Source organism: Corynebacterium sp. TAE3-ERU30 (assembly GCF_019209925.1).
GTDB classification, from domain to species: domain Bacteria; phylum Actinomycetota; class Actinomycetes; order Mycobacteriales; family Mycobacteriaceae; genus Corynebacterium; species Corynebacterium megadyptis.
Map to the genome: position 1 here is coordinate 346029 of NZ_JAHUTO010000001.1, position 57671 is coordinate 403699.

Consider the following 57671-nt stretch of genomic DNA (forward strand, 5'->3'; position numbering starts at 1 on the left):
GCGCTGCGCGGCATCGCCGGGGGCGCCGTCCTCGTGCTTGCCCAAGAGCTTGTCTGTGGAGATAGCCACCGCGCCCTGGGCCTCATCGCGCTTGCCCTTGATCCAGGACGCGACAATGGTCAGCACCAACACGCCCACGATGAAGGCCAAAGACACCCAGGTGCCGATCTCGGGCACGTGCACATCCTCGCCGCCATTGATGAAGGGCAGGTTGTTTTCGTGCAAGGCGTGCAGGATGAGCTTCACGGCGATGAACGCCAAGATGATGCCCAGACCATAGGCCAGGTAGACCAAGCGATCGAGCAGGCCATCGAGCAGGAAGTACATTTGCCGCAGGCCCATCAAGGCCAAGGCATTGGCGGTGAAGACGATATAGGCCTCGTTGGTCAGCCCGTAGATGGCGGGGATGGAATCGAAGGCGAACATCACGTCGATAAAGCCGATCGCCACCAGCGCCATCGCCATCGGGGTAAAGAAACGCTTGCCGTTGACGCGGGCGGTCATCTTATCGCCGTTGTAGTCGTCCGTCATCGGAATGAAGCGGCGAGTGAAGCGGATAATCGCCATGTCCGCAGGATCGGTCGGTGGTGCATCCTTCGCCTCTTCCCACACGGTTTTGATCGCCGTGTAGAGCAAGAAAATACCGAAGAGATAGAAGATATCCGACCAGGCATTAATGGCGGCCGCGCCCAGGAGAATGAACACGGTGCGGAAGACCAACGCCATGGCGATACCGAAGAGCAGCACCTTTTGTTGGTACTTGCGGGGAACATTGAAGGTGCCGATGATCAGCGCGAACACGAAGAGATTGTCCACGCTCAATGCTTTTTCGGTGACGTAGCCGGAGAGGAACTCCAGGCCGCGTTGGTGATCCCAGAATAGCCACACAAAACCGCCAAAAAGCATGGCGAGCACCACGTAGAAGGCGGTCCAAAAGCCGGCTTCTTTCAAGCTCGGCTCGTGCGGGGTTTTGACGTGGGTAAAGAAGTCGAATGCGATGAATGCAATGACAATCACGGCCGTGAGCACCCACACCCACAAAGGCACATGCATAGTGATTATCCTCCGGTGCGATAAGTAGTTACGTACCGGAGGTCTCCCCCACCGCGTAGTGGGCTGGTGGGACCGGGGCTGCTGCACGCCATCGCAGTGCAGCGGCGGCCGTGCTGACGATCACCACCATTTCAGGGGTACTCCCCTCCATGACGAACCCCACTATATACCAAAAACCCGCACACATTGATCTCCATGTGTGCGGGTGAGGTCCTAGAACACTCCGCCGGTGGGATTCGCCTCCACGGTCTTCACCTCGGGGCCGTCCTCCTCCTTCGGGGCTTCGGCGGGATCGGCGCCCTTGATCATCCACAGGATGGTGTCCAGCTCATCCGGCTTGACCAAGACCTCGCGGGCCTTCGACCCCTCGGAGGGGCCGACCACGCCGCGGGTTTCCATGAGGTCCATGAGCCGGCCGGCCTTGGCGAAGCCGATGCGCAGCTTGCGTTGCAGCATAGAGGTCGAGCCCACCTGGGCGGTGACCACCAGTTCCACGGCCTCGAGGAGATCCTCGAGATCGTTGCCGATATCCGGGTCGATATCCTTGCTGGCTTCCGCCGACTTATCGTCGGTGACGCCCTCGGTGTACTCCGGTTCGGCCTGGGCCTTGGCGGCCTCCACCACTGCCTGGACTTCCTCGTCGGTGACATAGGCGCCCTGGATGCGCTGCGGCTTGCCGGCGCCTTGGGGAATGAACAGGCCATCGCCCATACCGATGAGCTTCTCCGCGCCGCCCTGATCAAGGATCACGCGCGAGTCAGTGAGCGAGGAGGTAGCGAAGGCCAGACGAGAGGGCACGTTCGTCTTGATCAGACCAGTGACCACATCCACCGAGGGGCGTTGGGTGGCCAGCACCAAGTGAATGCCTGCGGCACGCGCTTTTTGCGTGATGCGCACGATGCATTCCTCGATCTCCTTCGGCGCGGTCATCATCAGATCGGCGAGCTCGTCCACCACGCACACGATGTAGGGATAAGGCTCGATCACCCGCTCCGAACCCAGCGGCGCCTGGTACTCGCCGCTTTTGACCTTGCGGTTGAAGTCCTTGATATGGCGCACACGTGCCGACTTCATGTCTTGGTAGCGCTGCTCCATCTCATCCACCAGCCACTGCAGAGCGGCCGCCGCCTTCTTGGGCTGGGTGATGATCGGGGTGATCAGGTGGGGAATCCCCTCGTAGGGGGTGAGCTCCACCATCTTCGGATCCACCAAGATCAGGCGCACATCCTCCGGCCGGGCGCGGGTGAGCAAAGACACCAACAGCGAGTTGACGAAGGCGGACTTACCGGAGCCGGTAGAACCCGCCACCAACAGGTGCGGCATCTTCTGCACCGAGTGGGAGACAAAATCGCCCTCGATGTTCTTGCCCAAGCCGATAACCATCGGATCGGGATTGTCGTGGGTCTCTGGGCAGCTCAGCACATCGGCCAGGTGCACCATCTCGCGATCGGAGTTGGGCACCTCGATACCCACGGCGGACTTGCCGGGAATCGGGGTGAGCAGACGCACGTTATCGGTGGCCGCCGCGTAGGCCAGGTTGGACTGCAGGTTGGTCACCTTTGAGACCTTCACGCCCGGGCCCAGTTCCACCTCATAGCGGGTGACTGTGGGGCCGCGGGAGAAGCCCGTCACTTGGGCGTCCACCTTGAACTCATTGAAGACCTCGGTGATTGCCTCAATCATGCGGTCATTGGCCGCCGAGCGGGTCTTCGGCGCGCTACCTGCCACCAGCAAATCAGTGGAGGGCAGCTCATAGTCGCTGTCATTATTCGCCACCGGCGCCGGCTCGCGCGCCGGCTCCTGCCGCTTATTCAGCTCGCTGCGCGGTGTGGACGCCGGGATCGCCGCGGGGTCCACCGTCGAGGCCTCATCCGCATCCGACTCGGGCGCGTCCGACTCGGGTGCAGCAGGCATCGAGGCAGCAGGTGTCGGCGCGGCAGGCTGCGGGGTCGCTGGACGCGGGCGAGACGCGGCGGTGCGGGCTGCGGCAGAGCGCCGCACCGCATCATGGGAGCGCTGTACGGCATCGTCGCTGCGCTCGGCTGCTGCGTAGTCCTCGTCCGCATAGTCATCCTCTGCCAGCTCGGGCTCTTCTGCCGACAGCGGAGAGTCTGTGTCGATCGCCGCGAAGGAGCTGGTGGTGTGCGGATCACTCGGGGTGTAATCACGCGGCAGCACCGCAGTCGGCTCCGCCTCGCCCGCGGAATACTCGGGCTGCGGGGCCTGCTCGGTGTCCTCGGCGGCGGCAGTGTAGCGGGGGCGCGGGCTGGCGCTCGGGCGCGGGGCAGGCTGCTGCGGGCTGGCCGGCACACGACGCGGAATCTCCGCGCTGTCTCGCTCGCGCTCGCGGCGGGGACGATACAGCGAGGAATCCTCCACCAAGGGGCTCGCAGCGGAGGCCTCATCGAACTCGGACTCCGTCGCGGCGTCGATATCGAAGTCCTCCGACTCGCCGCGGCCCAGCTGTTCGCGGATCCACATGGAGCAGATATCCACGAATTCCCGCACGCTGATATCGGTGACGCGCAAGGCGCCGTAGATGATGACGAGCGTCAGAATCGGCACGGCCACATAGGAAGTAAAGCCTAGAGCCAGGACTCCGCCGAAAAGGGTGCCGATAATGCCACCGGAATCGGCGCGCCCCGCGGTAGTGGTGGGCTGGCCAGAGAAGATATGGATCTGCCCCAGCATGCCCGCCACGATCAAGGCGGTGCCCACCAGCACACGCAGCCGATGGGTGGCCTTGGGGAAGGTGCCCATCATCACCACCACAGCTAGGGCGATCAGTGCGATCGGCAAGAGGTGCGCGCCGGCGCCGATAAGCCATTGGCTCGAGCCGGCAATAACACGGCCAACGGGGCCCGCCACGTTAAACCACATGCTGGCGGCGATCACCGCAGCCACGCCGATCAGGCTGAGGCCAATGCCATCGGAATGACGCTCAATAAAGTCAGGGCCACCGGCGGTGTCTTTCGCCTCGGGCGCGTCCTCCGTATCCGGTTCGGAGGCGGTGGGCTCGGAGCCATAGGCGGAACGTGAGCTACGCGGGCTCGCCGCGTAGCCGCTGGAGTCTGTCTCGTTGAGCGGGTAGGCCTCATGCGGGGTACGAGCCCGCCGCATGACAGTGGTCTCCGCCTCCGCTCCTTCGCCGGTATCGGCCTGCTCCGCCGCCTTCGCGGCTTTGGCGGCCTTACGCTGCTGGGAGCGCTCAGCCATACGAGCCTTGCTCTGGGCCAGCTTCGCGCCCATGCCGCGGGTGGCGTTCGCGGTAGCGCTGGCCATGGCGGATACCCCCTGCCCCACGGCCACCAAGGCACTGCCGGTGCGCTCGCCGGAGCTTTCCGCGGCGCGGTAGGCGGGGTGGGTGGAGGTCGTGACCACAGAGGTGGATCGGGTAGAACTGGCCGAGCGTGAAGAACGCCCAGTGCTCGAACTACGGCCTGGGCGCGAGGTGGAGCTAGAGGGGCGCTTCTTCTTCCTCCGGGAAGATCCGGTTTGGCTCGTGACAGTCATGCGTTTCAGTCTATCCCCTCGCACCCCTGTAGTCACAGCAGCAACACGGGCGTGGGGCCCGATCCGTGAAAAGAACCGTCACCCGCACCACCCCACTGGCGGCACCGGCGCTAGAGGCTTTTCTTCTTCACACCGGATTCATCACCAAGGATGCGCACATCTACCGGCTCGCGGCCGAAGAGCCACAGCACGATCTCGCCGATATCGCCGATCACGGTCACTACCTGATCCTCGGCGGAGGCGACCTTGCGCTTATCCCCCACCACAAAACGTGAGAGCTCACTGGTGGTGGGAACACAGGCCACGGCCGAGCCCTTGGAGGAAATCATGGTGCGCCCTAAGGTTTTGGCCACCTTGTAGAGCTCGTTTTCCTCGGCGGGACTCAGTTCCCGCTTGGTCCATCCTTCTTGGGCGCGGCGCACATCCTCGTGGTGTACGAAGTTCTCGGCGGTATTCATCACCGAGTCAAAGGGCTTGAGTAAGGTGGGCGGGCCGGCGGCCCACTCCTCCACGATCGTCTCATAGCCCTTATCTGCTAAAAGCTGTTCCACGGCCTCGTCGTGGGCGTCTGCTAATTGCGGGATCACAATGCCGCCGGCGGCGCGCACATTGGTCTCGCGGGCAAGCAGGTGCGCGGCTAAGTATTGGGTGTCCCACCCGGCGCAGAGAGTAGGAGCGGTGGGGCCGAGCTCTGTAAACAGCGCGGCGAGTTTCTGGCGTTCTGATTGAGAAAAAGACATACGCCCCATCCTAACCAGTTTCAGCTGGCTAGGACTGGGGCGTATCGCGTGCTCGCGCCTGAGCGCGGCTACTTTTTAGAGCGAGGGACGAGCGGCCTTGATGTCGTCGTCGTCAAGCGCATCGTCCTTCGAACGCATGGGGATGACGGTCGGCACGATCATCGGCTGGCGGCGCCACTTCTTCTCCACGAAGCGGGAGACGGTGCGGCGTAGCTTCTGCACCATGCGGTAGGGGTCGCCTTCGCCTTCGCCAGCGAGATCGGTCATGGTGTTTTCCACCATCTCGGTGACCTCGCGCATCATGTCCTTGGACTCCTCGGAGAAGCCCTTGGCCTGGACGCGCGGCGTTTCCAGCAGCTGCCCGGAGCGGTTGTCGATCACGGCGGTGATGGAGATCAGGCCGCCCTCGCCGAGGGAGGTACGATCGGCCAGCACCTCAGCGTCCACGTCACCCATGGTGACGCCATCGACGTAGAGATTGCCCACCGGGATCTGGCCCACAACCTTGGCGCGGCCCTGGTCCAAGTCCACGACCACACCGTTTTGGGCGAGCACGACGCGGTCGCGCTCCACACCGGTGGAGATGGCCAGTTCCTTGTTGGCGCGCAGGTGGCGCCACTCGCCGTGCACCGGCATGGCGTTCTTCGGACGGGCGGCGTTGTACAGGAAGAGCAGCTCGCCGGAGTAGCCGTGGCCGGAGGTGTGCACCTTGGCGTCGTGGCCGGTGATCACGGTGGCGCCGATCTGGGCCAACATGTTGATCACGCCGAAGACTGCTTCCTCATTGCCGGGCACCAGCGAGGAGGAGAGGATGATGAGATCGCCATCGCGGACGGTGATCTGGCGGTGCTCGCGGCGGGCCATGCGCGACAGCGCAGCCATCGGCTCGCCCTGGGTGCCGGTGGTGATGAGCACAACCTTGTGCGGTGCCATACGGGAGGCATCGTCCATGGAGACGATGGTGCCCTTCGGCGCCTTGAGGTAGCCGAGCTTCTCGGCGATCTCCATGTTGCGGATCATGGAGCGACCATTGAAGGCCACCTTGCGGCCCGCGGCCACGGCCGCGTCCACGGCAGACTGCACGCGATAGACATTGGACGCGAAGGACGCGATGATAACGCGCTGCTTCGCCTCGGTCACCAGGCGCTTCAGCGTCGGCGCAATATCTGCTTCCGAACCGGAGACACCGGGGGTGGTGGCATTGGTGGAATCACAGAGGAACAGGTCCACGCCCTCGTCGCCGAAGCGAGAGATCGCGGGAAGATCGGTGGGACGACCATCCGTCGGGGTTTGATCCAGCTTGATATCGCCGGTGTGCAGCACCAGGCCGGCACCGGTCTTCAGTGCCACGCCCAGGCAGTCCGGGATGGAGTGGTTGACCGCGAAGAAGCGCAGATCGAAGGGGCCGCGCTTTTCGTGGGAGTCCTCGTTGATGATCGTCAGCTTCGGACGCTGGCGGTGCTCCTGGCACTTGGCGGAGATCAGCGCAGCGGTGAACTTAGACGCCAAGATCTCCAGATCGGGCTTGAGCTTGAGCAGCCACGGAATCGCGCCGATGTGGTCTTCGTGGCCATGGGTGACCACGAGGACATCGAGGCGATCGAGGCGGGACTCGAGGTACTCAAAGTCAGGGAGGATCAGATCCACGCCCGGCTCTCCCGAGGAGGGGAAGAGCACGCCGCAGTCGATGAGCAGCAGACGGTTGTGGTATTCGAAGACGGTCATATTGCGACCGATCTCGGAAATACCGCCGAGGGCGATGATGCGCAGCCCATCCTTCGGCTGCTTGGGCGGCTCCGGCAACGGCTGAGTGAGATCGGCGCCCTGCATGGTGTGCACCACGGAGCGGCCGCCACGGTCGTTTCCGCGACCGCCGCGACGGTTATTATTGCCGCGGGAACCATTGCGGGAACCGCGCTTATTCGAGCCGTTGTTCTTGGAGTTCTTGCCTCCATTCCCGCCGTTAGAGTTGTTATTGTCCCGGTTATCGCCGCTCGCGGACTTCTTCGAGGAAGAACCGCCGGACTTGCCGCCAGTGGACTGCTTGCCGCCCTGGGAGTTCGATTTCTTCGAACCCTTCGAGTCGGACTGGGAGGACCCAGAGTTATCGGATTGGGAAGACCCAGAGTTGTCGGACTGGGAGGGGTTGGCTTCACCCGGGGCTTGGAATTCGACCTCGGGCGGTCCCGCCTTACGCGTCACCTTACGAGAGCGATTACGGGGTTCATTCATATTTATAAGACTCCAGCTTGTTCTAGATTATTTCGGAGCTCGGTCATGTCGTCGTCATTCGCGGGTATTTGCGGCAGACGCGGAGCTCCCACGTTAATTCCTTGCAGCTGTAATGCTGCCTTAGCCATGGAGACGCCACCCAATCGGCCTTGAGCGGCGACAAGGGGCGCGAGCGTTGCGTTGATCTCGCGGGCGCGTACAAGATCGCCTTCATCGAAGGCGGTGTACAAGTCACGGAGCTGTTGCGGTGCAACGTGCCCGATCACGGAGATAAAACCGCTGGCTCCAAGGGAGAGCCACGGAAGGTTGAGGGGATCATCGCCCGAGTACCATGCCAGACCGGTTTCGGCGATCAGAGTGGTAGCCCCAACGAGGTCGCCCTTGGCGTCCTTGACAGCCTGAACCTTCTCGTGCTCGGCTAGACGCCTCATAGTATCAGACTCCACAGGAATCGCAGACCGACCGGGGATGTCATAGATACACACCGGCGCGTCGGTGCTATCGGCGATCGCGCGGAAATGCTGGTACACACCCTCTTGGCAGGGCTTCGAATAATACGGCGTGACCAGCAGAAGTGCGTCCGCGCCGGCATCCCGAGAGGCGCGCGCCAGCTCCTGCGAGGCGGCCGTGTTATTGGTGGAGGCCCCGGCCACAATGGCGATATCGTCGCCCACCTCGGCGCGGATTTCTTTAATAAAGGTGATTTTTTCTGCCTGCGTCGTGGTGGGCGATTCACCGGTGGTCCCGCCCAGGATGAGCGCATCCACGCCCCGAGACGTCAGATGAGCCGCGAGCTTTCGTCCGGTAGCCACGTCGAGGCGATTGTCCTCATCGAAGGGGGTGATCATCGCTACGCCCACGGTACCGAAGATATCGGTTCCGTTTTTCTCGGCAAATCCAGTGTTCATGCTGTATCTAGCTACTCTCTGTGTGTCGGGATCGTGTCTGCTTCCGCGGCGGAGAAAGGGAGTATATCGCCTGCCCCAAGCGTCTCCATTTTAGGACACGCCCACATAGGGGCTCGACGCCATGGGTGAACCATCGCTGAGGATGGCGATATCGAAATCACCAAAAACCACGGGGGCGGCGTCCTTCAGCAATTCGAGGCAGCGCACGGCCACGGTCCGCATCTCCTCATCGGCGTGCTCGGTGGCGCGGGTGGCGATGAAGTGTCGCCATGCCCGGAAATTGCCGGTCATCACGATGCGCGATTCGGTGGCATTGGGCAGCACCGCGCGCGCTGCTTGCCGGGCCTGCTTCTTGCGCAGCAGGGCATTCGGTTCGTCGGCGAGCTTTTCCTCTAAGGCGGCGAGCAGCTCATCATAGGCGAAACGGGATTCATCCATCGCCCGATCAAAGAGCCGCCGCAGTTCGGGGTCGCGGTCGATCACGCTCGGCACCACCACCGTGGCTTGATCGGGGTGCACGAAACGCTGCGAGAGCTGCGAAAAGGAGAACATGCGGTGGCGCACAAGCTCGTGGGTGCAGGCCCGCGAGATGGCGCGAATATACATCGTGGCCTGGGCGTGCTCGAGCAGCGCGGTATGCCCCACATCGATGATGTGGCGAATATAGGCCGCATTACTCGCGGTGCGTGGATTCGGCTTATCGAAGCTCTCGTAGCAGGCACGCCCGGCGAACTCCACGAGCGCCTCGGCTCCTTCTGCATCGGTGCTCCAGTCGATATCGCTCGGCGCCTGAAACGAGGTGCAGGCCACCAGCTGCACCGATAAATCCTTATGTGTTGCCACCTCTACCGTTCTTTCTTTTCTCGTTTATCGACGCATCCCTGGCTGCTATCGCCACTTAGAGCCCGAGGTAGTGCTCCAGTCCCACAGTGAGTCCGGGGTGCTGGGCATAGTTGCGTACGCCCACGAGCACACCGGGAATAAAGGAGGTGCGATCATAGGAGTCCTGCTTGATGGTCAGCGACTGGCCCTGGGTACCAAAGATCACGGTCTCGTGGGCCACGGTGCCGCTCATGCGTACAGCGTGCACCGGCACTCCCTGAACATCGGCGCCGCGTGCCCCCTCGAGGGACTGGGTGGTGGCATCCGGCTGGCTGTCCATACCGGCCTCGCGGCGGGCCTCGGCGATGCCCTCCGCGGTGTGGACTGCGGTACCCGAGGGCGCGTCCAGTTTGTTCGGGTGATGCATCTCAATCACCTCGGCCGATTCGAAGAAGCGCGCGGCCTGGCGAGCGAATTGCATGGTGAGCACCGCCGAAATGGCGAAGTTCGGGGCAATGAGCACCGAGGAGCTGGAGTTCTCCAGCCAGCCGCGCACGGTCTCGAGGCGCTCGGCGGTGAAGCCGGTTGTTCCCACCACCGCGGAAATATTGTGGGAGATCATAAACTCGAGATTGTCCATCACCACGTCCGGGGTGGTGAAATCCACCACTACCTCGGCTCCCGATTCGACGAGCTCGTCTAGGCTATCGCCCCGATCGAGTGCCGCGACCAGGCGCAGATCCTCGCTGGCCTCCACGCCCGCTACAACCGCCTGGCCCACGCGGCCCTTCGCTCCGAGGACGCCAACTGCAATGGTGGATTCTGCCATGATGTTCTTCCCTGCTCCTTGAGATAGCTAAAAGACTGGTGGGTTAATGTACCCCACCAGTCTAGGCAAGCGTCCCTGTTATGTGTGGGAGAACCTACCGTGCGCGCTCTCCACGATGCGTGCGCCCCAGCCCGGCATGGCGAGCAGGAACTCCGGCTGCGGGTAGCCGCGCTCCGCGGCGCGCTCGTTGATGGCCTCGACCAGCTCGGTGGCGGTGCGGATATCGATCAGCGCGATGGCCGAGCCACCGAATCCACCACCGGTCATGCGGGCGCCAAGCGCGCCGAACTCGCGGGCGGTATCCACCACCAGGTCGAGCTCCTCGGTGGAGACTTCATAGTCGTCCCGCAGCGAGGCGTGGGAGGCCCACATGTGCTCGCCGAATCCCTGCAGGTTGCCGTCGACAAGCATCTGCACGGCCTCGGAGGTGCGCTCGATCTCACTGATGACGTGCCGCACCCGGCGGTGTACTACTTCCTGCCATTCTTCCTCCGTGCTGCCCTCGGGCACATTCTGTGCTGCCCACTGCTGGGCGACGGCGAAGGGATCCTCGACCTCGCGGAGGGTCGCAACGTGGGCGTGGGCGGTGACCCCGTCGATCACGGCGCGGCGCGAGGCGTATTGGCCATCGGCCAGCGAGTGCGGGGCGTTGGTATTGCACACCACCAGGGTGTAGCCGGCGGCACCGACGTCGAAAGGCACCAGCTGCTCGGAGTTGTCCAAGAAGTCGATGGCCAAGGCATTATCTTCCTGGGCAAGCAGGGAGATGCGCTGGTCCATGCCGCCGGTAGAGGCACCAACGACCTCATTTTCTGCGCGCATGGCGCACTCGACGAGACGGCGGCGACGACGCGGGGTCATCTCCATGCCCGCCAGGGCCATGGCGGCGGTGATGGCGGAGCATTCGATGGCCGCGGAGCTGGACAGGCCAGCACCAAGCGGAACATCGGAGACCATGGCCAGATCCATGCCCTGCTCCGGCAGAATGCCCGCCTCGATGGCGGCCCAGACCGCACCGATGACATAGCCGGCCCAGTTATCGGGGTGCTTCGGGCCAACCTCATCGATCCGGCACTCCACCACCGCGGGATCGGCGCCAACGGAGCTTACGCGCAGCACATCGTCGGGGCGGGCCGCGGCCGCAATATAGGCGCGGTTGTGCAGCGCGAAGGGCACGCTGATGCCGCCGGCATAGTCGACGTGCTCGCCGATGAGGTTGACGCGACCCGGCGCAGCTACGACCACGCTCGGATCAGCATCGAAGATCTCACGGAAATGCTCCTTAGCGCGCTCAATGCCCTGCGGAGCCTCGAGGGTGTCCATCCACTGGACGCTCTGTGTCATTTACTTCTCCCCTGCCTCAAGAATCTCTCGGAAACGATCGGCAATGCGTTCAGGGGTGGTGTCCGAGATCCACGCCCCCATGCCGGATTCGGAGCCGGCCAGGAACTTCATACGGTTCGGGGAACGCATCATGGAAAATAGCTGCAGGTACAGGCGGCCATAGCGGCGGTCCTCGCCGATCGGTGCCTGATTCCAGCCTGCGATGTACGGGGTTTTCTCCACCCCGTCAAAGAAGTTGTCCACTGCCCCCAACAGGCGCAGATAGATGCGCGTGAGCTCATCCTTTTCCGCATCGTTGAGGCAGGCGAAGTCATAGGCCTCGGCGCGCTTGGCCATCACCATGACCTCCACCGGCCATTCTGCGGCGGCGGGCACGAAGGCGATGAAGTGCTCACCGTCGATGAGCACGCGGCGGCCACTGTCCTGCTCGGCGCTGATAATCGCGTCGAAAAGCGAGCCACCCTTGCTCTCCTCATAGGCCTTGGCTTGGGTGAGTACCGCTTGGGCACGCTTCGGCAGATAGGGATAGGAGTAGATCTGGCCGTGCGGGTGCTGCAGCGTGACTCCGATTTCCTTACCGCGGTTTTCGAAGGGGAAGACGATGCGCACGCCCTCGATCTCCGAGAGCTCCTTCGTGCGGTGTGCCCATGCTTCCACCACGGTGCGGGCGCGGGTAAAGCCGAGGTCCTTGAAGGACTTGCTGGGTTCGGGGGTAAAGCACACCACCTCGCAGCGGGCCTGGGCGGCACCGCGGGGATAGAGCTCGTTGTCATCGACATAGCCGGAAAAGTCCACATCCTCGGGGATGTGCAGCGATAACGAGGGGAAGCGGTTTTCGAAGACCACCACGTTGTAGTCATTGGCCGGGATCTCAGTGGGGATCTCTCCGGGGGTGGTGGGCGCCAGGGGGTTTTCATTGGCCGGCGGCATGAAGGTGCGGTTCATGCGGTGGGCGGCAAAGACCACCCATTCGCCGGTCAAGGGATCACGGCGCATCTCCGAGACCGTGCTCGCCGGGGGCAGCTCGCGGCTATCGTGCAGTTCGCGAGTAGCCTTCCCCGACACATAGTCCGGCTCGTCATCAAAGTAGATGAGCTCGCGACCATCAGCGAGACGGGTGCGGGTGATAGCCACCTCGGGGGACGCGGAGTCGGATACGCTCCTCGCGGTCTCGTCTGGCATTGCCATTGAACATTCACTTCCTTAAACGGAGAATTCGGCGACGCTCACAGCCACTCCCGTGAGCCTGCTCTGAGAGGGTGATGATGAAATTATGGAAAAGAAAAGCGTGTGTGGTGTGCCCTGCCGCGGCCCGCACTGTACGCGCCGCGGCAGGATCTTCAACCGGGGCAGCCGAGCACACCAGTGGCCCCGGACTGTACCGCGAGGGACGATCGCCCCTCGCGGTGTGCGGTATTACTGGATGTCCTCGATGTCATCGGGGACGATGATCGGACGCATCTTCGCCCATGCGAAGAAGACGATGGCAACAACAGCCATCATAAGGCCGGTCCACAGGTTATAGGTGGCGTCCTTGGGCACGCCGGTGGAGGGATCCACACCGGGATCCAAGAGCAGCCAGGAACCCAAGAGGATCACAGCGTAGAGGCCGATAAGCCCGCCGATGACGTTACGAATATCGAAGGCGCCAGCCTTGTGGGTATCTTTTTTAGCCATGGTTATTACTCCTTCCTTGATCTAGTGCTAGGCGAAGATCACGTTGAGCGCGATCACGAGAACCATGCAGAGGATACCGAGCGGCACCGTGCGGTTGTACCACGGCAGGCTGGCCTCAGCAGCGTCGGTGAGGTTCTCCTTCGGGGTCACGGACTTCACGAAGCCAACCAGCTCATGATCCGGCTTCGGCTTCGTCATCATGGAGACCACGATGGAGAAGGTGATGTCCACGATGAAGGCGATGGAGGCTGCCACGAACGCGGTGCCCTGGCCCGGCAGGTTGAAGAAGCCCGACTCCACCGAGGAGAAGGTGGCGATGGCCCAGTAGGCCATGGCGGACAGAGTACCCATGACCAGGCCCACCCAGCCGGCGGTCGGGGTCATGCGCTTCCAGAACATACCGAGGATGAAGGTGGCGAACAGCGGAGCGTTGAAGAAGCCGAACAGAGTCTGCAGGTAGTCCATCACGTTGCCGAAGTTCTCGGCGATCAACGCGGTAAACACGGCGATGAGGGTAGCCAGCACGGTGGCCATACGGCCGACCTTGGTGTAGTAATCATCCTGCTTATCTTTGACCACATAGCCCTGCCAGATGTCATAGCTCATCACGGTGTTGAAGGCAGAGATATTGGCAGCCATACCGGCCATGAACGCGGCGAGCAGACCTGCCAGTGCCACACCGAGCAAACCATTGGGCAGCAAATCACGCATCAGATAGAGCATCGCGTCATTCGGCTCGGCGCTGCCATTCATAATCGGGGTGACGGTGGCGCCAGCGATCATGCCGGGCACAACCACCACGAAGGGAACGAACATCTTGGGGAAGGCACCAATGATCGGGGTCTTCCGCGCCGAGGAGAGCGAATCAGCGGCCATGGAGCGCTGCACCTCCACGAAGTTGGTGGTCCAATAACCGAAGGAGAGCACGAAGCCCAGACCGAAGGTCAAACCGATCACCGAGACCACCGGGTTATCAAAACCGGAGATCTCCGTGCCCGGCCAGGTGTGGAAGTGGCTTTCATTCTCCACAGCGTTCTTCAGACCCTGCCAGCCACCAATATTGTGCAGACCAATCAGGGTCAGCGGCAGCAGTGCGGCGATGATCACGAAGAACTGCAGCACCTCATTGTAAATAGCGGCCGAGAGACCACCGAGGGTGATGTAGCTGAGCACAATCACCGCGGCGATAACGAGAGTGACGATTAGCGGCCAGCCCAGCAGGGAGTTGACCACCTTGGCCAGCAGCAGCAGGTTAATACCGGCAATGAGCAGCTGCGCCACGGCGAAGGAGATGGCGTTGACCAAGTGCGCGCCGGGGCCGAAACGCCGCAGCATGAACTCGGGCACCGAACGCACCTTGGAGCCGTAGTAGAAGGGCATCATCACGATGCCGAGGAACACCATGGCCGGCACAGCGCCGATCCAGAAGTAGTGCATGGTTTGGAAGCCATACTGCACACCGTTGGCGGACATGCCCACGATCTCGACGGCGCCCAGGTTAGCGGAGATGAAGGCGAGGCCCGTCACCCACGCAGGCAGCGAACGGCCCGAGAGGAAGAAGTCGATGGAGCTCGACACGCGCGAGCGGGCGGCCCAGCCGATTCCGAGAACGAAGACGAAATATAACGCGACGATCGCGTAATCGACCCACGTGGCATCAAGCCGGAGCGCGGATTCAGCGACGATCATGTTGCTTTCTCCTTGGGTTGGTTGGTGGCTCCGCGAGCATTCTTCCGCAAAGCCTGCTTGGTTATGAGTGTCTATATTCAGTTAAAGAGCTTCTAGCCTGCCGCGATGGCGAAGTTGATGCTCAGGCTTTCTTCGGGATCTAGCTCCGCCGCCCCGTGGGAGCGGAAAGCGTTGACCGGCGCCGACATCGGTTCCACCGCCAGGGCCCGCCCCACTCCGGGATAACCGCAGTCATAGGCGGGATCAGCCGTAAAGACCTGCAGCCACGGGGTGCGCATATCCGAACGCAGCACCACCGATGCATCGCTATCGCGATGCCGCAGGATGACTTCATAGGCAGAGGGCTGCTGGGGCTTGTCGACGCTGAAGCAGTGATCGAAGAACACCCCGTCCATTGCGATCCCCGTGGCCACATCCCCGTCCAGGCCGAGGTGAGTGGTCGCCGTCATCGGCCCCGCGGGCAGATTGCGTGTCGTTTCCAGGGGCAGATAGCTGCCGCAGGGAAGGGTGAGTTCGCATTCGTCCAGCGGCGCACCGTGGGCGGTGATATACGGGTGGAAGCCGACGGCCACGGGCGCAGTGTCATCGCTGGCATTGCGCACTCGATACGCACAGCTCAATCCGGTGTTCTCATCAAGGCTCCAGGTCACGCTGTGGTGCAGCGCCCAGGGCCAGCCTTGGTGCTGGCCATCGTGCAGCTCGAGTGTGACGGACGCCTCGGAGCTGTCCACGCACTGCCACTCTTGGTAGTGCACGAAACCGTGAATAGCGTTAGTGCGCTGCGGTTCGGTGATCTCCAATTCATGGGTGGTGCCGTGGAAAATGAAGACTCCGCCGTCCACTCGGTTGGGCCAGGGGCTCAGAATATTGCCGGCATTCATCGGCGCATCCTCACCTGCCTCGTACCCGATGAGCAAGGGAGCGCCTCGATAGCTCAGGGTGCGCACTCCCCCACCTCGCGTGGTGATCGTTGCGGTGTAATCGCCGGCTGTGAGGGTGATATCGCGGGTGGTCATGAGTTCGCGTCCCTTTCCGTGCATTGTGCGGGGAGCGTTGCCGCTCCACCGCGCCACTAGCTATGAGGTACCACACACACCTACAGGCACAGGTAATAATCAACAGCCTGTGAGTATGTGTGCTTCTGCACTCATGCTACGCCCACTTTTGCGGAAATGAACACCATCAATTCACCGCCATCTGAGAGCCCATGTTCCACTCTCCGGCCTCCTTATAAGCCCTGACCTGCGCGATAAGGGAGACATTTACGCACATCAAGCCCAACATCAGACGACCTACCTGCCTAGTTCGTGGCTAAGCTCACAGCCGCAACGTGCCCGCTTCCCTCATGTGGGGTTGCTTGGGGTAACGATCAGGGAATGCAGCCACTCGGGCGTGGTTATATCCTCTCTCACACTGGTCTTATCGTTGCCTCATCTGTGCCTGCAGCGGGCTGGGCGGGCAGACATAGGCAACGCCCCGCAGAACACAACTGAGCGTTCTGCGGGGCGTTGCTGGCAGTACTACGCACCCGAGCGTCGGGCGCGGAGATCAGAGACTAGCTCTCCTCGACGGGGATCAAAGAGATCTTGCCGCGATTGTCGATATCGGCGATCTCCACCTGGAGCTTGTCGCCGACATTGACCTCGTCCTCGACCTTCTCGATGCGCTTCTTGCCACCGAGCTTCGAGATGTGCACCAGACCGTCACGGCCCGGTAGCAGGGACACGAACGCACCGAAGGGGGTGGTCTTGACCACGGTGCCGAGGTAGCGCTCGCCCACCTTGGGTAGCTGCGGGTTCGCAATGGCGTTGATCTTCTCAATCGCCTGCTCCGCAGCCTCACCGGAGGTGGCGGAGATGAAGACCGTGCCGTCTTCCTCGATGGAGACGTCTGCGCCGGTGTCCTCAGTGATCGAGTTAATCGTCTTGCCCTTGGGCCCGATGATCTCGCCGATCTTGGACTGCGGCACCTTCACCGAGGTGATACGCGGTGCGTAGTCGCTCATCTCATCAGGCTCATCGATCACATCGGCCATCGTGTCGAGGATGGTCAGACGCGCGTCGCGAGCCTGGGAGAGGGCGTCGGCAAGCACAGAGGACGGAATACCATCCAGCTTGGTGTCGAGCTGCAGCGCGGTGACGAAATCGGCGGTGCCGGCCACCTTGAAGTCCATGTCGCCGAAGGCATCCTCGGCGCCGAGGATATCGGTGAGCGCCACATACTCGGTGGAACCCTTGACCTCGCCGGAGACCAGGCCCATGGCGATACCCGCGACGGGTGCCTTCAAGGGCACACCAGCGTTGAGCAGCGAGAGCGTCGAGGCGCACACCGAACCCATGGAGGTAGAGCCGTTGGAGCCCAGCGCCTCGGAGACCTGACGGATGGTGTAGGGGAAATCCTCGCGGGAGGGGATCACCGGGATCAGGGCGCGCTCGGCGAGCGCACCGTGGCCGATCTCGCGGCGCTTCGGCGAACCCACGCGACCGGTCTCGCCGGTGGAATAGGGCGGGAAGTTGTAGTGGTGGATATAGCGCTTGGAGGTAGTGGGAGTCAGCGAATCGATCTGCTGCTCCATCTTCAGCATGTCCAGGGTGGTCACGCCGAGGATCTGGGTTTCGCCACGCTCGAAGAGGGCGGAGCCATGGGCGCGCGGGATGAGATCCACCTCCACGCTGAGGTCACGGATGTCGGTGACATCGCGGCCATCGATGCGGAAGTGCTCGGCCAGGATGCGCTGGCGCACGATCTGCTTCATCACCGCGTTATAGGCGGCGCGGATCTCCTTCTCCTGATCCTCGAAGCGCTCGCTCAGCTGCTCCTCGATCTCTTCCATGTGCTCATTGGTGGCCTCGTCGCGCTCCTGCTTACCGGAGATGGTGAGCAGCTTGTTGAGCTTCTTGGCGGCCTTCTTCTCCACGGCCTCGAAGATCTCCTCGGAGTACGGCGGGAAGAGCGGGAACTCCTGGGTCTCCTTGGCGGTCTCCTTGGCCAGCGCCTCCTGGGCGCGGCAGAGAACGTCAATGAAGGGCTTGGCGGCCTCGAGGCCCTCGGCCACAACCTGCTCGGTGGGGGCCGGAGCGCCATCGCTGATGCGCTCGACCACGTTCTCCGTGGCGCCGGCTTCCACCATCATCACGGCCACATCGTCGACATTCTTGCGTCCCTGCTTGCGGGTGACGCGACGGCCAGCAACCACCAGCTCGAATACGGCGGAGTTGTGCTGCTCATGGGTGGGGAATGCCACCCATTGGCCCTTGGGATGGTCCTCGTCCACGACGAGAGCCATGCGCACGCCGCCCACGGCGCCGGAGACCGGCAGACCGGAGAGCTGGGTGGCAGCGGAGGCGGCGTTGATAGCCACCACGTCGTACATATCCTGCGGGTTCACCGACAACACGGTGACCACGATCTGTACCTCATTGCGCAGGCCCTTGACGAAGGTCGGGCGCAGCGGACGGTCAATGAGACGGCAGGCCAGGATGGCCTCGGTGGAGGGGCGGCCCTCACGACGGAAGAAGGAACCGGGGATGCGACCTGCAGCGTACATGCGCTCTTCCACATCCACGGTCAGCGGGAAGAAGTCGAAACCTTCGCGCGGCTGGTTGGATGCGGTGGAGGTGGCCAGCATCATGGTCTCTTCATCGAGATATGCGGTCACGGAACCATCAGCCTGGCGGGCAAGCTGTCCTGTTTCGAGCCGGATCTCGCGGGAACCGAAGTCGCCATTATCGATGGTGGCAACTGCTTCGATGATTCCGAAGTCGGTGTCTTTATTAACGAATACGTCGCGCATGTGTGCTTGCGAACTCCTCTTATAACTAAAAATGGAGGCGGTCATCGGTGCCGCCTGAGTGGGTGTCTATAACGGTGACTTAGTCTAGCAGTTCCGCAGCACATGGCGCATAAAAAACACCACCTTCTCGACACACAAGGACGAGAGGTGGTGAGATGAGGCGGTAATCGCCTCAGATGCACGACGCTTAGCGACGCAGACCCAGGCGAGAGATCAGGTCACGGTAGCGATCGATGTTGGTGCGCTGCAGGTACTGCAGCAGGCCCTTACGACGACCAACGAGCAGCAGCAGACCACGACGGGAGTGGTGATCGTGCTTGTGGCTCTTCAGGTGCTCGGTGAGGTTGCGGATGCGGTAGGTGAGCAGGGCAACCTGAGCCTCGGGAGAACCGGTATCGGTCTCGTGCAGACCGTACTCGTTCAGGATTTCTTTCTTCTTTGCGGTATCCAATGCCATGAGGGGATCCTCCAAAAATATTTCAGTCCGCAGTAAAAAACAGGCACCGCCCTCCCCCTAGGAGGCCGGTGGGCGTGACTGTTGCAGACCACAGTCACAACCAACCCGAGAAATATTAGCAGTCGATAGGTTCGGAAACAATTGCGCGGGTGGCGGCCACATCCGAACGAATCGCAGCGAGCAGGTCCTCAATCCCGTTGAACTTCTCCATGCCGCGCACAAAATCTACAAACTCCACCCGCACCTGATGGCCATAGAGATCCGCCTCGCGGTCGAGCACGAAGGTTTCTACGCTACGGCGCGGATCCTCGAAGGTGGGGTTATTTCCCACCGAGATCGCCGCGGGATAGCGCACCCCGCAGCGCATATCGCCGGGGTTGGGAGTGGAGTCCAGCACGGTGAAATACCCGGCATAGACGCCATCGCCGGGCAGGGCCTGGCTGGGCGGGAAGTAGAGGTTCGCGGTGGGAAATCCCAGTTCCCTGCCGCCGCGGCCGGCACCGCGCACGACCTCGCCCTGCACCGCGAAGGGGCGGGTCAGTGCGGCGTTGGCCTCGCGGATCTCGCCGCGCTCGAGCATCCCGCGGATACGGGTGGAGGAGATCGGCAGACCCGCTTCATTCAACAGCGGCAACACCGCTACCTCGACGCCGTATTTCTCCCCGAGCTCGCGCAGCGTGTCGGTGGTGCCGGCAGCCTTATGGCCGAAGGTGAAGTTCTCCCCCACCACCACGGCCTTCGCGCCGAGCTTCTCGACGAGCACGGTGGTGAAAAACTCCTCGGGCGAGAGATGCGCGAGGGAGGCGTCGAAACGCAGCGCCAGCAGATGGTCGATATTCAGCGCGGCTGCGATCTCGGCACGGTCATACACAGTGCCGAGCAACGGCGGCATCTTATCTGGGCGCACCACGGCCAGCGGATGCGGATCAAAGGTCACGAGCACAGAGGGCACGCCGTTCTCCCCAGCAAGAGCGGCGGCGCGGCGGAGCAGGGTTTGATGTCCGCTGTGAATGCCATCAAAAACTCCGATGGTGACCACGGAGGCGTCGAGCTGTGCGGGGACGTTATCCAGACCATGCCAAATATTCACAAGTGTATAGGGTACGGCATAGGCTAATACGCATGTCTTTCCCCCAAGAGAAGATCCCCTCCCCCGCTCAGCTGGCCGCCGCAGCAGACCCCCTCGCCACCTCGGGACTGGTGGTGGTGGACAAGCCTCAGTCCATGACCTCACACGATGTGGTGGGCCGACTGCGGCGGATCTTCGGCACCCGCAAAGTAGGCCATGCCGGCACCTTAGATCCGATGGCTACCGGGGTATTGGTGGTCGGTATCGAACGCGGCACCAAGTTCCTCGCGCATCTGGTGGCGGATACCAAAACCTATGACGCCACCATCCGCTTGGGGGCATCGACCACGACCGATGACGCCGAGGGCGATATTCTCAGCCAGCACGATGCCTCCGCGATCAGCGATGAGCAGATTCACGACGGTATCGCGCAGCTTCGCGGGGAGATTATGCAGCGCCCCTCCTCCGTCTCGGCGATCAAAATCAATGGCCGCCGCGCCCACGAGCTGGTGCGCGAGGGAATCGAGGTAGAGATTCCTGAACGCAGCGTCACTATCTATTCTTTCGTGGTGCATTCCATTGAGCGCCAGGATAGCTGGGTGGATATCCACTGCTCGGTGCACTGCTCCTCGGGTACCTATATCCGCTCCCTCGCCCGCGATCTCGGGGCCGGGCTGGGCGTGGGTGGTCACCTCACGGCGCTGCGTCGCAGCACCGTTGGCCCCTTCACCCTTGACCACGCCCGCACCCTGGAGGAGCTCGAGGATACGCCTGAGCTGTCCTTGAGCCTGGATCAGGCCATGGCCGTGAGCTTTCCCCCGCTGCCGCTGAGCGCAGCGGAGGCGCGGGATGTGAGCATGGGGAAATGGCTCTCCCCGCGCGGGCTCAAAGGCGTGCACGCGGCAATGGCCCCGGATGGTCGAGCGATTGCGCTGCTGAAAGAAAAGGGCTCGCGCTTATCGACGGTATTCGTCGCCCGTCCCTCGACCCTCTAGCGCAGCGAGTTGGCAGCTAGACCACGGCGATGGCGGCGATGATGAAACCCTCGCGGATCTCCCAGCGGCCCGTCATGAAGGGCACCGGTGTGGGGCGGGCCAAGAGATAGGAGATGAAGGTGCCATCGCTGCGCACATCGATCTCGGCTTGATCGAAGTCAAGCCAGCGGTGCGTGAGCGGAAACCACGCCTTATACGTGGCCTCCTTGGTGCAAAAGAGCAGGCGGTCGGCACACGGTATGCCTTGGGATTCCAGTTCATCGAGTTGGGATAGCTCACTGGGGCGGGCGATGGAGCCGAGCACTCCCCGCGGCAAAGAGGCCGCGGGTTCGGCATCAAGGCCCATGGACTTCACCACCAGCCGCGGCGCCACCACTGCAGCGCGTAGCCCATCGGTATGCGTCATAGATCCCGAGACCGCCGCCGGCCACAGGGGCACGCCGCGCTCGCCGCGCAGGATCGGTGCCCCGGAGTCGCGCCCGAGCTTCTTGAGCGCCTGGTGGGCGCACCAGCGCGCATCGCCGAACTCTGCTTTCCGCACCGTCACCGCGTGCGCCACCAAGGCCTGCTCGAGGGGGTGGAGCTCGTGGTATCGGCTTAGATCGGCGCTGCTGCGATCCACCTGCATGGAACAAAATTGGGCGGCCGCGGGGAAGAGATCGGGGCTACACTGCATCCGCGTCCACCTCCAGCACCGGATAGGGCCATGGCGCGCTGGCGGGCCGGTTTTTCCACTCGCGCGGATAGCCCAGCGAGGTTTCAATATGCGGGACCCCGTCTACCACTATTTCCCCCGGCAGGTGCAGATGACCGTAAATCACCTTCTCCGCGCGATAACGCACCGGCCAGGTGCGGGTGTGGATCGTGCCGCACCACAGCGATATCTCCGGCCAGGCCACCTGGTTGAGCGGCTCAATCACCAGCGGCCAGTGGTTGATCAAGATGGTCGGGCCGGTGACACGGCTGAGTCTTTTAACCGAGTAGGCCAATCGATCCCAGCACCACGCGCGGATATCCACGAAGGGGGCAATGGCGAACTCGTCGGTGAGCATCACCTGATTGTCCCGGGCGCGCTGCACCGCCTCCTCGGCGGTGAGCCCCGGCTGGCGGAAGGTGTAATCGTAGAGCGTAAAAAGCGGCGCGATGGTGCGCCCAGCGAAGACGGGATAGGGATCCTCGGGGGTGAAAATATCGCGGGCGCGGCAGCCGGCCACCAGCTCGGCGTATTTCTCGCGGCCCACCACGGCATCGGTGGAGCGGCAAAACAGCTCGTGGTTGCCCGGCGCCCAGATTACCTCTTCAAAGCGCTCCTTGAGCTGCTCGAGGACCGCCAGAATATCGGGGGTGCGTTCGGCCACATCCCCGCCAACGATGAGCCAGTCGCTGGGGCTCGTGGGCTGGATGCGGGCGATCATCTCTGCATTGGCTTTGACCGCGGCATGCAGATCCGCGACAGCCCACAGGGTGGTCATTGCCGCACCATCACCTTTCTCCGCACCGGATCTCTTCCCGCTCGGGGTTGCTTGTATTCCCTCACTATACGGCGTTATTGGCCCACTTCATGGACGTGAAACGCCAGAGCACCGCGACCATGCGGATGAAGATAAAGGCCAAGAGTCCGCACCATACGCCGGTGAGCCCAGCCTCGAAAAACAGCGAGAGCCACACGCCGGGCAAAAAGCCCAGTACCACCGAGGCGATGGTGGCATTGCGCAAATACACCGCATCGGCGGCACCCAGTAGCACCCCATCGAGGGCGAAAACCACACCGCCGCCGATGATCATGAGGATCAGAATCCACCACGGCCACTCCATGGCGGCAAGCACGCTGGCGTCCTGGGTGAATAGCCGCGGGATGAAGCGGAATCCGAGCGCAAAGAGCCCCGCCAGTACTGCGGCCACAGCGGTGGAGTACAGCACCACCAGCCGCCCCACTCCCCTAGCCCGGTAGACCGAGCCCATGCCGAGCGCCGCACCGGTCAGGGTTTGGGCAGCGATCGCCAGCGAGTCGAGCACCAGGGTGAGGAAGTTCCACAGCTGCATCATCACCTGGTGCGCGGCGAGGGAGGCCTCGCCGAAGCGGGCGGCGACCCCGGCGGCGGAGAGAAACGCCACCTGGAAGGACAAGGAGCGAATAATGAGATCGCGCCCGAGCACCAGCTGGTGCCGGATCACCTGCGGGCGCAGCGCCCAGGAGCCCTCATGGGAGCGAACTAGGGCGAGTAGGAAGCAGGCAGAGGTGAGCGCCAAACCGGTGAGATTGGCCCACGCCGAGCCCACGAAGCCATAGGCGTGCACCAATATCGGCACGAGGATCGCGGCGGGGATCACGCCGGTGAGGGTGAACCAGAGCGGCGCGGTGGTGTTCTGGATGCCACGCAGCCACCCATTGCCGGCCATAGTGATCAGCAATAACGGGATGCCGAAGCTGGCGATGCGCAGCCAGAGCGTGGCCTCGGCGGCCACCGAGTCGCTGCTCGAGAGCCAGAGGGTAAACCAGGGCGAGCCGAAGAACATGATGGCGGCCAGCGCCGAGCCGACCAGCAGCGCCACCCAGGTGGCCTGCACCCCTTCAGCCACCGCTTCTTTCTTTTTGCCCGCCCCATAGAGCCGAGCGGCGCGGGCGGTGGTGCCATAAGAGAGAAAGGTCAGCTGGGTGGTGACCACGGAAAAGAGCGTGGTGGCGGCGCCGAGCGCGGCCAATTCGGTTTTACCCAGCCGGCCCACGACCGCGGTATCGAGCAGCAAGTACAGCGGTGTCGCGGCGAGCACGCCCAGGGCGGGCAGCGCCAGCGCCAACACGGTACGGATACTCACCTTGCCTGCGGCGGCGAGGCGTTCATGCTCCTCGGCGTTAGCTGGGGCATCCTCCCCTGCCGCGGCGCGGGAGGAGTCGGTGCATTCGGGGGAATCGGTGGAGTCGAGACTCACTGCAGTAGATAATCCTTCATCAGCGTCCAACAGTCTTCTTCGGTGCCAGTCATGCTCAACCCAGCGGCGTGGATATGCCCTCCGCCGCCGTGGCGGCGCGCCAGCGCTGCCACGTCGATCTGCTCCGAGCGCAGAGAGAGGTTCCAGGTGCCGGGTTGTTGTTCTTTGGCCACCACACATACCGCAGCATCCTCGAGGGCGTGCAGCAGTGTCACAGCCCGTTCCGCCACGAAAGGCGGAACCGTACTCAGCTGCGCATAGGGCGCCATGAGAATGGCGGCCCGACCCAGCGGAGTGTCCACGGCCTCAACCCCCGCCAGCAGCCTGCCGAGCATCTGGGTTTCTGCCACGGTGGAGCGATCCATGAGATCCGCGGTGATCCTTCCGGTATCGATCCCACTCTCGGCGAGCGTGGCGGCAAGCAGCAGCCGCGAGGTGGCATCCTCGTTGCCGCCCCACGCGAAACACCCAGTATCGGTGACCAGCCCCGCATAAAGGGCATGGGCCAGCGACTCGGTGAGCTCCACACCCGCCCGCTGGGCGAGCAGCCAGATCACGGCGGTGGTGGAATCGGCCCGGGGAGCAATAAGGTTCACGCCCTGCACCCCAGGGTTGTGCTCGTGGTGATCGATCATGATCCGCGCCCACTCACCGCTGGCGATCTCCTCGGCATAGCGGCCGGCACGGTGCAGATCGCCGCAGTCAACGACCACCACGCAGTCCGTATCCGCTGCGATCGGCCCCTCCCAGGAGATATCCGCGCACCGGGGAATGCTGCTGAGGTTGCGCGCCACCCCGCCGGGGTGGTCAATATAGCCGCGCGCCCGCGCCCCTACAGCCTCGGCCACCTGCATGAACGCAGATACCGAACCAACGGCATCGGCATCCGGGCGCACATGCCCCACCACGGCCACGGATCGGGCAGAGCGCAGCGCAGCTAGCGCCGCGTCCAGATCGTGGTTGCGGAAATCAGTATCGCGCACGCCCAGCCGGGCGGGGCTGAGCATCGTGGCAGCAGATGTGGTGGCGGGAGGTGGCGTCGATAAGCGCGAGCGCGGGGAGGACACCTTTTACTCCTCGGCCTCGCGGTAGGGGTTCTCGCCACCGGCATAGTTTTTGCCCTCGGAGAGCTTGTGCAGCTCCTCATCGCGCTGGCGGGCCTTGGCCAATAGCGCCTCGAGGTGAGCGCTCGCCTCCGGCACCGTGTCGAGCTCGAAGGACAGACGCGGGGTAAAACGCACGCTCAGGGCATCGCCGACGTATTTACGCAGCTGGCCGCGGGAGCTCTCGAGGGCCTCGGCTGCCTCCTCGTGATTCGGCTCGGTATCGATGGTGGCGCCACGGACCGTATAAAACACCGTGGCGTCGTGCAGATCACCGGTCATGCGGCAATCGGTAATGGTGACATACTGCAGCCGCGGATCCTTGATGCGGAATTCAATCGAATCGGCAACAATCGTGAGAATTCGCTTCGCCATCCGGCCGGCGCGTTGCTTATCAGCCATGGTGATTTTTCCCTTTCTTCGTTGTGTATGTTCCCGCCCAGCCATGCGATGCGGCGGTGGCGGGAGACCCCGTTATTCTATCGTGCCGCTTGGACACTGTGACGACGAGCGGCGGCACGCCAACAGCCCTGCCACCTCAGAAGGCGACAGGGCTGTGTATGGCACATACTCACCAGCGGCGAGTAGGCGGGGTCTTAGGTGCGGGGCACCTCGACCTCTTCGAATACCTCGATGATGTCATCGACCTGGATGTCCGGATAGGACAGCACCATACCGCACTCGTAACCGGCGGCGACCTCGGTGACATCGTCCTTCTCGCGGCGCAGCGACTCAATAGTGGCCTTGTCGGTCACCACGTTGCCGTCGCGGATCAGGCGCACCTTGGCATTGCGACGCACCTTGCCGGATTCCACCATGCAGCCTGCGATGAGGCCCACGGAGGAAGCCTTGAACAGCTGGCGGATCTCCGCACGACCGACCTCGCGCTCCTCGTAGATCGGCTTGAGCATGCCGCGCAGGGCTGCCTCCACCTCTTCCAGAGCACGGTAGATGACGGTGTAGTAACGGATATCCACGCCTTCGGCGTTGGCTTCCTCGGTGGCCTTGCCTTCGGAACGAACGTTGAAGGCAATGATCACGGCGTTGGAGGCGGCAGCCAGCGAGACGTTGGTCTGGGTGACAGCACCCACACCGCGGTCGATGATCTCCAGCTGGACTTCGTCGTCCACCTCGATCTTCAGCAAGGCGTCTTCCAGAGCCTCCACCGAACCGGCGTTGTCGCCCTTCAGGATCAGGTTGAGGGTGTTGGTTTCCTTCAGCACCGCATCCAGATCCTCGAGGGAGATGCGCTTCTTCGCACGAGCCTGCATGGCATTGCGACGACGGGCGTTACGGCGGTCAGCGATCTGACGTGCCATGCGGTCATCATCGACCACCAGCAGGTTATCGCCGGCACCGGGCACAGAGTTCAGACCCTGCACCTGCACGGGGCGAGACGGACCCGCCTCTTCGACGTCGTTACCGTACTCGTCCACCATGCGGCGCACACGACCATAGGCGTCGCCAGCCACGATGGAATCGCCGACGCGGAGGGTACCGCGCTGCACGATCACGGTAGCCACCGGGCCGCGGCCGCGGTCCAGGTGCGCCTCGATGGCCACACCCTGGGCATCCATGTTCGGGTTCGCGGTGAGCTCCAAGGAGGCGTCTGCGGTGAGCAGCACGGCCTCGAGCAGTCCATCAATATTGGTGGCCTGCTTCGCGGAGATGTCCACGAACATGGTCTCTCCGCCGTAGTCTTCCGGAACCAAACCGTATTCGGTGAGCTGGCCGCGGATCTTCTCCGGGTTTGCGCCCGGCTTATCGATCTTGTTCACGGCAACCACGATCGGCACATCAGCAGCCTTGGCGTGGTTGATGGCCTCCACGGTCTGCGGCATCACGCCGTCATCCGCAGCAACCACCAGGATGGCGATATCGGTGGAGCTAGCACCACGGGCACGCATGGCGGTGAACGCCTCGTGACCCGGGGTATCCAGCAGGGTCACCGTGCGATCCTGGCCCTCAGCCTCAACATCGACCTGGTAGGCGCCGATGCCCTGGGTGATGCCACCGGCCTCACGACGGGCTTCATTGGACTGACGGATGGTGTCCAACAGGCGGGTCTTACCGTGATCGACGTGACCCATGACGGTGACCACAGGCGGGCGCTTCTCCAGCAGAGAGTCATCGCCCTCGTCCTCACCGAACTGCAAGTCGAAGGACTCGAGGAGCTCGCGGTCCTCATCCTCCGGGGAGACGACCTCAACCTTGTAGTTGATCTCCTCGCCCAGCAGCTGCAGGGTCTCATCGGAGACAGAGGCCGTAGCGGTCACGATCTCGCCTAGGTTGAACAATGCCTGCACCAGCGAGGACGCATCGGCACCGATCTTCTCGGCGAAGTCGGACAGCGAGGCACCGCGGGCCAGACGCAGGGTCTTGCCGCCGCCATCGGGCAACCGCACGCCACCAACGACGTTCGGTGCCTTCATTGCCTCGTACTCATTGCGCTTCTGCCGCTTCGACTTGCGGCCCTTGCGCGGTGCGCCACCGGGACGACCGAATGCGCCTGCGGTACCGCCACGACGGCCACCGCGTCCGCGGAAACCACCGGGACCACCGGGGCCGCCGGGGCCACCATGGCCGCCACGGCCACGACCGCCACCGCGGTTACCCGCAGCGGAGCGCGACGGCATCTGGCCGGGGCTCGGGTGGTTCGGCATCATCGCCGGGGTGGGGCGACGACCGCCACCCTGACGCTCCTGACCGCCCTGCTGCTGGCCGCGGGGCTTGCCGCGACCCGGCTTGGCTCCCGGCTTTGCACCGGGCTTGCCGCCGCCCTGGCCCTGACCCTGCTGGCCCTGGCCACCACGGTGTCCACCCGGGCGCGGAGCCGGGTTCGTGCCCGTGGAGAAAGGATTATTGGCTACGCGCGGCGCACGGCCACCCGGCTTCGGGCCGGGCTTGGGGCGCGGACGCGGCTTCGGCATAGCGGAGTCGGCAGCAGGCTTGTGCTGCGCAGCTGCGTCCTCGCCGCCCTTGGTGTCGTTCTGTGCGCCCTGCGCAGCCTGGAAGCTGGGCTTGGGAGCGCCGCTGGCAGCGGGCTTCTCCGCCGCAGCGGGCTTCTCCTCGCCGGGGGTCGGCGCAGGCTTCGCAGCCGGCTTTGCACCGGGCTTGGCGGCAGGCTTTGCGCCGGGCTTCTTGGCGCTTGTCGACGCCGCCGTAGCCGGCTTCGGAGCCTTCTCGGCAGCGGTGTCGGCGGGCTTCTCCGCAGCCTTCTGGCTAGCGCCTGGCTTGGCAGCCGGCTTCGCACCGGGCTTGGCGGCAGGCTTGGCACCGGGCTTTGCGGCGCTTGTCGACGCCGCCGCGGCCGGCTTCGCAGCCTTTTCGGCGGGCTTATCGGCCTCGGCGCCGGAGTCGGCGTTCTGCGCTGCGTAGTGCGCGCGCATCTTCTTAATCACCGGCGGCTCGATTGTCGACGATGCAGTCTTTACAAATTCGCCCTGCTCTTTGAGCGTGGCGAGTAGGTCTTTGCTCTTGATACCGAGCTCTTTCGCGAGCTCATGTACTCGTAGCTTTCCTGGCACTTCTCTCCTCGTGGTTTGTGCAGAGGCGAGCGGCCGGGAAAGTGTTCTTCACTAGGAGGTGAAGTGTGTCTTTCTTAGGGCCTGCTGCCTCTACGGTTGCGTGTGGACGTTCATCGCTGATGCTTCATCGTGTGCTCATCAGTGTTCGAATCTTCCTTCTGTGTCATCCCGCTGCTCACATTGGCTGTGTGGGGATCCATTCGGTTCCCCGAGCGATGCAATGTAGGTGCGAACGGGTTGTGTATCCACCGAAGCGGATACCCGTAGGGCGCGCGCAAAGCTGCGCCGCTTGCAGGCGAGCTCATAGTGAGCCAATGAGGGTTGAATCCACGCCCCTCTCCCCGGCAAGACAGCCGCGGGATCGGCAATGATGCGCGAGGCATCGGCGGGATCAACAACCACGCGCAGCAACTCGGACGCGGGAAACAGGCGACGGCTAGCAATGCACATCCGCTGTGGGGTGTGTGCTGCGTTCGACTGCGTCATCCGGCCCTTTCTTGTGGCTGCTGCGATGGTTAGCTCCTCTGAGCTCTGCTTCTCACGTCCCGTGCGGCGATCCGGTTTTTGGGCACAAAAACCCACCGGCTGTCACCACACGTTTGTGAGCCGAGAACAAGTGTACGCGAAAGCAGCCGAAATGTTTAACAGAACCTTAAAGCGGCCCCACGTTCAGCTGTGGTTGTTCCACATATGCCGCTGAGTTGTGGGGCCCGCAGTGAGCTCGCAGTAGGCCTCGCAGTGGGCTCGCGCCGTTGCTGTGCCGCCGCCGAGCCAGCCGGGCTCAGCGCCCGCTCGGTCGGCAAGCTCGGCGCGACGCTCTCGACACTCGCCCGCTATTCCGCGTCGGAGTGGATGTCGATCTTCCACCCAGTCAGGCGCGCGGCGAGGCGAGCGTTTTGGCCTTCGCGGCCGATGGCCAAGGAGAGCTGATAGTCCGGCACCACGACGCGGGCGATCTGGTTTTCTAGATCGGTGATCTCCACGGAGACCACCTTGGACGGTGCCAGCGCGTTACCCACATAGTGCTGGGGGTCTTCCGAGTAATCGATGATGTCGATCTTTTCCCCGCCCAGTGCCTTCATGATGTTGTTCACGCGCTGGCCGCGCGGACCGATGCAGGCGCCCTTGGCGTTGAGCCCCTTCACGGTGCCACGCACCGCCACCTTGGAGCGGTGGCCTGCCTCGCGGGCGATGCTGACGATCTCCACGGCGCCGTCCTCGACCTCGGGGATCTCCAGCTCGAAGAGCTTACGCACCAGCTCAGGGTGGGTCCGCGAGAGGTTGATCTGCACGGCACGCGGCCCCTTGGACACGCCCACCACAAAGCTTTTGACGCGATCGCCGTGCTTGAGGTTTTCGCCCGGGATTTGCTCGGCGGGGATGAGGATACCGTCGTGGCCATCGGCCTCGGTGCCCAGCTGCACCACCACGATGCCCTTTTCATTGGCGCGCGCATCGGCCTGCACCACACCGGAGATGACGGTGCCCTCGAAGCGGGTGTATTCGTCAAAGACGCGGTTGGCCTCTGCCTCGCGCAGCCGCGCCACAATGGCATTGCGCACGGCCAGGGCGGCGGTGCGGTTGAAGTTCGCGGGGGTGTCGTCGCGTTCGGACAGGACGGTGCCGTCCTCGTCACGTTCAGTGAGGATCACTGCTACCTTGCCGCTTGCAGTATCGATGTCCACCCGAGCCTGTGTGGACTCGTCCATGGGATAATTCTGCCGGTAGGTTTCGAGCAGAGCGTCGGCAATCGTCGACAGCAATTCCGAAACCGCAATTCCCTTGTCCTTTTCGATGGCGCTGAGCGCCTGGACATCAATGTTCACTTGTGATCCTCTCGCCACTGCAGGGCATCTTCATACGACATATCGGCAAGTTCCGCCTCGGCAACAGGAGCCTTGGCGAACTCAATTTCTACCACCGCGCGATCAATATCGCCCAATCCTAGCGCGTGCACCTCAAGCTCACCTGCTTTCTTGCCGGCCTTTTTCGCCTGCTTCGCGGAGAGCTTAGAGATCACGATCACCGAGTCCTGCTCTGCCGACAGCGCGCCCACGCGCCCCCGCAGCTGCACATCACCCTGGGTGATGCTGATCAGTCGCCCGCGGTTGCGGTGCCAGTGGCGCGGCGTCGTCAAGGGCCGATCCACTCCTGGGGTGGACACCTCGAGGGTGTATTCCTGGGCGCCGAAGGACATCTCCCCTGCCTCCTCGGCCGCGTCGAAGGCCGCAGAAAACTCGCCTGCGGCGACCTCCACCGCCTCGAGGCTGGGCACCTCGGCCTCCATGCCGGCGCTGTCGGCGGCATCCACAATGATTGCGATCACGGACTTGGCGCCAGCGCGGTTAATCTTGATCTCCTCCACAGCCATCCCGTGGGCGTGGGCTACTGGAGAAATAAGTGAGTGAAGTGCATCTTTAGAGGGAAAAGCCATGCTCGCAAGCATACAGGTATGCTTCTTAGCCATGAATCCTATGAGCCGCAGGCAGTTTCTTCTCGCTACCTCAGCCCTGTGGGCTGGGGCGACACTGGCCTCGTGCGCCCCGTATCGCTCTGTTGATCAGGGTCTTAAGGAGCTCGCTATCGGGGCGGAGGCTGATGCGGAGGCACAACCGCCGATCGCCGAGATGCGCCATACTCACGCCAGCATGCTCGTGGAGGAAAATAACCGCCGCTGCGGCATCGACGAGCAGGGGTCCTCGCCCGAGCGCTGCTCTGTGGAGGCGCTGGATGCGGATGCGATTGCAGAACGTGCCGCCACGGTCTCTGCCGAGCTGTCCACGGCCTTGGCTGATTCCGCCCGTGCCACGTTCGACGCGGTGTCCACGATCGAATCCGACTCGTGGATAGTCCTCGCCAGCATCTATGCCGATCTGGGCACTCGGCTCTACGAGGAGGATCCGGACAAGGCGAAGGATATGCTGCGGCTCGACGCCATCGCGGCCGAGGATGTGGCGTTGAGTAAACAAGAAAAGTCGGCCCTGCTGGAGATGATCGCCTTCCACGAGGCTGCGATCTATGGCCTCGGCACGGCGGAGGCGTTTGCCGATAATCAGCAACACGCCCAGCTTTTTGCAGATCTGGGCACCGATCACCGGATGATTGCGGTGGCGCTCACGCAGATCGCGGCCGCCAATGGTCTCCAGCCCGACACTGCCCCGACGAGTTATCAGATGGAGGGTTATGAGCAGATGAGCGATGCCGCCAGCGCCGATATTTTTGTGCGCCAGCTCTGCGATAATGCCCGCGGGATGTGGGATCATTTCCTGCTTGAGGCCTCGCATTCCACTGCCGCGCAGTGCGCCGCGCAGGCCATTGGCCAGGTGTCCGTGCACTCTCATCGGGCGGCCGGGATCGGCATCTAGGCCAAGGTTTATCGACGCCTCCCCCACCCTTGATCCCCGCGGTTGCCAGCACAACTGTGGGCAGATACACGACAGCCACCATCCTGCATCACTGCGGGATGGTGGCTGTCGGGCGCTGAGGGTTTAGTTCTCACCCTCGGTGGAGCCCTCGAACTTCTTGTCGATGGCGTCGCGGGCCTTGTCTACCTTGTCGGAGTGCTCGTTGCCGAGCTTATCCTTGGCCACCTGCTCGCCCTTGTCGAGAACGTCCTTGCGCTTGTCGTCGTCGCTCAGGAATTCCTTTGCCTTATCCATGATTCCCATGAAGTTTCACACCTTTCGATTGTTGTGATTTGTGTTTACTCGGATAATGCTAACGAATCTCGGGTGCGGGCGTGTAACTGGCCCCGCGCTCAGTCGTGCCCTGAGAACGTCACGCGGCCACGACGCCCCACTGCTGAGAGCGCGGGGCGGCGTGGCCAGTGGTGAAACGAGTTGGCGGAATAGCCCTTAGGAAGCGCGGCGGCGCAGTGCTACCAAGCCGGCGCCGGCGGCGGCGATGACGAGGCCGCCGAGCGTTACCATGCCGACATTGGCACCGGTGTTGGCCAGGGCCGGGCCGGAGTGGGACTCATGGTTGTGATGACCGTGCTGATCCTTGTGGTTGTGCTCGTTCATCGGAGCCGGAGTGGCCGAGGACTCGTCCATGTGCGAGTGACCATCGTGCATATCACCCTTGCCATCCTTATCGGCCGCATCGCCGTGGTCGTGGCCTTCAGCGTCTTCGTGGTCGCCGTGCTCGGCATCGTCCTTACCATTGGCATCGTCCTGGCCTTCAGCGTCTTCGTGGTCGCCGTGCTCGGCATCGTCCTTACCATTGGCATCGTCCTGGCCTTCAGCGTCTTCGTGGTCGCCGTGCTCGGCATCGTCCTTACCATTGGCATCGCCCTGGCCTTCAGCGTCTTCGTGGTCGCCGTGCTCGGCATCGCCCTTACCATTGGCATCGCCCTGGTCTTCAGCATCGTCGCTCGCGTCATTGCTACCTGCGGCGTCGTCGGTGCTGTCGGAGTTGTCGCCTTCCTCAGCAGCGCTGCCGTTATCATCTCCCTCGTACTCGCCGCCGGTGGCAGGCTGGTTAGTGCTATCGGAGGAGGACGAGGAGGACTCGCTAGAGGTCGACTGGTCAGCGTCGCCTTCTTCGGCGGCGGCGATACCGCCGGAGAGCATCAGGCCCGAGGCGGCGAAGGCTGCCATGCCGACACGCAGGCTACGGCCGACGGTGGTGCTGCGAGAGAGGGAATTCAGAGACATAAATAGCGTCTTTCTTATCGACGTAGCTGGCGGTCTCGGGAGGTAGATCGAGTGCACGCTACGGGGTTGGGTGGAGACAATGGGTTCAGCATGTGAGCGGTACCGATAGAGCACCGCTCCAGTGCAGAAACTCCTAGTGTGCAATGTTAGTTTCGCTACCGAACCTACACAAGGGCATTGGCCCCCAAACAGGGGTCAATACGTACTAGTTGGTGCGGGCGCGACGCTGCTTCTCGGCCGCGATATAAAACTCGCGATCGTCGAGCTGTGCCGCGGCCTCGCTATCGACGATGACGGTGCAGTTCGGGTGGAACTGCAAAATGCTGGCGGGGCAGTGCGCCGTCACGGGCCCCTCCACCATCGCGGCCACTGCCTCTGCCTTGGAGGCGCCGGTCGCAAGCAGCACCGGATGCTGGGCGGCACGGATCGTGGCCAGGCCTTGGGTGATGGCCTCCACGGGGACCTCCTCTTCGGAGGAGAAGAAGCGGGCATTATCGCGCACCGTCTGCGGATGCAGGATCACGCGGTGGGTCGGAGAGTCGAAGGCGGAGCCGGGCTCATTAAAGCCAATGTGCCCGTCCGAGCCGATGCCCAGCAGCTGCAATTGCACCTCGCCAGCACGCACTGCAGCCTCATAGCGGGCAGCTTCCTCCGCGATGGACTCGGCTTGACCATTGGGGCTAAAGACGCGGGAATCATCGATGTCCACGTGCTCGGCAAATTCTCGCCGGATGGTGCGGTAGTAGCTATTTTCGTCAGAGCGATCGATACCGATGTATTCATCGAGCATGTAGACACTCACATCGGCAAAGCTGATCTCGCCCGCCTGGTGGCGAGCAATGAGCTCCTTGTAGGTGGCAATAGGGGTCGAGCCGGTGGCCAGCCCGATGGAAACCTTCCCCTTGCCCTGCACGGTGTCGGCAATCATGTCGGCAGCGATAGTGGCAACCTCAGCAGGGGACTCGGTGATAATTACGCGCATAGCGTCCCTTTCTTATCTACGCGCGCCGGCATCCTCAGTCCTCATCCGCGGTAGCAGTCACCACGAATAGGATGGCCGCGGCGCGCGGCCTCACTGTGTGCTGAGGATCTCCGCTCCCCTGCCCCACTTGTGCCTGCGGGCACCGCCCGCGACAGCGATATGAATAGATCAAGGGTGGCATGGGAAGAGATCCCATGCCACCCACATTACACACTCATCAGACGTCGTATCTACGCCGGAGGCCGTCTGATTTTCTCGCGGCCTCCTGCCCTCTAACGACGCCCCTGCGTGACCAGCTCGACGAGGTGATCAACCACTTCGTCCACGGCGATGTTCTCGGCCTCGCCACCGCGCGGGCGCACCTCGATGGTGCCCTCCTTGTAGCCACGACCCACCACGGCCATGAAGGGCATACCCAACAGCTCGGCGTCCTTAAACTTCACGCCAGCGCCAATCTTGGGACGGTCATCGAAGAGCACGTCGATCCCTCGGGTCGACAGCTCCTCGGCGAGCTTCTCCGCCGCTTCTGCCGCCTCGGCATCCTTGTTGGCGATCACCACATGCACCTCGTACGGGGCCACAGACACCGGCCATTTCAGGCCCTTCTCGTCGTGTGTCTGCTCGGCGATCACGGCAAGCAGGCGGGACACGCCCACGCCATAGGAGCCCATCGTGGGCACCGCGCGCTTGCCATTCTCATCCAAAATCTGCACATCGAACGCCTCGGTGTATTTGCGGCCCAGCTGGAAGATGTGCCCGATCTCGATACCGCGCTCGAGGGTGAGCACACCCATTCCCTCCGGCGCGGGGTCGCCCTCGCGTACCTCGGCTGCCTCCACATAGGCATCCACCTCGAAATCACGGCCCACTGTCATGTTCACGCTGTGGTGGCCCTCCACATCGCCACCGGTGATCCATGAGGTGCCGCGCACGACGCGCGGATCGGCGTACACGCTCAGTTCATGCTCGTTGAGCGCGCGCGGGCCCACATAGCCCTTCACCAAAAACTGGTTGTGCGCAAAGTCCTTGTCCTCGGCGAGCTCCACCTCGGCAGGCTCGAAGCTGGCGGCCAGGCGACCCATGTCCACCTCGCGGTCGCCAGGCAGGACCACGCCCGCGAGGCGGGGTTTCTCGGCGCCGGGGTCCGTCACGCGCACCACGATGCACTTGAGGGTATCGCTGGCCTCCACCGCACGGCCCTCAATAGTGACGCCCTGTGTATTCGCCCACTCCACGAGCGCGGAGATGGTGGTGGCACCAGGGGTCTCGTGATCCTCGGCGGCGGGGGCTGCCGCGGGATCGCGTTCCTCGCCGGCCGGGGTCACCACGGCCTCGACATTGGCGGCATAGTCACCTTCGGTGGCGCAGACAAAGGTGTCCTCGCCGGTGGGGCTAATAGCAAGGAACTCCTCGGAGGCCGAGCCGCCCATCGCGCCGGAGGTCGCAGCACAAATCACATACTCCACGCCCAGGCGGTCGAAAATGTTTTGATACGCCTGGCGGTGCAGCTGATAGGACTCCTCAAGCCCAGCATCATCCATGTTGAAGGAGTAGGAATCCTTCATAATGAACTCGCGCCCGCGCAGGATACCGGCGCGGGGACGCTCCTCATCGCGATACTTGGTCTGCACCTGATAAAGGATGACGGGGAAATCCTTATAGGAGCTGTACATGTCCTTGACCGTGAGGGTGAACATCTCCTCGTGGGTCGGCCCGAGCAGCATGTCCGCGCCCTTGCGGTCCTTCAAGCGGAAGACATTATCGCCGTATTCGGTCCACCGGTTGGACTGCTCATAGGGCCCGCGAGGCAGCAGGCCGGGGAAGCGCAGCTCTTGAGCGCCGATGGCGTTCATCTCCTCGCGCACAACCTTTTCGATCTTGTCCAGCGCGCGCACTCCGAGCGGCAGCATGGAGTAGATGCCCGGCGCATTGCGTCGGAGGTATCCGGCGCGCACCAAAAGCTTGTGGCTGGGGACTTCAGCGTCGGCGGGATCATCGCGCAACGTGCGCAAAAAGAGCTGAGACAAGCGTGTAATCATGGTGCCCGATCTTACTAGCTACACTCAGGGGCGTGCTCATTGTGCTCCCACCCTCTGAAACCAAGTCCTTTGGCGGCGATGGCGCGCCGCTGTCGCTCGACTCCCTCGGCTTCCCCGAACTGACTCCCCTGCGCCAGCAGATTATCGATGATCTGCGCGCTCTTGACACTGCGGAGGCACGCGAGGCGCTGAAGTTGAAAAACAACTTTGATGAGGAGTTCGCCGCTAATCAGCAGCTGTGGACCTCCCCCACCACCCCGGCGCTGAGTCGCTACACGGGGGTGCTTTTCGACGCCCTCTCCCCGGCTACTCTCCCCCAACCCCGGTGGAGCCGACTGGCTGTGGGCTCAGCGCTCTTTGGCGTCGTGCGGGGACAGGATCCCATCCCCCATTACCGGCTGTCTGCGAGCACGAAGGTGCCGCGCCAGGAGGATCCCGCCGCCGCTGCACCAACGATGAAAAAGCGCTGGGGTGCAGCCATCACTGAGGCCCTGGCCGGTGTGGAGGGCCTGGTGCTGGACTTCCGCTCGGGGGCGTATCAGAATCTTGGCCCGCTCTCCTCTGCGGCCACCGTGCGCGTGGAAACCACCGCGGGCAAGGTTGTGAGCCACTTCAATAAGCACTACAAGGGCGAACTGGCCCGCGTGCTCTGCCTGCACGATGCGGAGCCGGACACCCTCGATGAGGTCATCGAGATCGCCCAGGGCGCTGGTCTTTCTATCAGTCTCAGCAGCCCGACGCAGCTCACCCTCGTGGTGGATCGCTAGGCGTTCGGCAGGGTGAGTCCTGCCACCTCGCCGATCACCAGCACTGCGGGCGGGGCAATGCCCTCCTCGCGGATGGAGGCGCCCAACGTCGCGAGCGTGCAGCGCAGCACTTTTTGCTCAGCGGTGGTGCCTTCTTGAATCACGGCTGCGGGGGTCTCGGGGCTGCGGCCATCGGCCATCAATCGCTCTGCGATGGCCCCGGAGTTTTTCACGCCCATAATCACCACGAGGGTGCCGCCGGTGTGCGCCAGTGCTGTCCAATCGTTAAGCGAGTTGGGGTTATCGGGGGCGAGATGCCCCGAAATCACGGTGAAGGAATGCACCATCCCGCGCTGGGTCACGGGGATATCGGCGGCGGCTGGAACAGCGATGGCGCTGGTTACTCCCGGAACGACGGTGCACGCGATGCCGGCCTCGGCACAGGCCTGTGCCTCTTCGAAACCACGGCCAAATACGTAGGGGTCGCCGCCTTTGAGCCGCGCCACCTTCTTCCCGGCGCGGGCGTGGGTCACCAGCAGCTCATTGGTTTTTTCTTGGGCCACCTGCCGGCCATAGGGCAGCTTCGAGACGTCGATGATCTCTTTGGTCGAGACATCGCAGAGTTTGTCTAATTCGGCGCTCGGGCCGAGGTGATCGGTGAGGATCACATCGGCCTCTTGCAGGGCATGCATGCCGCGCACCGTAATCAGATCCCACGCTCCGGGTCCGCCACCAATAAGAGTCACTGTCATGAATTGTGAGTGTAGTGGCCTTGGTGGGCAAAAATCGATTTAGCGATGCCTGCCCGCAGTGCGCACAAAATTCTCGATCGCGTGGGGAACGCTGGCGGGATGGACGTGAAGATAGGAGGCGTGGATCGTCGCGGACACGAAGCCTTCGGCCACCGCAGCGCCATCCCAGCCCCGCCAGCCCCAGGCCGGATGGAACCCAGGTGCGGTCTCCTCGGCGAGGGCGGTGTGGTGAAACTCGTGGCCGGTGACTCTGTGGCCGACCTCGTAGAGCACCGAGGACTCGAGCGCCACGGCTTCCCGATACCCCAGTTTCAGGCGACGGCCCATGGCGCCATGGGTGCCGATCGCCCCCACCATGGGATGGGCGTCGAGGGTTTTGAGCAGCCACAGCAGTCCCGCGCATTCGGCGTGGACCGGTTTGCCGGCGGCGATATGCTCGCGCACCCCAGCGGTAACGCTATGCCGGGCAGCGAGCTCTTCCACATGTTCCTCGGGAAATCCGCCAGGCACAATGAGCCCTTCGCACTCGGGGAGTTCCTCGTGCAAGGGATCGAATTCCAGCACTTCGGCGCCGGCGGCGCTCAACAGCTCGGTGTGCTCGGCATAGGCGAAGCTGAACACCGGCCCCGAAGCCAGAGCGATACGCGGGGCGCTGTCCACGGCGTGGACCTCTGCGGCCGGATCCCAGGCGGGACCGGTATAGGCGCAGGAGGCCAGCTCGAGAATGGCATCGATGTCCACGTAGTTCTCGATCATGTCGGCCATGCGCTCGACGGATTCGACGGCGGCACCGCCCCGCTCAGCGGCGGTCACGAGTCCGAGGTGGCGGGACGGTACTTCCACCTTGTCGATGCGCGGGATGATGCCCACCACCGGCACCCCTGTGTTTTCGATGGCGCGGCGACATACCTCGGCGTGGCGGTCGGTGCCTGCCTTGTTAATGATCGCCCCAGCAATGCGTACATGGGGGTTGTGGATGGCGAAACCGCGCACAATCGCGCCGGCCGATTGACTCATGCCGCGGACATCCACGACGAGGATCACGGGCAGCCCGAGCGCGGCGGCGATCTCAGCGGTGGAACCGGCGCCGGCGTCTTCTGGGGAGTCGGTGATGCGGCCATCGAAGAGCCCCATCACGCCTTCCACCACGGCGATATCGCAGCCGGCGGCACCATGCGCATAGAGCGGGCCGATGCGATCGACGGAGCACATCACCGAATCAAGGTTGCGGCCCACGCGCCCCGAGGCCAGGCCGTGGTAGCCGGGGTCGATATAGTCCGGCCCGACTTTGAACGGTGCGACCTTCATGCGTCGGGCCAGCGCCCCCATCAAGCCCGTGGCAATGGTAGTTTTGCCCGTGCCCGAGGCCGTGGCCGCGATGCACACACCGGGCACGCTTACCATTCGATCCCCTTCTGGCCTTTGCGGCCTTGGTCCATCGGGTGCTTGACCTTGGTCATGGTGGTGACCAAGTCCGCTACCTCGAGCAGGCGTGGGTCGGCGTCGCGACCCGTCATCACCACATGCTGAGTACCGGGACGAGTGCGTAGTGTCTCCACCACATCCTCGACGTCGATCCATCCCCACTTAATGGGATAGGTGAACTCGTCGAGCACGTAGAGATCATGGGTTTCATTGGCCAGGCGGCGCTTGATTTCCTCCCAGCCTTCGCGGGCGTCGCGGGCATGATCTTGTTCATCGCCGCGCTTTTTCGCCCAGCTCCAGCCCTCGCCCATCTTGTGCCACTCCACGAGCGGCTCATCGCTGAGCTCGTTGAGGCGCAGGAATACCGATTCTTCCCCGACCCGCCACTTGGCGGATTTCACGAATTGGAAGACGCCGATCTTCCAACCTTGATTCCAGGCGCGCAGCGCCATGCCGAAGGCGGCGGTCGACTTTCCTTTACCTTCCCCGGTGTGCACCGCGGTCACCGGCAGCATGCGTCGTTGCCGGGTGGTGAGGCCATCATCGGGAATATTTTTCGGATCAACTTTGCCTTGGGGCATCGCGTAGGGCTCACTTTCGCACAGGGGGTGTATCTCTGAGCCATAGTAGCGAGACACACCCCGCCTCCCGGCCGCGGGGTGGTCCGCCCCACCCCTTTAGAGCGACTCGATGGCGCCGGCGACGTTATCGGAATTGAGCTCCGCAAGCTGCACGCAGGGAGCGCGCAAATGCTCCGCGAGGGTGCGCGCGAGCCCCAGCCGCACCCGTGCGGAGACCTCACAGTCGATCACGATGGAACCGCTGAGCCCCTTGGCCGCGATAGCATCGGCGGCCGCATAGGCCTCTTTCATCCCATAGTTACCGGTGGCTCGGCCGTCGCTGAGTACGACCATGATGGCGCGGCGGCCCGGCTCCTTTCGTGCTTGGCGAGTGATGAGCTCATCGGCCAGCACCAGCCCCTCGGCCAGTGGGGTGCGCCCGCCGACCCGGGCGGATTCGAGACGACGCCGCGCCACATCAATGGAGCTGGTCGGGGGCAGCAAAAGCTCAGGTGCGCGGCCACGCACGGTAATCACCGCCACCTTGTCGCGGCGGATATAGGCGTCTTTCAAAATTGATTCCACCGCACCGGTGACCGCCTCGAGGCGGGTGTGGCCAGCCACCGAACCGGAGGCGTCCACCACGAAGACGATGAGATTCGATTCCCTGCCCGCCTTGATGGAGGAACGCAGATCCTCCGGCCGCAGCTCCAAACGCCCATTACTAATGGTGGCGCCGCGTTCGGCGGCCGCCATAGCGGTGGCCACCACATGTACTCCCCTGCCGTGGGTGGTGGAGCGAATCACCGCGCCTTCACTCGATAGCGCCTTGGAGCGTCGGCCCGGATTGGCTTCCTCGCCCATGCCCCGCCGACGCAGTGTTCTAGCGGAGAAAGGGAGCGCCCATCGAGGCGCTATCACCCTTTCCATCGCCGCGCTGCGGCTGCTCCTCCTGCGGCGTTTCCTCGGGCTCCTCCTGCTCCGGCGAGGAGGGCTCCTCTGGGGTCTCGGCAGGCTCCTCCTCCTGCGGCGGTTCGGTGTTCTGCTCGGGATCGGGATTGTCGTTGATGGCCTCGTCGAGTTTCTCGTCCAACTCGGAGTCGTCGATTCCGGGCTCATCGAAGGGATTGCGGCGCTTACGGTGCGGCAGCGCCAGCTGGGCGGCCACACGCACGTCCTCGTCCTCCACGATCTCGCTGCCACGCAGTGCTGCATGGGCGATGGCGGTGCGGGCGATCACGATATCGGCGCGCATGCCATCGACATCGAAGGCGGCGCAGAGCTGGGCGATGCGCGCCACCTGCACGGTCGGCAACTCCACCGTGGCCACGGCGGCGCGGGCCTGATCCAGCTGCTCTTTGAGCGCGGTTTCCTGCTCCTGCCACTGGGCGGCAAAACCGTGGGGGTCGTTTTCATAGGCCAAGCGGCGGGTAATGATCTCTCCGCGCACGGCAGGGTCTTTTGAGCCGGTGACTTCCACCGCCAGCCCGAAACGGTCGAGCAACTGTGGGCGCAGCTCGCCCTCTTCGGGGTTCATGGTGCCCACCAGCACGAATTTTGCGGGGGCGCTATAGGAGACGCCATCGCGCTCAATACTGACCCGCCCAGTAGCGGCGGCATCAAGCAGTGCGTCCACGAGGTGATCGGCGAGCAGATTAACTTCGTCTACGTACAGAATGCCGCCATCGGCCTCAGCGAGCAGACCGGGCTTGTACTCGGCTTTGCCGGTGCTCAGGATGGTCTCCACATTGAGGGATCCCACCACGCGATCTTCGGTGGCACCGAGGGGAAGGTTCACGAGGGAACCGTCGAGAAGCGGAGCAAAGCCACGCACCATGGTGGTCTTGGCGGTGCCTTTTTCTCCGCGCACGCACACACCCCCGATCCCTGGAGAGATGGCGTTGAGAAGCAGGGCCAGCCGGAGCTGTTCCTGCCCCACGATCGCGGTGAATGGAAAACCAGGAACGGGGGTGTGTTCAGTCACATTAATCCTCGAGCTTGAGTGTCTTTTGGGTACGCTCCCACGTCTCCTCGAAGAGCTGCGGGTTCGCCGCCAGCTTAACACCGTAGGAGGGAACCATATCCTTAATCTTCGGTCCCCACTCCACCATGCGCTCGCCGAAGCAGCGCTCCAGCACCTCGAGCATGGCTGCCGGGGCGATGGACGCACCCGGGGAAGCGCCGAGAATACCGGCGATCGAGCCCTCGGAGTTATTGATTAGCGAGGTACCGAACGCGAGAGTGGAGAAGGACGGACCGGCGACCGGCTGAATAGCCTGGACGCGCTGGCCGGCGGTGACCAGCTCCCAATCCTCATCACGGGCAGTCGGCATGTACTCACGCAGCGACTCCATACGCGCCTTCTGATCCTTGAGCAGCTCGGTAATCAGGTACTTGGTCAGGCCCATCTCCTGCACGCCCACGCCCACATAGGACAGCAGGTTCGTAATGCGGATGGACTTGAACAGATCCAGGTTGGAGCCGGTCTTGAGGAACTTCGGGGTCCAGCCCGCATAGGGGCCGAAGAGCAGGCCGCGCTTGCCGTCAATCACGCGGGTATCGAGGTGCGGCACCGACATCGGCGGGGCGCCCACAGACGCCTTGCCATAGACCTTGGCGGCGTGCTGCTCGATCAGCTCCTCATTGGTGCAGCGCAGCCACTGGCCGGACACGGGGAATCCGCCCCAGCCGCGAATCTCAGGAATGCCGGACTTCTGCAGCAGCGGCAGCGCCATGCCACCGGCACCGACGAACACGAAGTTCGCGGTGATCACGGAGGTATCACCGGTGTGCACGTTAGTGGTGGTGATCTTCCACTTCTTGCCATCCTGGCTGAGGTTTTTCACCTCATGGCCGTAACGCAGCTCGGTGCCGGCCTCCTTCAAACCCTCGATGAACTGCTTGGTTTGGGCACCGTAGTTGATGTCCGTACCAGCGGAGGTCCAGGAGATAGATACCGGCTCCTTGGCGAAGTCACGGCCCTGCGCCATCAATGGCAGCTTCTCGGAGAAGACATCCTGGTCATCGGAGTATTCCATGCCCGGGAAGAGCGGGTGATCCTTGAGCGCGTCGAAGCGCTTCTTCAGATAGGCCACCTGGTCCTCGCCGTGGGCGAAGGACACGTGCGGCACGGGATTAATGAACTCGCGCGGATCCTTGAGAATCCCCGTGTCCAGCTGGTGCGACCAGAACTGGCGCGACACCTGGAACTTCTCGTTGATGTTGATGGCCTTGTCGATATCAATACGCCCCTTGACCTCAGGGGTGTAGTTGAGCTCGCACAGGGCGGAGTGGCCCGTTCCTGCGTTGTTCCAGGGGGAGGAGGACTCCTGAGCTGGGGCGTCAAGCCGCTCCAGAATGAGCTGGCTCCACGAGGGCTCCAGCTGCTTCAACATTGCGGCGAGGGTGGCGCTCATGATGCCGGCGCCAACAAACGCTACATCCACTTCATCGCGTACCTGGGCAGTAGCTGCCTTGGAATCTGACACGTCAGTCCAACTTCCTTAATTCTCTATCTACGGTGCTCTCACGCGTTGTGCATTGTCTCTTAGGTCGCGCACAGAATTCGGCCCGAACTACCCACTTCCACAGAAACGACGGGCAGCGAGCAGACACAGCAGAACGGGCGCGACCCCTACAAACGCCTCGCAACCACCGCCACTCGAGACGGGTGCATACGGTGCGCGGGTGCGTTTGTGCTGGTTCAAGTTTACGCGCCTACGCAGGCCAACAAACACTCTTTTGGAGGTCCTACCACTACTCTTTCCGTGCTCGGCCCGGCGCGACGCGTGTCGACGCAGCAAAGAAGGCACCATCACGCTGGCGTTTTCACAGCACGCGCTCAGCATTGTTCACCGACCCTAAGCACAGGGAATTGTATGAATCCACCTCTTATTTACCCCCAAAAGAGCGAAACTGGGCGCGCCCTGTGCCCCCACCTTTTTGATTGTGTGGGCTATACATCGCGCCATGATCGGCGCCGCCGGCGGTGACCAGGCGTGCTTAAGCAGCCCGGCGCGGCCGCACCCGCCGCTGCGTGCACACCTGCCGCATCGTCTGTCCTTCGCCGCCGAGCTGGGCGCGTAAAGTTGGCCGCGCGAGAATGCTCCATGGCCAAGAAGGTGAGGGATGAAGCGAAGTGAGCGTCGATAAGCCTCTGCAGTGGCGGCCCGATCGTTTGGGCGCGGACTATGAGTATGCACTGTGCGAGCTCGGGCCCGATCCCGATGGAGAAAGCCCTGTATGTGCGGCACTGGTGCGCCATAAGAGCCAGCATGAACACGCCGCAGTAATGGTGCATGGGATGACTGACTATTTCTTCCACGATCATGTGGCGCGCTATCTCGACTCCCGCGCAGTCACCACCTATGCCGTGGATCTGCGCAAATGTGGCCGCGCGCTGCGCGAAGGACAGACGCCCCACCATGTCAGTGATATTCGGCTGTACTGCGAGGACTTAGAGGCCGCTCTGCAGCCGGTGGTGGAGGCGCATTCCAGCGTCAGCCTCATCGCCCACTCCACTGGGGCGCTGGCGGTGGCGGAATGGCTCGCCCAAACCACTCTGCCCGTGGACTCGGTGATTTATAACAGCCCCTGGTTGGAGATGCTTGGCCCGCCGTGGCTGCGCACCCACGTTCCGCGGCTCGCGGGGGCGATCACGCGACTGCGCCCCGAGGCACTACTGCGCCAGAAGCCCGATCCCAGCTACGGCACATCCCTGCACCGCGACTATGACGGCGAATGGGACTACGATCTCCAGCTCAAGCCACTGGCAGGTTTCCCGAAACGTCTCAGCTGGCTGCAGGCGGTAGCGCAGTCCCAGCAACGACTCGCCCGCGATGAGCTACGCACCCAGATCGCGAGCTTGGTACTCACCGCCGAGCGCAGCGGTGAGGGAGATACGCTCGCCGACGCCCACAGCAGCGATATCGTTTTAGAGGTCGCCGATATCTGGGCGCGGGCCCCGCACCTATCGAGTGTGCTGAGTATCACCGCGCTGCCGCAGGCGATGCACGATGTGTACCTGTCCGCCCAGCCCACACGCACCCAGGCGCTTGAGCTCACGGTGGACTGGATGCGCCGGCACCGCAGGCACACGTCCTAGCGCACGACAGCTCAGAGAAGACGCGACAGCGCCCGATTGACACGAGCACTACTGTTGGAGAACGACAACTCGTATTCACCAACTATGACCCGTGTATGAAGGAGATTTCCCCTATGGCTACTGCCGCGGACAAACACTATGACCTCGTGATTATTGGCACCGGCTCCGGTAACTCGATTCCCGGCCCGGAGTTTGAGGATAAGTCCATCGCGATCGTGGAAAAGGGCGTCTTCGGCGGAACCTGCCTCAACGTCGGCTGCATCCCCACCAAGATGTTCGTCTACGCCGCAGAGCAGGCCCGTGCCGCCGCCCACAGCGAGCGCTATAACCTCGATACCCAGTTCAACTCCGTGGATTGGCCGGCCCTACGCGAGCGCGTCTTCGGCGAGCGCATCGATAAGATTGCCGCCGGCGGCGAAGCCTATCGTCGCGGCGAAGAGACCCCGAATATCGATGTCTACGATGGCCACGCCCGCTTTGTGGACACCAAGACCATCGCCACGGCGGATGGCGATACCCCAGTAGTGATCTCCGGCGAGCAGATCGTGCTGGCCGTGGGCTCGCGCCCGCAGATTGTGCCGCCCTATGCCGGCACGGATTTCCGCTACTACACCAACGAAGACATCATGCGCCTCGAGGAGCTTCCCGAGTCCATCATCATTCATGGCGGCGGGTTCATCGCTGCGGAGTTCGCGCATGTCTTCCACGATCTCGGCGCCAAGGTGACCGTGATCAACCGCTCCCCGCGCATGATGAAAACCCTCGACGAGGATCTCACCACCTACTTCACCGAGGTGGCCGAAAAGACCTGGAATACCTATCTGGGCCACGACATCAGCGAGGCCACAAACACTGAGGATGGAGTTCGGGTGACCCTCGACGATGGCACCGTGCTCGAGGCCGATGTCTTCCTCGCCGCCACGGGACGCGTGCCCAATGGCGACCAGCTCGACGCCGAAAAGTCCGGCATCGAACTCGACGGCCCCCGCATCAAGGTGGACGACTACGGCCGCACCAGCTGCGAGGGCGTGTGGGCGCTGGGCGATTGCAGCTCCCCCTACCTGCTGAAGCACGTGGCCAATGCGGAGATGCGCGCGGTGCGCCACAACCTGCTGCACCCCGAGGATCTGCGCCCCATGCCGCACGAGAACGTGCCCTCCGCCGTGTTCACTCATCCGCAGATCGCCACCGTGGGACTGACTGAAGAGCAGGCCCGCGAGAAGGGCTATGACATCACCGTCAAGATCCAAAAGTACGGCGATGTGGCCTATGGCTGGGCGATGGAAGATGAGTCCAACTTTGTGAAACTCATCGCCGATCGCGCCACCGGCCAGCTGCTGGGGGCGCACTTCATCGGCCCCGAGGCCGCCACCCTGATCCACCAGCTGATCACCGTCATGACCTTCAAGCTGGATGTGCGTAAGGTCGCCACCGAGCAGTACTGGATCCACCCCGCGCTCCCCGAGCTGGTGGAAAACGCACTGCTGGGATTGGATTTCTCCTAGCTTCTCGCCCCGCCTGAACGGCGAAAGCAGCGGCAGCCGAGCGCCGCACTCCCGCGCAGCACAGACGCCTGCGAGGGGTCACTGCCGCGCCCGTGCCTGCCGCTTTTCTCTCTTCTCCCCCACGGCGTAGAATCCATAAACCATCGTGTCTGCACCAGAATCTCGTCACCCCGCATCCGTGGCCACGCTCAGCCTCGCTGTAGCTGTGACCATAGCTTTGTCTGCCTTGGGCACGAACTTCACGCATCAATCGCTGTGGTACTCCGGTCTCGCCGCCGTGACCATGGTGGTGTGTTCCGGAGCCATTGGGCTGCTGGCCATTCGGCGTTTCGTGTACCAGCATGTGCCGATCCGGTGGCCCCACCTATTGTGCGGTGCGGGCGCGGTGGTGAGTTTGATCAGTGGCTGCGCCACCCTCGTGGTCCGGCAGCTGGGCTCGCCGACGATTCACTCCACCGTGACCCTCGCCTCCTTTTATGCCATGCCCGTGGCGGCCGTGGCCTGTGCCCTCGGCGGATTCTTGCTCCTGCCGCGGCGCTGCGTGCCCGCCGTTTTTGGCATCATTAGCGGTGCTTTAGCCACCGGCTATATCTCGCTCGGCGAGGATACGCTGCTCACCCGCTCCGGGGTGGTGGCCACCGCTGTCGCTACCCTCGTGCTGAGTGTATGGAGCATTGTGGATCTGCGCGGCTATCGCTCCCGCGGCGCCTGGCCACTGCGGCTCGCGGCCGCCATCATCGCCGCGGTGATGACCTACGCCATCGTCATCGCTGCCACCCCCAGCAGCTGGTGGGCCAGCTATGCCCCGCCCCAAGCTCTGGCCCTGAGCTATATCGCCGCCGCAGCTCTCGGGCTCAGCGGCGGGCTCTCCTATCACGGGCCGCAGCAGCGCCCACACGACGCCGCCTAAGAGTTGGCAGCGCCCGCTCGCCTTAGGCCCGCCGGCTTAGACCCCGAGATCCGCGCAGAGCTGCGCCAGATCCCAGTGCTGCTCCACCGTATCGGCGATGAGATCCAGCTGGCGCATCCGCTCAGCGGCGAAAGACGTATCGGCACTGACCACAAACCCCGGCTTGCCGGCGGTCTGAGCCACCCAGGCGAGAAAATCGCGGCGGGTGGCATCGTGTTCGAGGAGGCCGTGCACATGGGTGCCGCGGCATAACGCGGTGGCGCAGCCCTCGCCATTAAGCCAGGGCTGCTCGGCATTAGCCACCACCCGCCCGTGGTGGATCTCGTAGCCGCCCTGCGGGGTGCGGGTGAGGGTTTTGGTCTCGTGGAACTCGATGGTGGCGTCGAAAAGCCCGAGTCCTGCAGCATCGCCGGGGCCTTCGACCCCGTCGGTGATGTGGCGGCACATCATTTGGAAGCCGCCGCAGATACCGAGCGTCGGGCCGCTGCGCTGCACGATCGCATCTGCCAGCCCGCTGCTGCGCAGCCACTGCAGATCCGACACCGTGGACTTCGAGCCGGGCAGCACCACCAGATCGGCGGAGGCCACCTCATCCGGATCGACGCTCCACGTGACGGTCACCCCCGGTTCACAGGCCAGCGCCTCCACATCGGTGGCATTGGACACCCGCGGCAGCCGCACCGCCGCAACCCGCAGCCGCTGGGTGCCTAGGGCCGTGGTGGGTGGCCCGACGGGCGCGCCGATCACTGATTGCAGGGAGTCCTCCGCATCCAGCCACAGCCCGTGAATAAAAGGCAGCACCGCCACGGTGGGAACCCCAGTGAGTCGCTGCAGCTCCTCTAGCCCGGGCTCGAGCAGACTCTGGTCCCCGCGGAACTTATTGATCACAAAGCCCTTGATGCGGGCCCGGTCTGCGGCGGAGACAATCGCGTGGGTGCCATAGAGATGCGCCAGCACTCCCCCGCGGTCGATATCGCCCACCACATACACCGGCAGATCCGCGGCCTCCGCGAGGCCGAAATTGGCCACGTCTGTGGCGCGCAGGTTGATCTCCGCCGGCGAGCCGGCCCCCTCGCAGACCACGATGTCATAGCGGCTCTCGAGGTCGCCGAGTGCTGCCGCCGCAACCTGACGCAGCTGCAGACGGTGCTCCACATAGGAGGTGGCCGATACCTGCCCGCGGGCGGTGCCGCGCACCACCAGCTGCGAGGTGCGATCCGATCCGGGCTTGAGCAGGATGGGATTGAAGTCCACATGCGGCTCCAGCCCGCAGGCGGCCGCCTGCATGGCTTGGGCGCGCCCAATCTCCCCGCCGGTGGGGCACACCGCCGAGTTATTGGACATGTTCTGTGCCTTGAAGGGGGCCACCGCATAGCCGCGGCGGCTCAGCGCCCGACACAGCCCGGCGGCGATAATGGATTTCCCGGCATCGGAGGTGGTGCCGGCGATCAGTAGAGCTACCACGGGAGTTCTTCTGTGTCTCTAGTCCTCGTCTCTAGTCCTCGTCGGGCAGGGTGAGGATCTCGTTGCCATCCTCGGTGATCACGAGGGTGTGCTCGAACTGGGCGCTATAGGCGCCGTCGGTGGACTGCACCACCCAGCCATCGTCCCACATCTTGTAGTCGAGGCCGCCGAGGTTGATCATCGGCTCGACTGTCAGCGTCATGCCCGGCTCGAGCACATCGCGATAGGCCTGGGAATCGTAGTGCAGCACCACGAGTCCATTGTGGAAGGTCGGGCCCACGCCATGGCCGGTGAAATCACGCACCACGGAGTAGCCAAAACGCTTGGCATAGGATTCGATGACCCGGCCGATCACATTGACCTCGCGGCCCGGCTTGGCCACCTTGATACCGCGCATCATTGCTTCTTTGGTGCGTTCCACGAGCAGCCGGTGCTCCTCGGAGACATCACCGGCGAGGAAGGTGGCATTGGTATCGCCGTGCACACCATTTTTGTAGGCGGTGATATCCACGTTCACGATATCGCCGTCCTGGACCACGGTGGCGTCGGGAATGCCATGGCAGACAATCTCATTCACCGAGGTACAGCAGGATTTCGGAAAGCCGCGATAGCCGAGCGTGGAAGGATAGGCGCCGTGATCGCACATATACTCGTGCGCGATCCGATCCAGGGTATCGGTGGTCACTCCAGGAGTGACGGCCTTACCCACCTCACGCAGGGCATTCGCGGCGATCTTGGAGCTTTCGCGCATCGCCTCGATGGTCTCGGGGGTCTGCACATAGGGTTCGCCAATGGCCTCCTGCACCTCGTCCTTCCACGCGTATTCCGGACGCTCAATATGATCCGGCACGGCACGGATAGGAGTCTTGCGGGCAGGTACTTGCAAACGGGGGCGTTGAGTCATGCCCCTTATACTAGGCCCGTCGCCAACGCTTATCGACGCCGCCCTCCATCAGCACTGCCGTGCCCCTGGCGACTCGCGCCCAGGGGCTGGTGAACAACGTCAGTACAGGGTGGGTTTAGCTCACCGTCACAGAGGGCGAACCGGACTCGGTCTCCTCCATGGTTTCGGCGATGCGGGTGGCTTCCTCAATCAGGGTTTCCACGATCTTGGATTCGGGCACGGTCTTCACTACCTCGCCCTTAACAAAGATCTGGCCCTTGCCGTTACCGGAGGCCACACCGAGATCAGCGTCGCGGGCCTCGCCTGGGCCATTGACCACGCAGCCCATGACGGCCACGCGCAGCGGCACCTCGAAGCCCTCCAGGCCTGCGGTGACTTCCTCGGCCAGGGTGTAGACATCCACCTGGGCGCGACCGCAGGAGGGGCAGGAGACGATCTCCAGCTTGCGGGGGCGCAGGTTCAGCGATTGCAGAATCTGATCGCCCACCTTGATCTCCTCCACCGGGTCAGCGGAGAGGGAGACACGAATGGTATCGCCGATACCCTCGGCGAGGAGCGCGCCGAAGGCCACCGAGGATTTGATGGTGCCTTGGAAGGCCGGACCGGCCTCGGTGACACCGAGGTGCAGCGGGTAGTCGGTCTGCGCGGCGAGCTGGCGGTAGGCCTCCACCATCACCACCGGGTCGTTGTGCTTGACCGAGATGGCGATATCACCGAAGCCGTGCTCCTCGAAGAGCCCGGCCTCCCAGACCGCGGACTCCACCAGCGCCTCCGGGGTGGCCTTGCCGTACTTCTCCAAAAAGCGCTTATCCAGCGAGCCGGCGTTCACGCCAATACGGATGGGGATGCCGGCCTCGCCGGCGGCCTTCGCCACTTCTTTGACGCGCCCATCGAATTCGCGAATATTGCCGGGATTAACGCGCACGGCCGAGCAGCCGGCGTCGATCGCCGCGAAAATGTATTTCGGCTGGAAGTGAATATCTGCCACCACGGGAATGGGTGATTTCTTCGCAATGGCAGGCAGCGCCTCCGCGTCCACCGTCTTGGGGCAGGCGATGCGCACAATATCGCAGCCAGACGCGGTGAGCTGGGCGATCTGCTGCAGCGTGGCGTTAATATCGTGCGTCTTGGTGGTCGTCATCGACTGCACGGAGATGGGATAATCGGATCCCACGCCCACATCGCCCACCATGATCTGGCGGGTTGTGCGACGTGGCGCGAGGGTGGGCAGCGGGGCATCCGGCATGCCGAGACCGATCGGGGTACTCACAGAGAGATTCTCCTTTAAGAGATTTTTTTGGGCTTTGGATGTTGATGTTATCAGCCGAATAGGCGCACAGGGTTGACCACATCGGCGGCGATGATCAGCACACCGATGCCCATCAGCAGCGCCCACATCACCACAATGAGCGGCATGAGGGCCGCGTAATTGGCCGGCCCCGCCGGGGCGAGGCCGCGCATCCGGCGGATGGCGTCGCGAAGCTTCTCATAGAACACGATCGCGATATGGCCGCCGTCGAGCGGCACAAAGGGAAGCAGGTTGAACAGCGCGAGGAAGAAATTCAGGCTCGCGAGCATCATGGCGAAGATCGACCACTGCGAGCGCTCCACCAGTTCCCCGCCCACCAGGGATGCACCCACCACGCTCATGGGCGAATCCATCTCGCGTTCAGCGCCGAAGATGGACCGAGCCACCCCGGGCAGCTTGGCGGGCAGCGAGGCCACTCCCTGCCACGTGGCATGCAGCATCGCTCCGGAATAGTGCAGGGTGGCGGGCACCGCCTCGAGGGGGCCATAGCTGAGGTAGAGATCAGGGATCGGCGCATTGACCACCCCAATCACGCCCATCTCCTGGCCCTCCACTGTGCGGGAATCCACGCGCACATCCAGATCGACGGGGCGGTGATCGCGCTCCACCTGCACCGTGATCTCTTCGCCGGGGCGCTGCACCACATAGTCGCGCACATCGGTGAAGGTTGCCATCGGCTGCCCATCGATCGCGCGGATCGTATCGCCCGGGCGCACGCCCGCCACAGCAGCCGGCCCCTCGCGCACCTCGCCGACCCGGGCGCTGAGATCCGGATCGGGATTCGGCAGCCCAGCGGTGGCGGCCACCAGATACAGCGTGAGCAGGCCGAGGGCCAGGTTCATCAGCACCCCGCCGAGGAGCACAAACACGCGCTGATACCAGGGCTTGTACACCATGGCGTAAGGGCGTTCGTCCTCCGTGACGGGATCCACCGAGGTCATGCCCGCAATATCGCAGAACCCGCCCAAAGGAATCGCTTTGAGGCCATATTCGGTGTGGCCTTTGCGGAAGGAGAACAGCGTGGGGCCGAAACCGATGAAGTAGCGCCGCACCCGCATACCGCAGGCGCGCGCCGCCAGTAGGTGGCCCAACTCGTGCAATGCGATCGTGATCGCAATACCGAGCGCGAAAAGCACCACACCCATTGTGTAACTCACGATTCCACCGCCTTCTGCCTCGAGCTAACCCCTCGCATACTACAGCGCCGTCGAGCTAACTATCCAGCTAGCGCTCGCGGCTGCGAATCTCCTGCTGTGCCAAGGAGCGCGCCCTATCCTCCACGGCCAGCACATCCGCGACGTCACGGGGCGGAATCGCGAAATCCTCCGCCTTATCGACGATCGCTGCCACCACATCCACGATCTGCGGGAAGCGAATGCGGCCCTGCAAAAACGCCTCCGCGGCTTCCTCATTGGCGGCGTTGTACACCGCGGGAACGCTCCCGCGGCGCGAGGCGACGTGGCGGGCCAGCTCCACCGCGGGGAAGGCGGCATTATCCACCGGCTCGAACTCCCACGCGAAAGACTGCGAGAAGTCCAGTGCGGGCTGCGCATCCTCGACCCGCTCCGGCCATGCCAGGGCATGAGAGATCGGCAGCTTCATCGACGGCGGGGAGGCCTGGGCAATGGTGCAGCCATCGACGAAGGTGACCATGGAGTGAATGATCGACTGTGGGTGCACGGTGACATCAATGAGCTGCGGGTCGATATCAAAAAGATAGCTGGCCTCGATGAGCTCGAGTCCTTTATTAATGAGGGTCGCAGAGTTGAGAGTGTTCATCTGCCCCATCGACCACGTGGGGTGTGCGGCGGCCTGCTCGGGGGTGACCTCCCACATGCGCTCTCGGTCCCAGCCGCGGAAGGGGCCACCCGAGGCGGTCAAGACGAAGCGGGCTACCTCCTCGCTCCTGCCGGAGCGCAGGCACTGGGCCATGGCCGAATGCTCCGAATCCACCGGCACCAGCTGCTCGGGGGCGGCGGCCCGCAGCACAATATCGCCGCCAGCGACGAGCGACTCCTTATTGGCCAGCGCCAAGCGTGCCCCCGACTCCAGCGCGGCCAGGGTGGCCCCCAGCCCGAGGGAGCCCACCAGACCATTGAGCACGGTATCGGCCTGCTGGCTGCGCACCAGCTCGGCGGAGGAATCCGCACCGGAGATCACCGTTCCGCCGAGCGCCTCCGAAGCTGTCTGCGCCGCGGTATCATCCGCGATGGCCACCTGCTCGGGCGCCAGTCCGCAGCGGCGGGCTTGCTCAATGGCGAGCGTGACAGAGCGGCCTCCACAGGACAGCCCCACGAGCTCAAAGCGATCAGGATTCGCTTCAATGATCTCGAGGGCCTGTGTGCCGATAGAACCTGTACTTCCTAAGAGGATGACGCGAGTCTTCATTCCTTTATTCTTGCACTCGCACCACAAGCGCGGCTGCGGACACCACCAAGAAGCTCTGTGCCCTGCGGCCAGCTGCCTCTCCCCCGTGTGTGGCTAACACGAAAAGCACGGTTGTGGAGGGGCCACTGCTGCGACACGGGGCGAGCAAAACAACTTCCATGAAACCTAAGAATGTGCAAAGATAGACGGAGAACTTTAAGCGTTTACTAAGAAGGAGAAAAGACTGTGTCTGGCGCTTCCCACCACATCGAGCCGGAAGTCTACAACGGCGTAAGCACCCTTGACGAGCCCTCGGCGAAGTGGGGCTGGCACGATCTCGGTTTGGTTCCCACCCAAATTGCTGGCTGGGTTTCCGTATTCTTCCTCCTCGGCTACAACTTCGGTAACCACAAGGGCCACGTGGAGACCATCTGGTTGTTCCTGCTCGCCGGTCTGGTGGCTATCGGGCTGCTCCTTCAGCTCTTCGCCCCCAAGCTCAACCAGGTGCGCACCGTGACCGCCCATAACAAGCCGGAGGGCCACCAGGAGCCGGTGTGGACCTACCAGCAGCACGCCATGACGGGCAAGTACGCCGAGCTGAGCGACTCCGAGCTGCGCGCGCTCAACATCGATCCCTCGACCGTCCCGAACCGCACTGCTGTAGAGAAGTAAGCACGGCGCTGTTCAGATTGCTGGTCTAAGGACTCCCTCCTTCACACAGCACACACAATCCCCCACGCACCCAGCAGGTGCATGGGGGATTATTGCATTGCTAGCCCGTGAGCTAGCTGACGCGTGAGCTAGCTGGCCCGCTCCTCCGCGGCGAGCTGACCACAGGCGGCGGCGATGTCTTGGCCGCGGGTATCGCGCACCGTACAGGGCACGCCCTGGGCGATCACGCGGCGCACGAACTCATCCTGGCGCTGCTTGGGTGCGGCATCCCACTTGGATCCTGGAGTGGGGTTCAAGGGGATGAGGTTCACATGCACGCGCGAGCCTAAGGCCTGGTGCAGCTTCTTGCCCAGCATGTCTGCACGGAAGTCTTGATCGTTGATATCGCGGATCAAGGCGTACTCGATGGACACGCGGCGGCCGGTTCTGTCCGCATAGTAGCGGGCGGCGTCGAGCACCTCGGCCACGGACCAGCGATTATTCACCGGCACCAAGCTATCGCGCAGTTCATCATCTGGGGTGTGCAAACTCAGCGCGAGGGTGACGCTGAGATCTTCCTCAGCCAGCCTCCGGATCGCCGGCGCCAAGCCCACCGTGGAGACGGTGACATTGCGCATGGAGATTCCGAAGCCTTCCGGCGCCGGGCGGGTGATCTGCTTGACCGCGCTCAGTACGCGCTTGTAATTGGCCAGCGGCTCGCCCATACCCATGAACACCACATTGGTTAGACGGCCACCCTCCTGCTGCATAGTGGCCGCCGCCCGACGCACCTGATCCACGATCTCACCAATGGAGAGATTGCGATCCAATCCGCCTTGGCCGGTGGCGCAGAAGGGGCACGCCATTCCGCAGCCGGCTTGGGAGGAGATACACAGGGTGGCGCGGTCGGGATAGCGCATGAGCACCGACTCCAGCAGCGTGCCATCATTCAGCCGCCACAGAGTTTTTTGGGTGGCGCCCGCATCGGCTTCGGTGACGCGAACCCTGGACATCAGCTCGGGAAAGAGGGCGTCCTTGACCTTTTGCCGGGCGGACTCGGGCAGGTCGGTCATCGTCAGCGGGTCGGCTTCGAGCCGCCCATAGTAGTGACGGGCAATCTGGTTGACGCGGAACTTCGGCAACCCCAGCTCAGTAACAGCGGAGATGCGCTCCTCGGGATCGAGATCGGCGAAGTGCAGCGGCGGCATGCCGCGCTGCGGGGCTTTGAACTGCAGGCGAACGGGTTCAGACATAGTAGGCCCCATTGTTTCACGAGGAAGGAGGACCGAGGAAATCCACTATACTGACGGTGTTTAAGACTTCCTCGAGATTTATTCTCTTGTCCACCTGCACGATCTTTATACCCCGCACGAGGAGACATCCGTGACCACCCCCGCTGACCCCAATCCCAGCTCCGAGCCGCACCCGCGTATTAATGACGACTCGATCCTCGGCTCCTCCCACCCCACCCGCGCCCACGACGCCGTAGCCGAGCGCGCTGAGAGCTCCACTGCCCCAGCCCGCCGCGAGGATCACGCGCCGGAGCAGCACAGCGAGGCGGATAGCTCTGCGGACGCGGAGAAGAAGCCGGCCAAGCTCAACCGCACTCTCGCCTCCTCTACTTGGGCGGCACTGATTATCGGCGCCCTGCTGCTCATCCTGTTGCTGGTGTTCATCATGCAGAACCAGCAGGCGGTGGAACTGCAGCTCTTCGCATGGACCTTTGAGTTCCCGGCCGGCGTGGGCTTCTTGCTCGCCGCGATCGCCGGCGCGCTCATTATGGCCCTGGCCGGCATCGTGCGCATGTTTGAGCTGCGGCGCCAAGTGAAAAAGGCCCGCCAATAAGCAGCCGTCGTTTTAATTGCCAGCGGGGCGCTCTCATGTTTGAGGGCGCCCCGCTGTTTACTTCTGCCCCCTGCCTTGCGGCGGGCGGTAGAACGCTAGGTTTTAGGGACGCTTCTTGGTGGAACGGCGCACCATCAGCGCCCCGAGCAGACCGATAACCAGACATAGCACGGCCGCATAGAGCGATACCTTGGTGGCCTCGGCGAAGACGCGGGCTAGGGGCGCAATGACCTCCTCGGGTGCTCCCTGCTGGCGCAGGCCGACCAGTGTTCCACCGGCGGAGCTGCGCATGGCCTCGGCTAGCTGCGCTTGGCTGCCGACGAAGTCTGCGGACCGCCACGCGAGGGCGGCAGAGAGGGTGGCACCGGCCATGGCGGCACCCAGGGCGGAGCCGATCTGGCGCACGGTGGACTGGGTGGCGGATGCTTGGCCGGACTGGGCAACGGGGATATCGCCGAGTACCAGCGAAGTCAGCTGCGCCGAGGCGAGGCCGAGGCCAATGCCATAGACCACTAAGGCGAAGACCACGAGCCATAAGGGCTGTCCTACCCGTTCCTCGGCGGCGAGCTGCAGCGTGCCGAAAACTTCAAGCCCCAAGCCCACGAGCACCACCCCCGGAGCGCCGATTCTGGCTGCCAGATGGCGGGCTGCGGCACCAGAGAGGAAGGCACCTATCGCCATCGCGGCCAGCACGAGCCCCGTAGCTAGGGCAGACAGCCCCGCCGAGGACACAAGATAGAGCGGAAGTACGAAGACGAGCGCGAACTCGCCCACCGCCACCATCAAGGCGGTGAGGTTGCCCCAGGTGAAAGTGGGATAGCGGAACATGCCGAGATCCAGCAAGACCGACTGCTGGCTGCGGGCACGGCGCAATTCGGTGGCAACGAAGCCACTCAAGGACACCGCGGCAATCACCAGCGCGATACCAGCGGCAGAGGGCCAATCCTGCGGCCACTGCGCGGAGCCGAGGTGAAAGTCCGAGATGGCTGTCCACCAGCCCAGTTTGGGCCCTTCAATGATGCCGAAGACAAGCGTGCCGAAGCCGATCGCGGAGAGGCTAAAGCCGAGAACGTCTCTCTCCCCCGTCGGCTGCTGCGCAGCGCCGCTGGGCTCGGCGGCGGTATCGGGCACCCACGCGAGTGCTGCGCCGACGAGGACGAAGGCCAGAGGAACGTTGACCCAAAAGATCCATTCCCAGCCGGCGTATTCGGTGATGACACCGCCGAGCAGCGGGCCGAGTGCGGCGGCGCCGCTCATCACCGCGCCCCACACGCCGAAGGCTGCCGCGCGATCCTTGCCGCGGAACATGGCGTTAGTGGTGGATAGCGTCGATGGCAGAATGCAGGCTCCACCCACACCCTGCACCACGCGGGCCACAATCAGGGTGGAGACGGAGCTAGAGAGTGCGGCCAGGATCGAGCCGCTTGCGAAGATACACAGCCCGGCGAGGAAAAACTTACGCCGGCCATAGCGGTCGCCGAGGCGTCCGGCGGCGAGCAGCAAGGCGGCGAATACCACCGAGTAGACGCTGCTGACCCACTGGGCTTCCGAGAGATCAAGGTTGAGTTCGCGAATAATCGTGGGCATCGATACGCCCACGATGGTGCCGTCGAGCACGATCAGCGCCAGCCCCACGGCGAGAATGATGAGTGCGCGCCACTTATGCGGGGTGGCGGTGTGCTCCTCCGCGGGAACTGCCTCATCTATAGAGTTATGTGCCATCATGGTGCTTCAGCATAGTCGCCGCTGCTACACCGATTTATGTTCACCT

General features: G+C 63.3%; 50 protein-coding genes (1 of these 50 only partly in view). 9 read left to right on the forward strand and 41 right to left on the reverse strand.

The genetic code is table 11. The features are described 5' to 3' along the window. From KR227_RS01550 to KR227_RS01620, 15 genes are all read right to left on the reverse strand, one after another. Positions 1-1053, reverse strand: the 5' portion of a protein-coding gene (locus KR227_RS01550) for a TerC family protein (RefSeq protein WP_255549005.1). Its footprint begins 54 nt before the window's first position; 1053 of the gene's 1107 nt are visible here — the first part of the coding sequence; it begins with the start codon at positions 1051-1053; its stop codon lies beyond the left edge, outside the window. A gap of 213 nt (positions 1054-1266) precedes the next feature. Continuing rightward, positions 1267-4566, reverse strand: coding sequence for a DNA translocase FtsK 4TM domain-containing protein (locus tag KR227_RS01555; RefSeq protein ID WP_255549006.1), 3300 nt, complete (start codon positions 4564-4566; stop codon positions 1267-1269). A gap of 110 nt (positions 4567-4676) precedes the next feature. Beyond that, complete coding sequence (locus KR227_RS01560; protein WP_218363423.1) at positions 4677-5306, reverse strand: TIGR03085 family metal-binding protein; 630 nt, start codon at positions 5304-5306, stop codon at positions 4677-4679. Between the two features lie 75 nt (positions 5307-5381). Further along, a complete protein-coding gene (locus tag KR227_RS01565; protein WP_218363424.1) occupies positions 5382-7538 on the reverse strand; it encodes a ribonuclease J in 2157 nt (718 codons plus the stop codon). 2 nt (positions 7539-7540) lie between these two features. Then, positions 7541-8446 carry a 4-hydroxy-tetrahydrodipicolinate synthase gene (dapA, locus tag KR227_RS01570; protein ID WP_151528575.1) on the reverse strand — a complete coding sequence of 302 codons (906 nt, stop codon included), beginning with the start codon at positions 8444-8446 and terminating at the stop codon, positions 7541-7543. Between the two features lie 90 nt (positions 8447-8536). Continuing rightward, positions 8537-9289 (reverse strand): FAD-dependent thymidylate synthase, encoded by a 753-nt coding sequence (gene thyX, locus KR227_RS01575; protein ID WP_218363425.1) that lies wholly within the window; start codon positions 9287-9289, stop codon positions 8537-8539. Between the two features lie 55 nt (positions 9290-9344). Further along, positions 9345-10097: a 4-hydroxy-tetrahydrodipicolinate reductase gene (gene dapB, locus KR227_RS01580; RefSeq protein ID WP_151640495.1), complete on the reverse strand. Its 753-nt coding sequence runs from the start codon at positions 10095-10097 to the stop codon at positions 9345-9347. A gap of 78 nt (positions 10098-10175) precedes the next feature. Beyond that, positions 10176-11441 carry a galactokinase gene (gene galK, locus KR227_RS01585; RefSeq protein ID WP_151528572.1) on the reverse strand — a complete coding sequence of 422 codons (1266 nt, stop codon included), beginning with the start codon at positions 11439-11441 and terminating at the stop codon, positions 10176-10178. Next, on the reverse strand, positions 11442-12629 hold the full coding sequence (galT, locus tag KR227_RS01590; RefSeq protein ID WP_255549007.1) for a galactose-1-phosphate uridylyltransferase: 1188 nt from the start codon (positions 12627-12629) through the stop codon (positions 11442-11444). A 228-nt stretch (positions 12630-12857) separates the two neighbouring features. After that, complete coding sequence (locus KR227_RS01595; protein WP_151528570.1) at positions 12858-13118, reverse strand: cell wall anchor protein; 261 nt, start codon at positions 13116-13118, stop codon at positions 12858-12860. 27 nt (positions 13119-13145) lie between these two features. Then, positions 13146-14807, reverse strand: a complete 1662-nt coding sequence (locus KR227_RS01600) for a sodium:solute symporter family protein (RefSeq protein WP_218363426.1) — start codon at positions 14805-14807, stop codon at positions 13146-13148. Positions 14808-14899: 92 nt separating this feature from the next. Further along, positions 14900-15823 carry an aldose epimerase gene (locus tag KR227_RS01605; RefSeq protein ID WP_218363427.1) on the reverse strand — a complete coding sequence of 308 codons (924 nt, stop codon included), beginning with the start codon at positions 15821-15823 and terminating at the stop codon, positions 14900-14902. Between the two features lie 539 nt (positions 15824-16362). After that, positions 16363-18600: a polyribonucleotide nucleotidyltransferase gene (locus KR227_RS01610; RefSeq protein ID WP_218363428.1), complete on the reverse strand. Its 2238-nt coding sequence runs from the start codon at positions 18598-18600 to the stop codon at positions 16363-16365. A 187-nt stretch (positions 18601-18787) separates the two neighbouring features. Continuing rightward, a complete protein-coding gene (rpsO, locus tag KR227_RS01615) occupies positions 18788-19057 on the reverse strand; it encodes a 30S ribosomal protein S15 (RefSeq protein WP_151528566.1) in 270 nt (89 codons plus the stop codon). A 115-nt stretch (positions 19058-19172) separates the two neighbouring features. Continuing rightward, positions 19173-20147: a bifunctional riboflavin kinase/FAD synthetase gene (locus tag KR227_RS01620; RefSeq protein WP_218363429.1), complete on the reverse strand. Its 975-nt coding sequence runs from the start codon at positions 20145-20147 to the stop codon at positions 19173-19175. 32 nt (positions 20148-20179) lie between these two features. Between KR227_RS01620 and truB the strand changes: the two genes are divergently transcribed. After that, positions 20180-21121: a tRNA pseudouridine(55) synthase TruB gene (truB, locus tag KR227_RS01625; protein ID WP_218363430.1), complete on the forward strand. Its 942-nt coding sequence runs from the start codon at positions 20180-20182 to the stop codon at positions 21119-21121. Between the two features lie 16 nt (positions 21122-21137). Here truB and KR227_RS01630 read toward each other — a convergent pair whose 3' ends face one another. From KR227_RS01630 to rimP, 9 genes are all read right to left on the reverse strand, one after another. Next, complete coding sequence (locus KR227_RS01630) at positions 21138-21797, reverse strand: 4'-phosphopantetheinyl transferase (RefSeq protein ID WP_218363431.1); 660 nt, start codon at positions 21795-21797, stop codon at positions 21138-21140. Continuing rightward, positions 21787-22593, reverse strand: coding sequence for a metallophosphoesterase (locus KR227_RS01635; RefSeq protein ID WP_218363432.1), 807 nt, complete (start codon positions 22591-22593; stop codon positions 21787-21789). The genes KR227_RS01630 and KR227_RS01635 overlap by 11 nt, the downstream gene beginning before the upstream one ends. 64 nt (positions 22594-22657) lie before the next feature. Beyond that, positions 22658-23938, reverse strand: a complete 1281-nt coding sequence (locus tag KR227_RS01640; protein WP_218365911.1) for an MATE family efflux transporter — start codon at positions 23936-23938, stop codon at positions 22658-22660. A gap of 110 nt (positions 23939-24048) precedes the next feature. Next, positions 24049-25119, reverse strand: a complete 1071-nt coding sequence (locus KR227_RS01645; protein WP_218363434.1) for a DHH family phosphoesterase — start codon at positions 25117-25119, stop codon at positions 24049-24051. A gap of 3 nt (positions 25120-25122) precedes the next feature. After that, the gene (gene rbfA, locus KR227_RS01650; RefSeq protein WP_218363435.1) at positions 25123-25557 is read right to left on the reverse strand and encodes a 30S ribosome-binding factor RbfA; all 435 of its coding nucleotides are present in this window, start codon (positions 25555-25557) and stop codon (positions 25123-25125) included. A 194-nt stretch (positions 25558-25751) separates the two neighbouring features. Further along, a complete protein-coding gene (gene infB / locus KR227_RS01655; protein ID WP_218363436.1) occupies positions 25752-28682 on the reverse strand; it encodes a translation initiation factor IF-2 in 2931 nt (976 codons plus the stop codon). A 138-nt stretch (positions 28683-28820) separates the two neighbouring features. Beyond that, positions 28821-29168 carry a YlxR family protein gene (locus tag KR227_RS01660; RefSeq protein ID WP_218363437.1) on the reverse strand — a complete coding sequence of 116 codons (348 nt, stop codon included), beginning with the start codon at positions 29166-29168 and terminating at the stop codon, positions 28821-28823. A 347-nt stretch (positions 29169-29515) separates the two neighbouring features. Continuing rightward, on the reverse strand, positions 29516-30508 hold the full coding sequence (nusA, locus tag KR227_RS01665; protein WP_151528556.1) for a transcription termination factor NusA: 993 nt from the start codon (positions 30506-30508) through the stop codon (positions 29516-29518). Further along, positions 30505-31116, reverse strand: a complete 612-nt coding sequence (rimP, locus tag KR227_RS01670) for a ribosome maturation factor RimP (RefSeq protein WP_218363666.1) — start codon at positions 31114-31116, stop codon at positions 30505-30507. Before rimP ends, nusA begins: the two co-directional genes overlap by 4 nt. A 40-nt stretch (positions 31117-31156) precedes the next feature. On the opposite strand from rimP, the gene KR227_RS01675 reads away from it, so the two are divergent. Continuing rightward, complete coding sequence (locus KR227_RS01675; RefSeq protein ID WP_218363438.1) at positions 31157-32047, forward strand: hypothetical protein; 891 nt, start codon at positions 31157-31159, stop codon at positions 32045-32047. A 123-nt stretch (positions 32048-32170) separates the two neighbouring features. Here the strand turns inward: KR227_RS01675 and KR227_RS01680 are convergent, their stop codons facing one another. The 4 genes from KR227_RS01680 to KR227_RS01695 all read right to left on the reverse strand — a co-directional run bounded on the left by KR227_RS01680 (position 32171) and on the right by KR227_RS01695 (position 36358). Further along, positions 32171-32350, reverse strand: coding sequence for an antitoxin (locus KR227_RS01680; protein ID WP_151528553.1), 180 nt, complete (start codon positions 32348-32350; stop codon positions 32171-32173). 186 nt (positions 32351-32536) lie between these two features. Continuing rightward, entirely contained in the window at positions 32537-33337 is an 801-nt protein-coding gene (locus KR227_RS01685; protein WP_218363439.1) for an LPXTG cell wall anchor domain-containing protein, read from the reverse strand. A 205-nt stretch (positions 33338-33542) separates the two neighbouring features. Continuing rightward, positions 33543-34319, reverse strand: coding sequence for a glucosamine-6-phosphate deaminase (nagB, locus tag KR227_RS01690; protein WP_218363440.1), 777 nt, complete (start codon positions 34317-34319; stop codon positions 33543-33545). 272 nt (positions 34320-34591) lie between these two features. Continuing rightward, positions 34592-36358, reverse strand: a complete 1767-nt coding sequence (locus tag KR227_RS01695; protein ID WP_218363441.1) for a proline--tRNA ligase — start codon at positions 36356-36358, stop codon at positions 34592-34594. A gap of 32 nt (positions 36359-36390) precedes the next feature. On the opposite strand from KR227_RS01695, the gene yaaA reads away from it, so the two are divergent. After that, the gene (gene yaaA, locus KR227_RS01700; RefSeq protein ID WP_218363442.1) at positions 36391-37125 is read left to right on the forward strand and encodes a peroxide stress protein YaaA; all 735 of its coding nucleotides are present in this window, start codon (positions 36391-36393) and stop codon (positions 37123-37125) included. Here yaaA and cobA read toward each other — a convergent pair. The 6 genes from cobA to mqo all read right to left on the reverse strand — a co-directional run bounded on the left by cobA (position 37122) and on the right by mqo (position 43329). Further along, on the reverse strand, positions 37122-37856 hold the full coding sequence (gene cobA, locus KR227_RS01705; protein WP_218363443.1) for a uroporphyrinogen-III C-methyltransferase: 735 nt from the start codon (positions 37854-37856) through the stop codon (positions 37122-37124). The two genes, yaaA and cobA, sit on opposite strands and share 4 nt — an antisense overlap. Before the next feature lie 39 nt (positions 37857-37895). Then, entirely contained in the window at positions 37896-39260 is a 1365-nt protein-coding gene (locus tag KR227_RS01710; protein WP_218363444.1) for a cobyrinate a,c-diamide synthase, read from the reverse strand. Next, entirely contained in the window at positions 39254-39862 is a 609-nt protein-coding gene (gene cobO, locus KR227_RS01715; RefSeq protein WP_151528546.1) for a cob(I)yrinic acid a,c-diamide adenosyltransferase, read from the reverse strand. Before cobO ends, KR227_RS01710 begins: the two co-directional genes overlap by 7 nt. 96 nt (positions 39863-39958) lie before the next feature. Further along, a complete protein-coding gene (locus KR227_RS01720; protein WP_218363445.1) occupies positions 39959-40705 on the reverse strand; it encodes a VWA domain-containing protein in 747 nt (248 codons plus the stop codon). Between the two features lie 19 nt (positions 40706-40724). Then, complete coding sequence (locus KR227_RS01725) at positions 40725-41825, reverse strand: AAA family ATPase (protein ID WP_218363446.1); 1101 nt, start codon at positions 41823-41825, stop codon at positions 40725-40727. A 1-nt stretch (position 41826) separates the two neighbouring features. Next, positions 41827-43329, reverse strand: a complete 1503-nt coding sequence (gene mqo / locus KR227_RS01730) for a malate dehydrogenase (quinone) (RefSeq protein WP_218363447.1) — start codon at positions 43327-43329, stop codon at positions 41827-41829. Positions 43330-43789: 460 nt separating this feature from the next. Between mqo and KR227_RS01735 the strand changes: the two genes are divergently transcribed. From KR227_RS01735 to KR227_RS01750, 4 genes are all read left to right on the forward strand, one after another. Further along, complete coding sequence (locus KR227_RS01735; RefSeq protein ID WP_218363448.1) at positions 43790-43927, forward strand: hypothetical protein; 138 nt, start codon at positions 43790-43792, stop codon at positions 43925-43927. Positions 43928-43979: 52 nt separating this feature from the next. Continuing rightward, positions 43980-44945 carry an alpha/beta hydrolase gene (locus tag KR227_RS01740; RefSeq protein WP_218363449.1) on the forward strand — a complete coding sequence of 322 codons (966 nt, stop codon included), beginning with the start codon at positions 43980-43982 and terminating at the stop codon, positions 44943-44945. Between the two features lie 113 nt (positions 44946-45058). Further along, a complete protein-coding gene (gene mtr, locus KR227_RS01745; protein ID WP_218363450.1) occupies positions 45059-46450 on the forward strand; it encodes a mycothione reductase in 1392 nt (463 codons plus the stop codon). A 145-nt stretch (positions 46451-46595) separates the two neighbouring features. Further along, on the forward strand, positions 46596-47360 hold the full coding sequence (locus tag KR227_RS01750) for a hypothetical protein (protein WP_218363451.1): 765 nt from the start codon (positions 46596-46598) through the stop codon (positions 47358-47360). 36 nt (positions 47361-47396) lie between these two features. Here KR227_RS01750 and KR227_RS01755 read toward each other — a convergent pair whose 3' ends face one another. From KR227_RS01755 to dxr, 5 genes are all read right to left on the reverse strand, one after another. Then, the gene (locus KR227_RS01755) at positions 47397-48824 is read right to left on the reverse strand and encodes a cobyric acid synthase (RefSeq protein ID WP_218363452.1); all 1428 of its coding nucleotides are present in this window, start codon (positions 48822-48824) and stop codon (positions 47397-47399) included. A 31-nt stretch (positions 48825-48855) separates the two neighbouring features. Further along, entirely contained in the window at positions 48856-49728 is an 873-nt protein-coding gene (gene map / locus KR227_RS01760) for a type I methionyl aminopeptidase (protein WP_151528538.1), read from the reverse strand. 115 nt (positions 49729-49843) lie between these two features. Further along, positions 49844-50974: a flavodoxin-dependent (E)-4-hydroxy-3-methylbut-2-enyl-diphosphate synthase gene (ispG, locus tag KR227_RS01765; RefSeq protein ID WP_151528856.1), complete on the reverse strand. Its 1131-nt coding sequence runs from the start codon at positions 50972-50974 to the stop codon at positions 49844-49846. A 74-nt stretch (positions 50975-51048) separates the two neighbouring features. Further along, positions 51049-52197 carry a M50 family metallopeptidase gene (locus KR227_RS01770; RefSeq protein ID WP_218363667.1) on the reverse strand — a complete coding sequence of 383 codons (1149 nt, stop codon included), beginning with the start codon at positions 52195-52197 and terminating at the stop codon, positions 51049-51051. Positions 52198-52261: 64 nt separating this feature from the next. Then, positions 52262-53425 carry a 1-deoxy-D-xylulose-5-phosphate reductoisomerase gene (dxr, locus tag KR227_RS01775; RefSeq protein ID WP_218363453.1) on the reverse strand — a complete coding sequence of 388 codons (1164 nt, stop codon included), beginning with the start codon at positions 53423-53425 and terminating at the stop codon, positions 52262-52264. Positions 53426-53650: 225 nt separating this feature from the next. On the opposite strand from dxr, the gene KR227_RS01780 reads away from it, so the two are divergent. Beyond that, on the forward strand, positions 53651-54076 hold the full coding sequence (locus KR227_RS01780) for a DUF2631 domain-containing protein (protein ID WP_218363454.1): 426 nt from the start codon (positions 53651-53653) through the stop codon (positions 54074-54076). 128 nt (positions 54077-54204) lie between these two features. Here KR227_RS01780 and rlmN read toward each other — a convergent pair whose 3' ends face one another. Further along, positions 54205-55308 carry a 23S rRNA (adenine(2503)-C(2))-methyltransferase RlmN gene (rlmN, locus tag KR227_RS01785; RefSeq protein ID WP_218363455.1) on the reverse strand — a complete coding sequence of 368 codons (1104 nt, stop codon included), beginning with the start codon at positions 55306-55308 and terminating at the stop codon, positions 54205-54207. Between the two features lie 130 nt (positions 55309-55438). Between rlmN and KR227_RS01790 the strand changes: the two genes are divergently transcribed. Beyond that, positions 55439-55900 (forward strand): lipopolysaccharide assembly LapA domain-containing protein, encoded by a 462-nt coding sequence (locus tag KR227_RS01790; protein ID WP_370625129.1) that lies wholly within the window; start codon positions 55439-55441, stop codon positions 55898-55900. A gap of 102 nt (positions 55901-56002) precedes the next feature. Here KR227_RS01790 and KR227_RS01795 read toward each other — a convergent pair whose 3' ends face one another. Beyond that, positions 56003-57625, reverse strand: a complete 1623-nt coding sequence (locus tag KR227_RS01795; protein ID WP_218363456.1) for an MFS transporter — start codon at positions 57623-57625, stop codon at positions 56003-56005. Between the last annotated feature and the right edge of the window lie 46 nt (positions 57626-57671).

Excerpts from the sequence above, each read along its gene's own strand:
- cobA (WP_218363443.1), bottom strand. The coding sequence starts at position 37,856 with ATGACAGTGACTCTTATTGGTGGCGGACCCGGAGCGTGGGATCTGATT.
- KR227_RS01560 (WP_218363423.1), bottom strand. The coding sequence starts at position 5,306 with ATGTCTTTTTCTCAATCAGAACGCCAGAAACTCGCCGCGCTGTTTACA.
- dxr (WP_218363453.1), bottom strand. The coding sequence starts at position 53,425 with ATGAAGACTCGCGTCATCCTCTTAGGAAGTACAGGTTCTATCGGCACA.
- KR227_RS01695 (WP_218363441.1), bottom strand. The coding sequence starts at position 36,358 with ATGATTACACGCTTGTCTCAGCTCTTTTTGCGCACGTTGCGCGATGAT.
- KR227_RS01595 (WP_151528570.1), bottom strand. The coding sequence starts at position 13,118 with ATGGCTAAAAAAGATACCCACAAGGCTGGCGCCTTCGATATTCGTAAC.
- KR227_RS01795 (WP_218363456.1), bottom strand. The coding sequence starts at position 57,625 with ATGATGGCACATAACTCTATAGATGAGGCAGTTCCCGCGGAGGAGCAC.
- galT (WP_255549007.1), bottom strand. The coding sequence starts at position 12,629 with ATGGCAATGCCAGACGAGACCGCGAGGAGCGTATCCGACTCCGCGTCC.
- KR227_RS01565 (WP_218363424.1), bottom strand. The coding sequence starts at position 7,538 with ATGAATGAACCCCGTAATCGCTCTCGTAAGGTGACGCGTAAGGCGGGA.
- KR227_RS01660 (WP_218363437.1), bottom strand. The coding sequence starts at position 29,168 with ATGACGCAGTCGAACGCAGCACACACCCCACAGCGGATGTGCATTGCT.
- ispG (WP_151528856.1), bottom strand. The coding sequence starts at position 50,974 with ATGCCGGATGCCCCGCTGCCCACCCTCGCGCCACGTCGCACAACCCGC.
- KR227_RS01600 (WP_218363426.1), bottom strand. The coding sequence starts at position 14,807 with ATGATCGTCGCTGAATCCGCGCTCCGGCTTGATGCCACGTGGGTCGAT.
- KR227_RS01685 (WP_218363439.1), bottom strand. The coding sequence starts at position 33,337 with ATGTCTCTGAATTCCCTCTCTCGCAGCACCACCGTCGGCCGTAGCCTG.
- mtr (WP_218363450.1), top strand. The coding sequence starts at position 45,059 with ATGGCTACTGCCGCGGACAAACACTATGACCTCGTGATTATTGGCACC.
- dapB (WP_151640495.1), bottom strand. The coding sequence starts at position 10,097 with ATGGCAGAATCCACCATTGCAGTTGGCGTCCTCGGAGCGAAGGGCCGC.
- nagB (WP_218363440.1), bottom strand. The coding sequence starts at position 34,319 with ATGCGCGTAATTATCACCGAGTCCCCTGCTGAGGTTGCCACTATCGCT.
- rimP (WP_218363666.1), bottom strand. The coding sequence starts at position 31,116 with ATGGCTTTTCCCTCTAAAGATGCACTTCACTCACTTATTTCTCCAGTA.
- dapA (WP_151528575.1), bottom strand. The coding sequence starts at position 8,446 with ATGAACACTGGATTTGCCGAGAAAAACGGAACCGATATCTTCGGTACC.
- KR227_RS01605 (WP_218363427.1), bottom strand. The coding sequence starts at position 15,823 with ATGACCACCCGCGATATCACCCTCACAGCCGGCGATTACACCGCAACG.
- KR227_RS01630 (WP_218363431.1), bottom strand. The coding sequence starts at position 21,797 with ATGCAGTGTAGCCCCGATCTCTTCCCCGCGGCCGCCCAATTTTGTTCC.
- KR227_RS01720 (WP_218363445.1), bottom strand. The coding sequence starts at position 40,705 with ATGGGCGAGGAAGCCAATCCGGGCCGACGCTCCAAGGCGCTATCGAGT.
- KR227_RS01710 (WP_218363444.1), bottom strand. The coding sequence starts at position 39,260 with ATGGTAAGCGTGCCCGGTGTGTGCATCGCGGCCACGGCCTCGGGCACG.
- KR227_RS01610 (WP_218363428.1), bottom strand. The coding sequence starts at position 18,600 with ATGCGCGACGTATTCGTTAATAAAGACACCGACTTCGGAATCATCGAA.
- map (WP_151528538.1), bottom strand. The coding sequence starts at position 49,728 with ATGACTCAACGCCCCCGTTTGCAAGTACCTGCCCGCAAGACTCCTATC.
- galK (WP_151528572.1), bottom strand. The coding sequence starts at position 11,441 with ATGACACAGAGCGTCCAGTGGATGGACACCCTCGAGGCTCCGCAGGGC.
- rlmN (WP_218363455.1), bottom strand. The coding sequence starts at position 55,308 with ATGTCTGAACCCGTTCGCCTGCAGTTCAAAGCCCCGCAGCGCGGCATG.
- rbfA (WP_218363435.1), bottom strand. The coding sequence starts at position 25,557 with ATGGCTGATAAGCAACGCGCCGGCCGGATGGCGAAGCGAATTCTCACG.
- KR227_RS01680 (WP_151528553.1), bottom strand. The coding sequence starts at position 32,350 with ATGGGAATCATGGATAAGGCAAAGGAATTCCTGAGCGACGACGACAAG.
- truB (WP_218363430.1), top strand. The coding sequence starts at position 20,180 with ATGTCTTTCCCCCAAGAGAAGATCCCCTCCCCCGCTCAGCTGGCCGCC.
- KR227_RS01635 (WP_218363432.1), bottom strand. The coding sequence starts at position 22,593 with ATGACCACCCTGTGGGCTGTCGCGGATCTGCATGCCGCGGTCAAAGCC.
- rpsO (WP_151528566.1), bottom strand. The coding sequence starts at position 19,057 with ATGGCATTGGATACCGCAAAGAAGAAAGAAATCCTGAACGAGTACGGT.
- cobO (WP_151528546.1), bottom strand. The coding sequence starts at position 39,862 with ATGCCCCAAGGCAAAGTTGATCCGAAAAATATTCCCGATGATGGCCTC.
- KR227_RS01675 (WP_218363438.1), top strand. The coding sequence starts at position 31,157 with ATGAGCCGCAGGCAGTTTCTTCTCGCTACCTCAGCCCTGTGGGCTGGG.
- KR227_RS01555 (WP_255549006.1), bottom strand. The coding sequence starts at position 4,566 with ATGACTGTCACGAGCCAAACCGGATCTTCCCGGAGGAAGAAGAAGCGC.